The sequence below is a fragment of the Rhizobium sp. SL86 genome, from assembly GCF_026672545.1.
Lineage (GTDB): Bacteria > Pseudomonadota > Alphaproteobacteria > Rhizobiales > Rhizobiaceae > Neorhizobium.
On the sequence record NZ_JAPPRJ010000004.1, the window covers coordinates 1 to 53,551 of the forward strand.

A 53,551-nucleotide genomic window follows, 5' to 3' on the forward strand; every position below is an offset into this window, starting at 1 on the left:
CGGCATCGTCGGAGACGATCACTGCCTTGCCGACCAGCCCATGATGGCGGATGGCACCCCAGATGCCGGCCTCGGCGAACGGGCGGATGATGTCCCTGTCGAAAATGTCGATACCATGTTCAGCCAGATAGGCGAGAAACGGAACTTGATTGGCAAACCGCCGCGGTTCGTTTCTCTTCAGCCGCGCCAGAAGGGCAGGGTCCACCTGCCGGTCTTCGAGAAAAGCGAAGGCGGCATCGTTGAGGATATAGTCCTGATAGCTGCCGCGCAGCAGGGCCAGGAAGTTCAGTCGCGACTTCGAAGACGTCGTGCGAAAGGCGGTGAAATGCTCACCGCCGATATGCGTCGTATAAACATTGCGGTTGGCGTGACGGGCACCGGTGTCGTCGACCGTCACAAAAGGCGCAGAGACGAGGCCGGCGTGGAGCACGGCTGCATCCTCGGCATGAAAGCCATCCAGCCTCTCTGTGAGAAAGCGGACCACCTGACGTTTGGAGATTTCGACACCAACGTCGTTGAGCAAGGTCGTCATTCGCTGCGTCGTGACTTGGCCATGCGCATGGAGCATCAGACAAAACCGTCGCAGATTGGGCCCAAAGCCACCTCGTATCCCCGCAGGCAACGGCGCGATGATGGTGTCTCCCTCCGGCGTTACCCAGCATTCCCGACGGTAACGAACCACCTCGACCCTGAGCACCAGATCCCGGACGAAGCAGTCCTTGTAGCCCTTGAAGCGCGATCCAACTGGCACGCTGACAGGCAGTACCTCTTCACGCGTCACCCGCTTCGTGTCGTTCTTCGGCCCTCGCGGCCGGGACGCCGGATCTTTGCCGGTGAGCGTCTTGTCACCGGTCGCCTTCTCCATTCCCGACGGTCTGAAGGGTGGGCGCGGCGGCAGGTTTTTCAGGCGCGCAATCTCGTCACGCAGAAGCTGGTTGTCGATCTTCAGCCGGGTGTTCTCGAGCCTGAGCTGGTCGTTCTCATCCCGAAGCCTTTGGTTCTCAGCTACGAGCTTCTCAATCCGGGCGTCTGCCCGATCAGCCCGCTCCACCAGACCCGTCACGAGTTCTCGCAGCGCCTTCAGCGACAGCGTGTCGGCATGCTCGGCCATGGGCAGGCGGCGCTTCGTCATGAAAGAAGAATCTCATGATTTGCAGAAAACAGGAATCCCTCCTGCCACCGGATTTGCTCCAGGTACTTCATGGAGCCGGCATTCCGCGCCGGTCTCGCGCTCACGCGTCTGGACGAGCGCATCGCCCGTTCGCCAGTCGGCCAGGGATGGATCGAACGATCTCAATTTGCCGACGCGTGCGCTTCGCTGTGGATCGACGGCGAACTCGTCCATCTTGAAGACCTGGTCCTCCACGACGCCACGAAGGATATTCGCACACCGACCCATGAACTGACAATCGCCCGCGACGTCCTGCGCACTCGTCGGCGGATCGCTGGCCAATCCCTGGATTGGGCGCTCTCTGCGGACGGCATCCGCTCGTTGCGGAAAACTTCGGAGATCGGGTCGGGCGGCGGGGACTCGGCGACGACGGCCGAAGTTATTTGGCCGGCGGACGAGATCCACGCGGAAGGGGAGGGGGAGGAACGTGACGGTGGCAAAGATCTTCCCGGCGTCGACTATGCTGCCATCGATGCGGTACTTGCCCGATCGGAGGCCGCGATCGAAAACGCAACGCGGCCTGGCCGCACTGATACCGGCGAACGAGACCCTCTCGTCTATGATCTTGATTGGGACGAAGACGCGCGGCTCGACGAATGGCGCGACGTGTTACGCCAGGCCGAAAAATTGCCGGCGGTGCTGCAGCACGCCCCGTGGCTTGGCCGGTTGCTGGCCGGGGCGATCCTGCGCCAGGCAGGTATCACCACCGGGGCGCATCTCGCCGCCATCAACCTCGGCCTGAAAACCATTCCTGTCGATCGGCGCCGGCATCGCGACCGGCAGACGCGGCTGCTCGCCATTGCCAACGGCCTGATTGCGGCTGCCGAGATCGGTCTGAAGGAGCATGACCGGCTGGCGTTGGCACGCACGCTGTTCGAGCGGAAACTCGAAGGGCGGCGGACGTCTTCAAAGCTGCCGGAGCTGGTCGAACTGGTGATGGCGAAACCGTTGGTGTCGGCCGGGATGGTGGCGAAAACCCTCGACGTCACGCCGCAGGCGGCGCGGCGAATTGTTTTGGAGCTGGGCTTGAGAGAGATGACGGGGAGGGGGAGGTTTCGGGCGTGGGGAGTGATCTAACGATCAGAGATAAGCCTAGGCCAATCTCTTCAACACGTTGCGCCGAGCTCAGCTTACTGCCTAGATTCGGCGGCTATTAAATGCGCTGGACGCGTCTGCGGAAGTGTTGAGCAAGACTTAAGGCCAATCGGCCTATCGTGCGACGGTACGCGACCCCGCTGACTCCAACCAATTTTCAACCCAGGCGACTACATGCTTTCCAATAGCGACATTCTTAACCTAGCCTTTTATTTTAGTCACTTTGATCGTCGCCTAACCAGTGAGCTTGGAGTGTCGGACCCGCCTGACGAGCGGGAACTGACCAGACGACTGGGTCGAATGCTGGCTGGCGATGAGATGTGGAAGATCGACAAACTGACTATCGCACAGGATTGGCTTGAGGACGCGCTCGGCTGGTCATTGCAGCTCACGATGCAAGCCCATCCAACGAAGTGGGAACATCATGTTAGCCACTCTGATTTCGGACTGATTATATCGTTCGTCGACGAATTGCTACGAACGCCGACGCAAAGCGCAGCCTATTTAGTTCAGGCGAAGCGCCTCTATCCTGACGTCAGCGGGCAATATTCGCTGAGCTCTGAATTCGGGGCGACTGATCGCGACCAGCATCTCAAGCTGCGATATCTTGCCAAGCGGTTCGGCGAAGCTGCCGTGAAGTTTGCTGCTTACTGCCCGCCGATCGAGTTTTTCGAATTCAACTCGGTAGAGGCGATTCAGATCGGCCACAAGTCGAATTCCAGCGCACTCTATGTTGGCTCGACCTTCGGGCTTGCACTGCAACAGCAGATTGAAGCAGAACCGTGCTTGGTGTCCGACGCCGGCTTCTGGATCGCGCCAACGCACGGTCAGTTCAAGACCGCTGGAGACCTTCATCGAAACGCGATCCTATCTAATCTGCCGTTCGGCTGGTTCGTCATTGCCAATGCGTGGAATCTTGCGATTTCCGGTAGCGCCGGACTTTCGTTGCCGGCGGCTCCCTATGTGATCCCCTGGATGTGGAACAACCCGACCTTCGGAAGTATCCTGAACCTTGGGCTCGACGCTGAAACACAGCGGCTAATCACTGGCCTCGCAAGAGGCGACGATTCAATCGCGCACGAACTTGCGGCCGGTACAGACGCCAAAGTTCCTTCCAGCGCATTCAAGCCATCCGTCACGTTCGAAATCACCTTAACGCGGCATGTTCATCCACTCCTAAAGCCCACGCTGGACGAAAAGCCGAAGGACGAGCCTGACAATGGGCTGATCAGGAAGATCTGAGCGATCCACCCGGAAAATGACTTCTCATCACCGATTGGTCGGGCGGCAGCGAGCTCCCCGCCTTTTGATATCTAATGGCGCTTCGTGAAGGCGAGGACTCGGTCGGAGAAGTGGGGCGGTTCCTCGCCGTTGAAGGCCTCGGTCTCGCAAGCGCGTTGGTGACGTGGCAGAACCGCTTCGCATCGGCCAAGACCAACCACAGCTCATCGAAAATGTCGGGCAACATTTATTGTGTGGCGATACTCCATCCCTGGTTGCAAACTCTACTGTAACTCATAGATTGTATTATCTTTGTCTGTACTGATTCGAAGAAAGCTGAATCAAGCAGACAGTTGCGCAGATGCGGCAGCGGGAAATACGATGCACCCAAAGCATGTTGAACGACAGCGCGAGACCCTCGAGCAACGATTCGAGTTGGCTGAAACCTTCTTATCTTCCCCGAATGCCGCGGCACTGAAGTCGGCTGTGATCCGCGCGACAGATCGCAGGAACGGCGACCCTGTCGTTCTCAAGTATTGGTCGAAGACTGGAACAGCGGTTGACTCAGATCTGAGAGAACTTTGGCGGCACGAAATGCGTCAAAGTGAGCGGGTTAGGTCCTTCCCTCGTGCAGATGAAGTAATTGTCGATGTGTCTGGTTCGGGGGAGTGTGACGACGCATTCTACATGATCATGCCAAGCGATGTTGCGCCTCTCGAATACGCCTCGCAGTTTCTTCGCTCAGACCATTGGCTACGTGCGTTACATGGAGCACGTCAACGGTCCTTCCTCTGGAGGAATCTCCGCCGTCTGGCCGAAGCCCTTGGGGCTGTCCATGGTCAAGGACTGGTTCACGGACGAATAGATGCCAGGGCTATCTATTCCACTGGTGCCGCCACCAAACCGGACTTTCGCCTCGGCGGGTTCGAGTTTTGTCTCCGGGTTGCTGAGCTAAACAAGGCTCCGTTGAAAGTGATTGCGAATAGTCGCCCGGTTGGGTCGGTCATTTTTTCCTTTCTGGACGATTGGCGTGCTCTTGATAGCGTCCGTCAATCTGGTGTAAATTCGGGCGCTGGACCGGGCCGTCATGATCAGGCGGCTTTTGGTGTCATCTGAAGGGGCTTTTCCTCCTCAATTCTTGGTGTGTTGAGCTCTGCCATGCCCTCGATCTGCATGTAGCGGTGCTGAAGCTGCCATTCGTCGTTGGCTTCGAGGAGCACGGCTCCGATGAGCCGGACAATGCTGTCCTCGTTGGGAAAGATGCCGACGACATCAGCGCGGCGCTTCACTTCCTTGTTCAAGCGCTCCAGAGGGTTCGTGCTGTGGAGCTTGGTGCGATGCTGGGACGGGAACGCCATGTAGGCAAGTACGTCAGTCTCTGCATCGTCCATGAAGGCTCCGAGCTTCGGCCATCTGGCGCGGAGCTGGTCAGCGACATGCCGCCAGGTCTGAACGGCTCCGTCATGGTCAGGCTGGATGAAGGCTTGGCGGATCGCGGCGGCCACCATGGTGTGCTGTCCCTTGGGCACATAGGCGAGTGCATTGCGCATGGCGTGAACCCGGCATCTCTGCCACGTCGCGCCGAGCACACGGGTGATGGCGGCCTTCAATCCCTCATGAGCATCGGAGATGACGAGCTTGACGCCCGTCAGCCCTCGGCGCACCAGATCACGCAGGAAGCTCGTCCAGAACGGTTCGGCTTCGGAAGGGCCGATATGCAGGCCGACGATTTCCCGCTTGCCGTCCGTGTCGACAGCCACCGCGATTATTGCCGCGACAGAGACGATGCGTCCGCCTTCGCGCATCTTCAGATAGGTCGCATCTAGCCAGAGATACGGCCAGGCGCCGGAAAGTGGGCGTCTGAGGAAGGCGTTCACACGCTCATCGATATCCTTGCACAGCTTGGAAACGGAGGATTTGGAGATACCGGTCATCCCCATGGCCTGCACCAGCTCATCGACCTTGCGGGTCGATACACCATTGATCCAGGCTTCTTGAATGACGGCCACCAGCGCCTTCTCCACCGTCTTCCTCGGCTCCAGAAAGCCGGGAAAATAGCTGCCGGAGCGCATCTTCGGGATCTTCAGGTTCAAGGTGCCGAGCCGCGTGTCGAGCGTCCGGTCGCGATAGCCGTTGCGCCAGGTCTGGCGGCTTTCGCCACGCTCGTAGCGTCCGGCTCCGATCAGGCCGTCCACATCGGCCTCCATGATCATTTGCAGCACGCTTTCGGCAATCAATCGAAGAAAATCCGGATCGCCGCTCTTCGCGGCAAGCTCGGCAAGAGGTAATCTGTCGTCGGTCATCGGGTCTTCCTTTCGGTCAGGTTGAAGTCTCGCAACTCCACCTTCTCCGACGGGCCCGGTGCCCACCTGACGTCTCGCGGAAAACCAAAGCGAAATCTCCACCGCTTTCTCCACGAAAATCGCCCCCGAAATTACACCAGCTGCGCGGACGTTATCGTGCTCTTGGTCAGGTTGTCGCGGATCTGATCGGCCTAAAGCCGGATACCCTCTGGGAAGAAGATACGCATTTCATCGCAGGTCGAGCGAGGATTGACCTGAGGCCATCTGAAATCGACCTGATAAGGTTATTGTTTGAGCCAGAGCGCAATCGCATTCTGGATGCAGCAGCAGTAACAGGTCGAATTGACGCGATTCTCAACGAATTGGATGCCGAGGCATTTGCCGGGAATGGTCGCTATGTGCTGGCCCTTCGACTTGGACAGACAAGTCGCCTTTCGGCAAGATTGAATGCAGCCTCTGGTGACGCGTTCGATACCGACGATGCGGCTTCTCAAGTTGATTTTGTTCGAGCGGATCTCGAAACGGGTGCCACTTTGACGCGCACACCAAGAGGCGATCTTTTGCTGATGACGGAAAGCCTGGTCTATGATCTCCAACCCTTGCGCGTTGCCGGAACTGATGAAACCTGGAATATCGCTTCTTGCAATAACGCTCGTTTCAGGGACGACGTCATTCTTGGCCGGCGGGAAACCATTGACCTTCCAGAGCACAGGATTGAGATCATCCGTTTTGCGGCTGCGACGGCACGTTTGAATGAACTGCGCTCTGATGCTCTCGATTGGAGCGCGGCATTCGAGATAGTGACCGATGATGATCCGGGGCTCGTTGTCCGACGTGGTCTGCTCCTCGCACAGATTGCCGAAGCGCTGTTCAAAGTGGCTGAGATCGCTCCAGTCGAGTTGGTGGGGCAGCGACAGCAGGGAAACAAGCGGATCGTCGAGATCGCAGCGAGTGACTTAGAGCACCGGCTCCGTCTTTCGGAGGCGCTCAATGTGGACGAACCACATAAGCTTATGCGAAGGCTCTTCGATCGAGAGGAGGCCGACGTTGATGCGGAATGGCAGCTGACCGAAGCGGCCGGCCTTGGGATGACGGTCCGAGCTGCGGCCAACGTCCGATTCATCCGTCCAGTCCAAAAAGACAACAGAAGGCTTTACGAGTTCCAAGTTCTCGACGGTGTGCTCCCACCGAATACGCAACTCCATTTGCGCAGGGTCGACGAGACAGGAACAGAGCAGGTGCTTCGGCGGCGGCTCCGGATGCTGACAATGCTTTCGACGCAGTCCGAACTTGCCAATATGTTGCTCGATCCGAGGGCGCGGCTGCGGTCATATGAGGATGAACCGCTTGTCGAAGACAAACATTTCGAGAAACTGGACAAGTCGAAACAGGACGCGTTGCGCTCGATTTGGTCAACCGGTCCTTCCCAGTTGGTCGTTGGTCCTCCTGGAGTTGGGAAGACCAGGCTGGTCACCGAAGTGGTGCGAAGAGCTCTTGCTGGGGATCCGACGGTTCGCCTTCTCCTGAGCGCACAGGCGCATCAGGCTTTGGATCACCTTGCGGCATCCGTCCAGACCATGCTGAAAAAGAATGGATTGACCGATGATGTAATTTTGGTCCGATCGAAAGCCGATAACGGCGCGGACCTTTGACGATGCTGTACGAAAGGTTCTGGAGGCGATGGCGCCTACCCCACTGGTTTCTTGAGCAGTCGGAGTGGGAGTTGCTTTTGCAAGCGAGCGAACGCACCCAGGTGCCAATTCTGCGCATGGCGCTTGGTCTCTCCACGCTGTTTTCGGGAGGGAATGCCCAGGAACTCAATGGCATCAAGAATCACATCCTCGCGACGTGCCTCAGCCAGATTTTGCGTGACGACTCATCCGTCGATTTGCCGGGCTTGTGGACAGGAAAGACATTCTGGAAACAAAGAGCGTCCAGAGCAAGCTGGCGGTTGCGCTCAATGCGGCGCAGGACGATCCACAAAGCTTGACGGGGCGTATTGCTCTGGCGCTCTTTCCAGAAGCGTTCGCGTCGAGGCATAAATCGATGGAGCAAAGGTGACTTCGGTTCCTCGGCGAGGCGTTGATCCGTAAGCGGCGCGCCACCTTCGTCCACGCCACCAGATCGGTGATACCGGTTTCATCCTCGAGCGTGATGAACATCACTCCCCCGGAAATGCCGGCGCTACCGAATCATACCAAAATTCACTGATGATGACCCATCCGACCGGATCGATTTTGTCGTTCGGCTAGGAGAAAGCCACAGTCGGACCACAAGGCCCGGCGAGGATTTTCGACGACGTCTGGGGCAGTTCTCATTGGCAATCAACAATGGTCACTTCTCCCCAAACGATCTAAATATACTGAAGCACTTGGGGCCTAAATCTAATTTGTCTCTTATGTAAGGCGTAAATTGAGCTTTTCCTTCAACGCCTGCGGTCCCACGCAAACAGCCTCAATTTGCTCATCCGAAAACGAAAGTGTTTTCAGGAAATGAAGCTGGAGCAGCGCCTCCATCTTCTCGCAAAGCACATATAGCTGCATTCCATCAGCCGACTTGTGCTCCGATTTAGGATCATAGTGCGTCAGGTAGTTTCGGGTGTCCACTATCAACCGGACAAGACGCTTTCTGTCTGCGTCGCTTCCAAACCGATCCTTGAATGGTTCGAGAATCCGCTTCAGTCGGTTTGCAAGGCTGATCTCATTGGCGAAAGCCAGCTTCTGTCCAATCCACTCCTTGTGCGCGTCAGGAGCGGCCTTGATCAGGAGGTCCTTCAAGGCGCCGAAATCGGCGGCGGCCATCGCGGTTTCAGACGAGGTTCGGCGGTGCAGCGTTTCAACAGCCTGGGCGAGAGAGAGAAAACGTCCCTCCAGAAATGTATGTGACCCTGCTCTCGTTGAAAAATAGAGATGCAAGACCGGCAGGATTACATCGTACAACTCGAACCAACTGGCGAATATCTTCTGGGAATTACCCTGAAGATCAAGGTAGCGATATAACATCCGGAAGTGGTCAATTTTGGGCGTGTTACCGAGGTGGTTTTTCGAACGGTAGTACAAGTCCATCTTGGCTGATTTGGTTTTACCCTCGCCAATCGGTTCCGTGATGGCTTTATTGATCGCCCAGACTTCCGTCACCGACACTGTAGTGTCGACGGCAAAGGATACAAACTCTCGAAGCATAGTAACGATGTTTGTAAAGAAGCCGGGCTTCTGCGGTTCCCGGGCCGATATTTTCAGATAAGCCGAGGCGTTTATCTCTGCATGCTTCACGTCGGTCATGGACGGCATGGTGTGTCCGAAACCAACGGACAACATGAAATCATCGCCTTCATATAGGGTAATCGGCTCGGGTCGACGATATTCGACCGAGTAAACGAGTGGGGTATCGATTAACGACAGCGAAAGCCCTGAAACACGAAGCCACTCTTCGAAGCCTTGGACAGAGATGTACTGCTCGTCGAAAAGGATATCCTCATCAACGTCGAATGCCACACCCAAAATTGCCCAGGATGCTTCGACTTTCGACTTGATGACACCGCCGAAACCGTAAGGCAGCTTCCGATAGAAGCAGTGCTCAAGAGTGAGCATGCCTTCCTTCTCAATCTGGCCGACCACGCGTCCGATGGTCATCGTCTCGTCCTTAAGGTCCTCGATGGACCCGGTCGGGCCGGAAAAACTCCCAAGGATTTCGAGATGAACCTTTCCGGCTTCTGAAATCGTCAACGTTCCTGGTGCTCTGTAGTCCTCCTTGCCGGGAAGCCAAAAGAAGCCTGATCATACCAAAGGCTCTCTAATGCGCATAAAACCCCTCTTCAAAAGACTTTTGTTGAAGCAAAGCCAACGGATAAGCCTGTTCGTCCGCGTTCAACTTCAATGGCAGCCGATTGAGAGGGGATCAAGATCCTGCAACTACTATATAATCTGGCGCCAAGCGAAAATCCGAATAGCAGGGTCTCAGGTTCACATCCCTTCAAGGCGTTTGGGACTTGCTCAGGGCCTCAATTATGTTTTCAGAACAAGGCAGAAAGATCCCGCCGTCCATCCACAACTCGGACGATCTCAACTGTATGAACAGGTCCGTCCTGAGTGTCAGGCTTTATTTCATACAGAATAACGTAGGGCGCCTCCACTAACATCCGGGCAGTGCGGAACACTTCCGGATGACGCTCGCCCAGACGAGGATGCTCGATCAACATTTCCGCCTTTTTTCGGAATTTGGAAAAGTAACGTTCCGCGCTCCGAGGCTGCTCTTTAGCGATGTCGGTGTAGATCTTCTTAACGTCGGCTCGAGCCTTTGGTGTCCAGAGAAGCTTAACGGGCATGAGGGTTGGCGGCCGCCATTTCCTGACGCGCTTCATCCAACACCGCGTCAAAATCGACCTCGACCGCGGGGCCACTGGCCTTGCCTTCTTCCCACATCGCGCGCAACTTTGCGATATCGTCGCGCTTCTGGATCCACTTGGCCGACCAATCACGCATTGCTTCGCGGACAACTTCGCTTCCGCTGGCATAGGCGCCGCTGCTTACAGCATCGCGCAACAGCTCGGCATGTTGTGGCGTCATCGAGATGCTTACTTTCTCAACATTGGGCATGGTGACCTCCGTATGTGGTGGTAGCAATTATTACCACCACCCTGCCTTTGCGGCAATGCCCATGTTTCCACTTGCAACGCGGAAACTCTTGATCGATCTGGCGCGCCTTGATGGCCCAGTCGGCCCGAAGCTGCGATTTTGGCCAACTCGCAGAACGTTGTGGGAACACGGCGTGGAGGATTGACCCGAGAAGTGCCCGGTCGTGACATTGCGCTCCAATTTGAGGAGCGCTTTAATGAGTACGGGTATTTCGAGTTCGGACATTGTCGGTCAATGGAGCCTGAGCTTCGCCGACATTGATTTCATCAATTCCAAACCAGCCGCGACGAGGCTCGGCTTGGCCTCGCAGTTGAAGTTTTTCAGCGCACGCGGATTTTTCGCTGACGATGGCACATTGATCCCGACCGATGCTGCCGAATACCTGGCCGAGCAGATCGGCATCCCAGCCGACGAACTGTCCGGTTATGATTTCGGCGCGAGAACAGCACGTCGGCATTGCGCCGAGATTTTGCAGTATCTCGGCTTTGGCCGAATGACGCGACATGACCGCGAAGCGCTTTCTTATTGGATTATCGGCGAGCTTTGCCCGTCCGGACAATCCGTCAGCGCCATGCTTGAGGCGGTGTTCCTCTGGTGCCGGGATCGCAATATCTATGGTCCGTCTGCCAAGGAGCTGGAACGGCTTGTTCGTTCGCAACGGCAACAATATCTCGACGGCTGGCTTCATGAGGTGAGCGCAGCGCTTCCGCCTGGGACTGTTGCAGCGATCGAAAGCTCCCTGGCTGACGCGGAAGGGTTGACAGGCTTCAATGCGATGAAAGCAGACGCGGGGCGAGCAACGCTCGACAACATTCTGGAGGTGACCGCTCGGCTTGCGTTTATCCGGAGCCTGAAACTCCCACGGAATATGCTTTCAGCGATCAACCCAGCGTGGATCGAGCATGTTGCCCGCCGGGTTTCCGGCGAAAAGGTGTCGGAGATGCGCCGCCACACGCAGACGCGCCAGCTCGCGCTTTATGCGGTGTATCTGATGGCGCGGGAAACGGCGATGACCGATGCAATGGCCGGGGCCACCACCGATGCCAGCTATGAGGAGCTTCTTCATGTGCATCGCCGCTTCATCCACGCTGGCGCTTTGCGGGAAGCCTGCGCTCTGGTCGCCAATGCCACGCTTGCAATTCGCAACGCAGCAGTCTGGGGTGACGCCGGGACGGCCTGCGCATCGGATTCCACGAAGTTCGGGGCCTGGGATCGCAACCTGATGACGGAGTGGCATGCCCGCTATGGCGGACGCGGCGTCATGATCTACTGGCATGTCGAAAAGCGAGCCACCTGCGTCTATTCCCAGCTCAAGCGGTGCTCGTCGTCGGAAGTTGCATCGATGATCGAAGGTGTTCTTCGCCATTGCACCGATCTGGAAATCCAGCGGCAATATGTCGATAGCCACGGCCAGAGCGCCGTTGGTTTCGCCTTCTGCCGCTTGCTCGGCTTTGAACTCGCCCCACGCCTGAAGGCGATTGCCCGGCAGAAGCTGGCACTACCGGATGCGAGCTTCCGGCTAAGATTGCCGAACCTGCTTCCGATCCTTTCCACCCCGATCAACTGGGAGGAGATCGAGCAGCAATATGACGAAATGGTCAAATATGCCGCTGCCATGCAGACGCGCACAGCCGATCCGGAGGCGATCCTGCGCCGCTTCGCACGGGCGGAAGTGATGCACCCAACCTACAAGGCGTTGAGCGAACTCGGGCGCACAGTCAAGACGATCTTTCTATGCCGTTACCTGCGGCAGGAAGCCTTCCGCCGGGAAATCCATGAAGGACTCAACGTTGTCGAAAACTGGAATAGCGCCAACGGTTTCGTCTTCTTCGGTAAGGGTGGTGAAATGGCGACCAACCGCATTGATGAGCAGGAGGTTTCGGCATTGGCCTTGCATCTTCTGCAAGCCTCGCTCGTCTATGTGAACACGCGCATGCTGCAAACCGTGCTCTCCGAACCAGTCTGGAACGGCCGTATGGCACCGGAAGATTATCGCGGTCTCACGCCGCTGATCTATGCGCACGTCAATCCCTACGGTCGGTTCGACCTCGATCTGGACAACCGGATAGATTTCGGCAAAATCGCTGCCTGAGCAGCGGCGCGAAAATGCACTTTGCAAAACTTAGGTGCTATTTAAACTTGTGTTCAGAGTTCTGCGGCGCTGCCGGGTGCGACAGCGCCCGCCGGTCCATGAGGAAACGGATTCAGGACGGGCGAACGCTATGTCCCTTCTCTGCAAGCCAGGCATCGTGCAGCCATTTTTCCGTGCCACGCTTTCCGGGAAAGGTGATCCAGTGAATATCGCGCTCGAACACCATGACCTTACGGTCAGCGCCAACTATGACCCACATCCAAAGTCCATCGGCAGTATTGCGCATCTTCACCTTCATGCCGGTCAGCGTCAGGTTTTTCGTGACACCGTTACGGATGACGCGCAGCGGCTCGTCGTGAGGATCGACCCAACTGATTTTCAGAACCGGCAGCAGATCGGGGGCGGCTTCGCGCAGGAAGCTCATGGCGATAGCCTGCGCTTGCTCACGGGACGGCAGTTCGCCGCCGACCAGATCGAGGTCCATGCGGGCAAAGCCCTTGAGGCGGCCGTTATTCGCAACGACGGTGCTGAAATGCTCGCCGCCGAGCGCAGCATTGCGGCCGTCCGTTCGCTCGTAGCGCACCAGTTCCGCCCCTTCCTTGTCTACGGTGACGGGGCGACGGGCGATTTCACGATATCCGGCCGGCATATAGGTCGCGATGGTGTCAGCAACGGGCTGGGCCAGAGCAGTTGTGGTCATGGGGTTTCCTTTCGGCGTATCAGCGAGCGAGATGGTCGCGGGGCTTCCGGCGATGAGACCGAGCGCGGCGAGTGCAATGGCGGGGCGTAATCGGGGCATGTCGAGGACTCCTTTCATCGTGGGCTGGAGGATGAGGGTCGGGAAATGCCGAACGTGAGCCCGAGGGCGGCCAACAGCAGCAGGACGGCCGACAGCAGCCAAAGCGGGGCGGCACCAAGGCCTGCGAGGGCTTGCGCGATGGGCGGCGCGGTGCTCGCGCCGACAAACAGGGCGAAACTGTAGATCGCCAGCGCCCGGCCACGATTAGCGTTCGTCGTCCGGCCAGCGACGGTGGCGATAAGCCCCGGCACGGCAAGGGCCACACCGCCAGAAAGAAAGGCGCTCGCCAGCAGCGCCGCCGATGGTGTGGCAATGGCGGCGATCCCGAGCGCCGCCGCCGCGAGGATCAGGCCGAGGCGCGCCGTGACCGTGGCACCATAGCGGCGCGTCAACGGGGCCGCTGCGAACGTGAAAAGCAGGGGCGGCAGGCCGACAAGCCGCAGGGTTTGAAGGTCAACCCCGATCGTCGCACCAAGGATTTGCGCCCCGCTGTAGAAGGAGACGAACCCGAGCAGCACGGTCACAGCCGCCAGCCACGCCGCGACGATGCCCGGATCGCGCAGCAATCCGGCCGGACGCGCAGCCTGCGCATCGTTTTGCGGGGCAGATGTCGTCCGTTTTGATGATGCGGTGAAAGCCAGACCGAGCGCGCCGACGGCATAGAGCGGCGCGAGCTGGAACATGATGGCGGGTAATTCCCCGTTCGACCCGGCCGCGAACAGTTGCGCCAGCGGGGCCGCACCGAGGAAGGCAAAGCTCATCAATGAGACCCCGAGCGGCCGGTGTTGCGCGGGCAGATCTTCCGTCACGAGCGAGAGGGCGGACGGAGGGAAGATCGAGGCAGCCAGCCCTTGCACGGCCCGCGCCAATAGCAGAAATCCGAAACCGCTCGCCATTCCGACGAGGGCAGTCGCCAAGGTGGTGCCGACCAGTCCGATGAGGATCATGCGCTTGCGGCCGTAACGATCCGACAGGGGGCCGAAGATCAGGAAGCCCGCCGCATAGGCAAGACCGAAGGCTGTCCCGCTCAGGGAGGCTCGTGCGGGATCGACGGCAAAACGGGATGCTATTCCCCGAACGAGCGGGATGGTCACATAGAGCTGGCCGACGACAAGAAATCCGCAGGCCATGAGAAGCGCCAGCAATGCGACATGGCGGGCAGTGAGGCCGGTTCTATTCATTATGTAACCTGACGTTAGCTTTAGATTGTGGATTCATGTTTTCCTGCCTTGCTTGCCTTCAGCCCCGCTGCGCCTGTGCGATCAGCTCTTCCATACGGGCGATGTTGCCTTCCAGATCCCGTTTGAACGCGGTCAGTTCATGAAGCTGGGTTTCAGCCTTGGCGAGCTGGACTTTCAGAATCTCGACCACCTTTTCCTTGCCCTTGATGCCGGTCGCATCCGCGAAATAGAGAGGGAGGACCGCAGCGATTTCATCGAGATTGAGGCCGAGCCGCTTCAAGGCGGCGATCTTCTCCAAACGCTTGAGCGCGGTTTCATCGTAATAGCGGTAGCCTGCACCCTCGCGTTCAGCCGGCTGCACCAGCCCAAGCCGCTCATAATAATGGATCGTGCGGTGGCTGACACCTGCGCGCTCTGACAGCTCACCGATTTGAATAAGGGACGACAATGCAGCAGCTTCCTAAACCTGACGTTGGGTGTAGATTTAGATCGCCGACCCTATGATGTCAACAGCGGCGGGCCGCTCGTAAATTCGGGAGCCCCGCATACCGCATGTTGGATGCGACGATATCGTGCCACAAAGGCGATCATAAAAGTGCGGCTAAAGCGGGTGACTTCGCGGCGGCGGCTCCCCAATGGCACTGTAGGGTACGCCCTAAAGTGACATTCAAATGTGACGTGCGTAGAGTGTAACAAAAGGGTGGATTTTCGATCAAAGTGACGTTACACAATCGGAACCACCCTAATGTTACAGATCGCCATGGCCCGCATTGGATACGCTCGCGTCAGCACCACAGATCAGGACCTCGATATTCAGAACGAGCGTCTGAAGGCCGCAGGTTGCGAAATCATCCGATCAGAAACCGGATCGGGAGCGTCCCGGAAGGGGCGATCCGAGCTGGAAACCATCATGCAGTTTCTTCATGCGGGCGATGAGCTGGTGGTGCTGCGGCTTGATCGGCTCGGTCGTTCCACACGCGACGTTCTCAATCTCGTTCATGAGCTTGACGAAAAGGGTGCGTCACTCCGCATTCTTGAACCCGAAGTCACGACAGCCGGGAGCATGGGTCGAATGGTCATCACCATCCTCGGCATGGTCGCTGACATGGAACTCAAGTTCATCAAAGACAGGCAACGAGCGGGCATCGACGCGGCAAAAGCTGACGGCATCTATACGGGCAGGAAGAAGAATGTCGATGACGCGGAAATCCGCAAGCGAATCGCGGCTGGCGCAACGAAAGCCGCCGTTGCGCGTGAGCTGAACATTTCAAGGATGACTGTTTACCGCGCCTTGGAAGATCAAGGTTCGCAGTGAGCTTCTACGTGACTACACGTTCGCCATCTGTTCTTTGAGTTGGCCAAAATCGCAGCTTCGGGCCGACTGGGCCTTGATGGCGCGAGAGGTCCATATCCCTTTAAGAACTTAACTTCTTCGTAATGTTAAAGGCGCTTTGAGAATGCATCTCCGGGTTCGTGTTCGAGGTCATGACCGTCGCAAAGGTTAATGGCGATGCCTTGGAGCGCGCCATAATCAAGCCGTTCCCGAAGGGTAACCATCGTCATCAGGTCCGATGAAAGATGGTTGTCGAAGCGTGCGATGTTTGGCCGGGCCACCCCCGTCATCAGGGCTTCGATCGTTGGCAGATTGCCCGCCGCCCACCGCGCGAGGCATTGGTTGACGCCTTCGGGATCACAGTCTTGTAGTTCGAGGGAGTGTTGATACTGGGCTGTCCGGAAATCGCGGGCGAGGAAAGCAAGGGCGAGGGTGGTCAGCTTCCTGGTCCCGATCCAGGGGAGAACCAGAGCGCCATCGGCGTAGGGCAGCATCGATCGCGTTGCCAGCCCGAGCTCTCCGAAGCAGTGTCGTGCATCGGAGAGCATCTCTGCAGCCACGCGATCAACGTAGGCATACTGTTCGCTGCCTTTGAGCACGCGTTTCATTTCCAGCGCGATGCGATCGTGCAGTCCACCGCCATTTCCGCTGAAGCGCGGCGGCTTTCCACCACGGGTCGACTTCACCGTGATGACCCGAGTGGCATCGTCCACCTCGAGGACCTGCCAGCGCCGCCCGGCGAATATCAGTGTCTCGCCCGACCTGATCGCCGAATCCAGCGGGTAGGTGCCCAGCGTTCTTGCGTCGTGCATGATCCGATACTCCCGCTCCGTCGAAAAGACCGGGTAGAAGTCGTGCGCTTCTGTGATCCTTTCCCCGAACTCCCCGATCATCAGCAGGCCCTCAGGCGATTGCTCGATGAGCTTGTTCTCCTCGGACGCCATGCAACGCAGAAGATCGGCGAATGTCCCGCGATCCACCGACTTAAAGGGTCCCCGGTCGCATAGAATCTTCCACGCGGCCTGCGGTGAGACGCCACCCTTCTGGAGGATAATCGCGAGAACTTGGTGCAAGAGGGTCGAAAGGTGCAGGCCTGTCGGGGCGGGCGGTTCGCACCAGCCATCCTTGAGGCACTCGATCATGGCAATCGATTGGACAAGCCCGAGGTTCAGGCGCTCGAGAGGATGCTGTCCGCGACCCGGGCTACGCTCAATGACGAACAGCCGCATGACGGCTGGGCTTCCGGCCCGTCGTCCCGAACGGCCGAGGCGCTGCCTGAGTGACGAAACCGAGAAACCCGGACCGATCTGGGCGACGGATTCCACGTCGCCGATATCGATGCCGAGTTCCAAAGTTGTCGTTGCGACCGCCGTGGTCGGGCGGGGATCGTCGCGGAGTCTGAGTTCGACGTCCTCGCGTTCGGCCTTGGAGAGGCTGCCGTGATGGGGGAAGAACTCGTTCGGGACCCGGTTCTCCTCGCACATCAGACGGAGGCGGTCCGCATACAGTTCGACCCGCTCTCGAGAGCCGCCGAACAGCAGGTTCCGGTGTCCCCTCAGAAAGCGAAAGAGGTCGTCCGCCAGGCGTTCCGGGATACCGTGCCATTCATCCACCTCTTTGTCGGGTGGGGCATCGCCGCTCTCGTCGCCGTCGTCCTTGGGAGCCACTTCTTTTTCGTAATATCCCCGAATTTGAAGTTTGAGGCCGTTACCCTCGTCGTTCCCCTCGATGACCGCCACGTTTGCGCCGCCGGCGGGCCGGAGCGCGTCGGCGGCCAGCCGCATGTCACCGAGCGTCGCCGAGAGGCCGACGCGATCGATCCGCTCACGCCCGCACTCGATCTCGATGCGGTTGAGGATGGACTGTAGCTGCATGCCGCGCTCGGTCCCGATGAACGCGTGGAGCTCGTCAATGACGACCGCTTCCAGCGACGAGAACAGAAAGCGTATCTCCTTGCCCCTGCGGACGAGGAGGGCCTCCAGCGATTCCGGCGTGATGAGCACGACACCGCTCGGGTTCTTCCGTGCCCGCGACTTGGCGTCTGCCGACACGTCGCCGTGCCATTTGTGGAGCGGGACGTCGCAGGCCTCGCAAAGCGGCTCGAGCCGACGGTATTGGTCGTTGATGAGCGCCTTGAGCGGACTGACGTAGAGGATGCGAAAGCCATCCCGCCCGTTACCGTCGAGGACGCGGCTCAGCAGCGGCAGGATCGCCGCTTCCGTCTTTCCCGCGGCAGTGCGGGCGGATATGACGACGTCACCGCCCGCGAGAACGGCGGGGATCGCCTTTTCCTGAACATCCCTCAGCCGCTGCCATTTCTGTGCCCAGATCCAGCGCCGGATCGGTTGGCCGAGGCGCTCAAAGGCGGAGGGTTGCAAGCTCGTCGTCCCCGTCGTCGGCATCCGCCGGGATTTCCGCCTCATCCGCTCCCTGGCGATCCTCGCTCACTTCGACACGGGTCAGAAGGTCGTTCCACTTGACCTCGGGGTTCTGCTCGAGGACCGCGAGCAGGTCCACGAACGCCTTCACTGTGTTTCGAGGCGTGCGGAAGTACGCGTCGCCGATAGTATTCGAGCAATGCTCCATGAACGCGACGAGGGCCTCGTCCGGGACCAGATGCTTCTCCGGATCACCGCCCGCGAAAACATCGCGAAGCCTTTCCAGGAGGTGGAAAAGCTCTTCCGGGGTGAGGCTCGGAAGGTTGATGACAGGCCCAGAATAGTCGGCGAGACCGTTCACCGCAAAGCTGTTCTCGGCAAGCCTGCTCTGCAGCGCCTCGTAGGAATAGAGGCCCCGGCGGGTATCGAGCAGGAACTCGGGCGTTCCGCCAAGGATGAAGCCGATGCCCTCCGTGGTCCCCTGAAGCACGTCGTTCAGGATGCGCAGAATCTGCTCGTAGTTCTGCTTCCGGGCCTGGGCGCTCTGAAGCTTGTAGAGGTTCACCAGCTCGTCGAGGCAGACGATCATCCCGCCGAACCCGGCAACCCGGACGAATTTCGCCAGAAGCCTCAGCCCATCGTAGAAGGACGCGTCGTCGAGGATCGTCCTGACGCCGAGATCCTGCCGCGCCTCGGTCTTGGTGGTGTATTCGCCGCGCAACCAACGGAGGGCCGCGTCCTGGAGAGTGCCGTTGCCATCCTCGTAGCCGCGGGCGTAGGCGGCGACCACGGTCGCGAAGTCGTAGCCAGCCACCATCTCGCGGATATCGCCGAGCCCGTCCTTTACGGCCGTTTCGATCGGCACGCCCGTCGCGGCCGCTTTCTCGGTGGCCTTCTGGATGTAGCTTTCGAGAATGTTACGCAGCGCGCCGCCATCGGGCGCGGTTCTGGTCGAAAGACTTCGTGCTAGTTCGGCATAGAGCGAGCGGGCCTGGCCGTTCGTCGCATGGATGCGGCGGTCGGGAGATAGGTCCGCCTGGCACACGACCAGCTTGGCCTGGAGAGCGATCTGCCGGACGAGGAATAGGAAGAAGGTCTTGCCCGCTCCGTATGCGCCGATCACGAAGCGGATACTCGATCCGCCTTCGCCCACGCGGCGTACGTCGCGGATGAGCGCCTCTATCTCGCGCTGACGCCCAACCTGGATGTGCTGGAGGCCGAGCCTCGGAACGACACCCGCCCGAAGCGCGCTGATGATTGTGTCGCGGTCACGCGGCTTGATGGAAGGTGACTTGGTGGTCATGCGGGCATGCCTTCTTTGATAGCTGCTAGGCTTGTCGGAGGTGCGGGAAGGAGATGGCTGTTGATGTCCAGATCGTCATCGCCTTCGATCATGAGTTCGTCGAAGCGGTCGAGCGCCCAGTCGTTGATCGCCTCCTTTGCCGCGCCAGGCATCAGCGAAGCGTCTCGGGCCAGATGTTCGAAATCGTCTTTCGACCAGCTCGCGCGCTGAAGGATTTCCGACAAGAAAGCCCCGTATCGCTGCTCGAGGCCCTCGAAGAGTTCGCTCTGCGGGGTTTCAGCTTCGATCTCCGGAGCCGCGGCGACGACATCTTCCTCTTCGTCGACGAAAATGTCGGCGAGGACGTTCGAGGTAACCCGGGTTTCCGAGCGGATGTTCTGAAGCCTCGAAAGGTCGATGCGTGTCGGCGAACGCGAAGTCGCGGGTTTCGAGGAGAGGGCGGAAGGCATCGACGTCGACCCGGCTGTCCGCGTCGCGCTGCTTCCGGCATGAAGACGGTCGTAGAGAGACTTCTGGTCGATCCCCATTCGCTTGAAGATCGCCTCCAGCTTCCTGACCTCGTCGGCGTGCAGATCGCCATCGGCGGAAGCAAGCGAGACCAGTTCGGCGGCGACGGCGGCCCGGGCGCTTTCAGGGACGTCCTTGAGGCGCTTGAGCCAGTCATCCAGCCGGGCCGGATCCTTTTCGTTCAGTCTGATCTCCGCTTCCAGCCTCCGTTTTTCGTCCCCGGACAGGTCGGGGGAGGCTGCAATCCGATCAACGAGCGCTTTTCGCTCCAGTTCGTGGAAATCGCCGTCGGCGTGTCCAACAACCATGCCCAGCATCGCCGAGAGTTGCTGGGTCCGATAGGCGTCGGTTGCCGCCGGGGGGAGGGCCTGAAAGATGGGAAACAGGATCGCCGTCTCATCTCCTGCCGATGACTTTACGGCAAAAGCCGGATCGAAGGTTGCGCCGATCCCGAAAGCCGAAAGGGCCTGGCTCAGATCGCGGAGCTTGGCTTTACCTGGGCTGCTCCCTATCTCGATACCGAACTGCTCGCCAAGACGGTCAATACGTGTTTCGCAGGATTGGTCCGCGAGACGCCGCAGACCCGCCAGAGGGTCCCCCGGCAAACTCGCAGCAGCCGTTGTCCTCAGAGCCTCGGGCAGCTTGGATATGGCGAGCAAATTCGGCTGCAGACCGGGAAGGCGACCAAGAGTGCGACTGTAGTCGTCGAGCTGCTCCATGCAGTCGTTGAATATCCGGCGCGCTATCCGGATCGGCTCTTCCCGGTCGGTGATGTCAGGAATATCTCCCCCGAGGACCTTGATTTCGAGATTGAAGCTTCCGCTGCAGGCCTGGTATTGCTTCTTAAGCTTCTTTGTCCGTCCAGCCTTTGGCCGGTAGCCCGCCGGATAGAGTTTCGCGAATTCCAGGAGATAGAGTTCCCGCAATAGGGCGGGGATGCGCTTGGCAGGTGTGCGGACACTGGTCTCCGGATGCGTCAACGCGAAGCGGAACATCAGGTCTGCTTCGATCGGGCGGTCGTCACGGACACGAATACCGAGAGCGATCTTGACGGCGGCAGGGACCTCGTAGCCGTTAGGTTCGACCCTGGCGAGAAACTGGGCGGAGGGTTCACCGCTTCTGAGTTCGGCTGCCGTCAACAACTCCGTGGCGTAGCGGTTGAAAGAACCGTTGTGGCCGTAGACATCGAGTAGTCGCCTGACCTCCGCCAGCACGGCGGCTGTGTCGGAGGCGTCGACGTCGAGTAGCAGTCGCCGTTCTAGGCCGTAGAAGTAGAGGAAGACGTAACCGATGTAGTCGTCGGGATTAGACCTGCTGCCCGCCAGCCATTCCAGATACGACCTTCGGGCGTCCGGGGACATCCCGCCATATGACGGCCAGTATCCCATGGATACTCCCGCCGGATCGCGGCCTCGTCCCACCGTGAGCGCCGGATTGACTAGGCAGTTCTCGTTTTCGTTCAGCCTTCCCTGCTTCCCGAGAAAGCCGCCAAGGTAGAACATACCGCCCGAAATCACGACGGAAGCGACGGTGACGGACTTCCCCGGCGAAATCCACTCGGCTCCGGCCATTCTGGCGGCAGAGGTATCCGTCTTTAGGGGAGGGGATGTCGGTTTCGATTCGGCTGCCTTTTGCCGATGGAAGTTCAGCAGGGTGCCCGTCGGAGAGGGTATCGGGGGTGGCGTTGTGGCAGTCCGCCCCCGCTCGGCGATATCGGTCAAGTCGTCATTGCTGCGATCGGACAAGGATTTCGCTTTGGATGCTTTCGCCTTGATCCAGTCGGTGACGTCTTTGTTGTGCGCTTCCATCGACATCGCGCGGTCCTGAGACGGCGAGGCGGATTGCGCGGTCGCCGACTGCCCCATTAGAATCCTAGAAGCGTGCTTGTCCCATATCAGCTCCGCCGAGGCGTCGCTCTCAGGAACTGCGGGCATGGCGCTGGCGGCTTGCCGCTTTCGCTTCAGCCTCCTCAAGAACAGCACGACACCGCCAAGTGCGAGGCCGACAACCGCCAAGTTCCAGGACGCGCTCTTGCCGTCCGGCGGAGCCGCCGGGGACCGGGAGGCCACGGCATCGCGTGAACTTTCGGTCTCAATGGAGACGCTGTCGGGCTGCTGCGGACTTTGAGGCTGCTGCGAAGGTGCAGCGGTTTCGACCGCCTTGACCTCGGCGGCTGGTTCGACCGTGCTGGAAGCGGAGCCGCCAACGGGAGCGAGAGGCTTGGTCTCCACTTCTTGGACTTTCGGCAAAGGCGTTACGTTTTCCGACGCCGAGCCATTAACCGCAGGGATTTCATCTTCCACCGCCTGCACCGTCGGGAAAAGGCGATCCATCGTAGCCGGGTCGGCCGTGCCAGTCGGGGCCAATCCGTTTGCCGTCTGGAATGCACGTAGAGCCGCGATGGATCTTTTGCCCCACACGCCATCAGGAACGCCCGGCTTGAAACCCTGTTCAACCAAGGCCGTCTGGATATCACGGACTGACCGCTCCGCTGCCACGACCGAAATAGCGGTCAGCGGGCTCAGCAAACCCGCAGCGACAACCGGCACAACAATTAGTCGGAACCTCACGAAAACCTCACCCCGAAGTAGACGTTCAATATACACGGGGAGCTTGTATGGCCAAGAGCTCGTTTACATTTGCGGTCTCGAGATCGTGTATTCGATCCGCCACCAACTCTGTGCCGACCCTGTGTTCTTCGCTGCTGCATGGGCGTCTAGGACGCTACGCAAAGACATATTCGATCGGACCCAAACGCACCAATCGCCATAAATCGATGTTGGATATGCTCCTTCCAGCCCTAAAATCACGACTTCTCAGGTGCTTGATCTGGTTGGTCTACCAGTCCAGGGTTCGGATCCGTTCAAGAGCACGACTCTGGCAACGCGATTCTGATGCGCCACTCGCGGCTGGCACGCAATGACCGCAGTGCGCATTTATTTCGGTCGTTCAACCGCGCAATTCGCGGGTGCAAAAGTTGTCAGTCGGCTTCAGGTCGAAAAGGCGAGACCAAAATCGGACAGTTGCCCTCGTACTCCTCGTTCGTCGCCCGGTTTGCTTAGAGATGCAGGTGCCCGCGTCTAGCGTCGTGGCACCTGCTTATTCAGCTTCTCAATCTGCTTCACCATGTCGAGGAGGCTAATACAGACCTCATCCGGCAGTTCCGAAAGCCGCCTTGCAAGCTCAATCCTAACGTCGGCTCCCTCTTTCGACGAACCGAAGAGATGCGGAGCCACATGGCCGACCAGTTCGACTGGATTACAGCCCAGCTGTTCACACAGGACGATCATTCTCGTCACTTCCAGAGACGAAACAGCGCGTTCGTACCGTCCCCAAACTTGGGCGGTAATGCCAAGAAGCGACGCAACCTCCAACTGAGACAAGTTCTGCCGTTCGCGGGTCTCTCGCAAAAAGATGGCAGTCCGTGCTTTGAGCTCATCCAGACTTAACGGACCCTCAAAACCCTGTGCGCGGTAAATTTTGCCGCGATATCCATCTTCATCGGTTGGGACCAGGTTGTTTCGCTCTGCATAGTAGATTGCCGACTGCGGAGGCGTGAGTTCGTCCTGTTCGTTCAAGCCTTCTTGGTTCTCCACGCGAACTTCCCCCTGTTCCTTCTGCAAGTCCATTTAGGTTCTCTAACTATCGTTCAGATGTTCGGGATAACGAATTCGTGATTCCCGAAAATGTATATGGTCACGAGTCATAGTCGCTCAAAAGCCGCGCGCAAAGGAAATTAAGGCAATCAATATCCGTTTTCGCGTAAGAATTTGTCGATAGCGGCCCGCGCAATGGCCGTCATCTTGACCTTGTTTTCGAAGGAGGCGAGTTCGAGCCGCTCCTTAGTTGGTGCATCGAGAACGACCGTAAAGGTAGATGATGCTGCGCCTTTTTGATTGGTCCTCCGAAGCACGCGTATGCCATCGCCTTTGTTGGCCAGGGGGCGGGGCTCGTCGCGTTCCTCCTTCGAAGGCAGCGCATCGGTGACCAAGTCCTTGTCAGCCTTGTTTGCCTTCTTGGCGACTGCTTGTGCGAAAGGCACGTCATCTAGTGACAAACCTGTATTTTTTGGGGGCGCCATCATGCAGCCTTTCTCATGTTAGGGGGGAGGTGGCTATCAATCTCTTTCACCAGGCTCATGATCTCGCGCCGGGCTTTAATGACCGGCTCCGTCAGATCCTGCATCTGAACTGAACCGTAGCCGTTTTGAATGTTCCGGTAGACGTTGCGCTCCATCAGTTCCGTTTCTAACAAGATGCTGGGAGCTCCGCTGTTTCGCAGCGCTTCAACAAAGGGACGGATGAAGGAATAAGCTTCGAGGCTCTTGCTGGTCAGTGCGACGCGTGTCCTTACGATCAGTTGGCTGATGTCCGTCCCATGTTCTGCATTAAATTCGGCAACATGCTGCGCTGCTGTTCCCGCGGCATCGATCTCACGTTTAGACGCCTGAATGGGTGTCAGAACCAAGTCGCAATGACCGATGATCGAGGCGCCAAAGATGGATTCGCGGCCAGCTGTATCGATAATCACCACATCATATGCCGCCTTTTTGCGATCGAGCAGTTCAGCGAGTTGCTGCCTTTGAAGCACCGACGCAAGATCGACATTTTCGGGTTGGTTCTCCTTCTCCTCTGAGAGCCGCCACCATGCGGCCAGGTTCTGGCTAGGGTCGGCATCCACCAACAAGACCTTCTTGTCGTAGCTGGCATATTCACCGGCCAGGAGGGTAACGAGGGTTGATTTGCCGGCTCCGCCCTTGCCGCTCAATGTGCCGAAAACCACTGTCATGCTCTACTCCATACACTTTTAGGTGGTGTCTCGACTGTCTGAGCAAGACGCTCGCATGAGGTCGAGACTGGCAAGGAAAACTGCATTTCCTTGGATGCTGAATGAGGGAAAGATGTTTTCGCTTTTTCAGAAAAGACCTTTTCCAAATTCAAGAAAACATGTTTTCACATAACTGACTAAGCTGTTTAGCTCGTTGCGATGTTAACATAATTCCTCTTACAGCCAAAACGGCAAAACAGCGATCTTAGAGACCCTGAAGCCAACTAAAACAGTTTAATAGTTTACCAGTAAACATGTCAAATTGTTCAATGGTTTCAATGTTTGCCACTCCGCTATCACCATGGATCTGAGGTGAACCCCGGAGCCGCGCAGCTTCCGACTGGCGCTGTCGCGCGCAGTGCGCAAGGGCGCCAGAGCGGAGCGTCCCTTGAGCAGCGAGCACGCACGGCGGCATCAAGGGAAGCAAGGGGCTTCGCGGTGAACCCTGGTGGGCGCCCGTCAGGTTTTCAAAAGCGGCCGTCAGGCCAAGGAGCGAAAGGCGCGAGCGGAGCGAGATCCATTTACGTCCGGAGGGCGTGGAAAAGCTGAAATGTGATTGCTTCTCTTTTGGCAGGATACGCAAAAACGTGATACGTTTTGCAGAGGATCGAGTTCGCGATCCGGTCTTGATTGTTTTATTGCTGATGGATTGATTGAGTTGCGCGCTCCGAAGGCCAAAGGCCTGCCCAAAAAAGTTAAAAGCCGGACGATCCATGCTCGTGTGACCGAGGAGCGATATGAAGCGATCTGCGAGGCGGCAAAGGCTGCGGATCTGACAGTTTCCGCCTTCTTCGGCTCCTTGCTTTTGGAGGGTGCTGGCGTTCAACCAATCTTCACCCATGAGGATCGTGTTGCGCTCGGCCTGCTTCTTGAACACATGCGGAAGGTCGGCGTGAACCTGAATCAGGTTGCGAAAGCGCTCAACTCTGGCCGCTTTGTCCATCTGGATGAGGCACAGTCAGCGCTTCGAGATGTTCAGCTCGCCGTCGTGGGTGTCAGTGTCGAGCTTCGAAATGCCACTCGACGGTCGGGCCAACGGCGTCGTGAGGTCCGATAGATGGAGACGCGGGGATACTTCGAAGAGGAGTGGGAGCGCCGTCGCCAAGCTGCGCTTGAGGAGGAGGAGAGGCGGCGCGGCGGCGCGGGTGGAACTGGTTCAGATGCATTGAAGCGTCGAGGCGGTGGCGGAGTAGGAGTAGGAGTAGGGAAGAGGCCATCCAAGGCTTCATCATCTGCGTCACGAGCGGATCAGCTGTCGCCCATCGCATCGCCACGTCCAGTTGCAGAGCGGCTCGCGGCTGTTGCCAAGGGCAGTCAGCCCGCCGTTGTGAAAATGGCCTCCTATGGCAGTGGCGTGCGCCTTGGCGCGATGGCGACCTATGTCTCGCGTGAAGGGGATCTTGCGCTTGAGAACGAGCGGGGGGAGTTGCTGCAGGGGCGTGCCGACCTGGAGCGACTGCACGAGGAATGGAGCCCGCTCTTTCTCAATAGGAACGAGAGCCGTGACATTGCCGGCTTTTCGGTCGAGATCGAGCCCACGGATCAGCATGACGATGAGAGCCTGCATCGGCTTGTCCGTCACACGCTGCAGGTCGCATTCGGCGAGCGTCGGTTCGCCTAGCCGCCCTGATACGGGCAGTCCAAGGACCCCATACCTCCAGTTCCAGTCTCGACTGAACCGAGCCAGATGCAGCCCGAGACCCCCGAAACATATTGAGCTGCCGCTGGGGAAATGCCGGCGCCCCCGCCTCCCCCAACGAACAGTGCAGCCATCAATGCGAACGGGAGATATCGACCCTTCCGCTGCCTTCTCTTCTCCATTGTCGATCCTCTTTGATTAAGGTCTGTGCTTTCTGGCGACTGAACCTAAAAGGTTTTCAGTGCGACGGCGTTTCCGATAAAATCACACGAACCATGCTAATATCATAATCAAAAAGGCAATCAAAGAGTGCGTATGTCATAGATGAACTACGCTGTGATCTGCCGCAATGCCGCTTAGGTCCGCAGTTTTCGAGCTTTCAGAGGTTGTTGTAGGAAAGCTAAAAGGCGATTTCGCTACACATCCAGCTTCTCTGAATGTGTGTCCTTATAGATTTCTTTACCCGCCGTGAACGAGAAGCTTGGATCTTGCCAAACAAGAACATATTAGGAACAATATCCCGATTGCATCGGGAACAATCGTTGAGGATGAGTTCATGACAACCAACGCCAACCTGCAGTCTGCCCCCGAAACGGTGCTATCCGAGGTCGAGGCGGCAATCGCCTTTCATAACGGCGACATGAGAGCCACCATCGCATGCCTTCTGGCAGACTGTGCGGATCTCAGGCTCAATCTCTCACTGGCAGAACGGGCTATGAGCGCCGGCCTGACGCGCGGTTGGCGTCCCCGATATGACCGAGAAACCTAATGAGTGCTCCCGCCGCCAATATTCAGCTGCACCATAGCTGGCGCCAGACTTGGCCGGATCACGCCAATCATTTCACCGCTTTTGACGGGCAGGTGAAGTTTGCGCACATCCACGAGCATCACATGAGCGGATGGGCGTGGTACATGGTGCTGGATCTGCCGTGGTCGAACCGGCCTTCTGCCGCGCCACTCACAGGACATTGCGAGACCGCCCGCGAGGCCGCGCAGGCGGCTGAAGCCTGTTACGCGGCTGTTCTCGCGGGAACATGGCGTGGAATGTCGGAAAAGGATCAACAAGCAGCTCGCGAAAGACGAGAGAACAAAGACGGCATCCATCGCTCCGCCGCGCTCTGATCCGCCTTGCGGCGGTCAATGGCATTGCGAGGATATCCTTTCGAGGATATTATAATATCCTCGAAAGGATATGTTCCCCATGCCGCTCTACATCAAGGATATCGAAGTCGATCAACTCGCGGAAGAGCTGGTGCGCCTTACCAAATCTTCCAAGGTTGACGCCGTGAAGACGGCCTTGAGGCACGAGATCGCCAGCCGCAAAAGCAGTCTGCCGATCCGTGAACGCCTCGCTAAGTCTCTCGCTATGGCCCGCGCAGCCGGACCATACGCACCTGGAGACCACAAGCGCGAAACCGACGAAATGTGGGGTGAGGACTGATGCTGTTCATAGACGCATCCGTGATCGTCGCCATTCTGACCGACGAGGAAGACCGCGACGTTCTTCTCGATCGCCTCGCCCAAGATAACGGCCCCTTCTATGTGTCTCCTGTTGTCCGCATGGAGGCCGCGTTTGCCCTGACGCGCCGCCGTGCTGAAGCGCTTGGGCGCGACAAGCCGGCAACTCCCGCTATGCTGGAGGAATCCCGGCAGGTGGTCGATCAGTTTCTTTCGGACCTTGAGGCGAAAGAGGCTCTCATCTCAGGTGATGTAGGGGCAAAGGCGCTCGATGCCGCCCAGCAGTTCGGCAAGATCGTCAATCACCCGGCAAAGCTCAACATGGGTGACTGCTTCTCCTATGCCTGTGCCAGAGCCTACCGCACAAAAGTCGCCTATAAAGGCAACGACTTTTCCCTGACCGACATCGGTTGGTGATGCACCAACGACTTCGCGGCGCATCGAGATCGGTGTGCCGGCGACACCAGCGCCGTAGTCTTCCGAGCATAGGTGCTGGCCAGGGCGGTCTGAGACACCAAGCCGGTAAATCAACCGAACTCCCTTGGCTTGTGTTGCCTTGAACAATGGATCACTGCGGCCGGCCAGTCCGATGGCAACCGCCGTCGATCGCGAATTTCCCCTGACGCCTTCGGCCTCATTCCTCGCGAGCCAAATTCGCTCCTCCGTCGCCGCTGCGCTGCGCTTCGCCCCTTCGGGTGCAATCCGCCTGTCTTCCGGCCGCTCTTGCGTGACCATCGGCAACGCAAACCAAGGGAAATATCGCCATGACCGACCTCGTAAACTTCATCCGCTTCAACCAGGACAACACGCTCTCCGGCAACATCGCTTCTGTCGCCTACGACCTCGACATCTTCGGCGAAGCCTTTGAAAGCAGCAATCCCAAGGCTCCGGTCTATCGCCTCTTCGCCAAGACGCCGCGCGGGCGGCGCGTCGAGATCGGCGGCATCTGGGAGAAGTCGAACCAGGTTGGCGGCAAGTATTTCACGCTCTCCGTCAGCACCGGTTACGGCAAGCTGAACGCCAATCTCGGCCGCTACCCCCACCAGGACGATGAGGACCTCATGGCGGTCATCCCTTGGGATTGACCGGATAAATGCCCCGGCCCCACTGTGGGTCGGGGCACAAACGCCGCCAGCGCCAGAGCCGCCGATCTATTCTCGCGAGGAACAATATGAGCCGCCATACCGTCACGGTGAAGACAGACACCGAAGCAGATGAAGACGCCGTGATTGGCTACGATCCGCCGTTGCGCACCTTCTTTGTCCAGGCGTTTCCCAATGAGGAAACCGACGAATAAGGCACTGCTGAGCACTTTGACACCGTATTGGGATCGGAAAGTCCGCACAGGGCGGCCTTTCACGCCCTGACGGCTTTAATCAGGCCGGGAACGCCGACAAGGGTGATGGCTCTTTTGATGTTGTAGGCGAGCGCCGTCAGGCTGAACTCCCCGCGCACTTTTTTGAACCATAGAGGCGACAACAGGCGCTCAATCATGGCTTCTCGTGCTCGTTAGACATCGAAATCAGAAAAATCTCGATGCGCACCGAGTTCCGGCACTGAACAGCGCAGGCCATCATTCATCCAAAGAGTTTTCGGACGCTCTGTAGGATTTCCGCGACAAGACGCCTCGCCGCGATGAACGCTCCCCGATTCCCTCAACGACAATACGGATGATGTGTCTGATTTCGTCATCGGTGAACTGCCCGCCGGCAAGGACTGAAAGCATCGCCTGCCCGTAGGTTCCAAGAAGAACCAGCGCCATGAAATTGGGATCGTCATCCTTGCGAATGACACCCTGCCGTTGGCCGAGTACCAGAATATCCCTGACAAGCCGCTGGAACGATGGTCGATCGGGGGGCGGCTCAAGGGATGGCCGTTCGACCGGGGCAAGGGCCAGCTTCGCAAGCGAAGGGTTCGCCAAGCACCAGCACGCGCTGTCGAGAAAGACGCTTTCGAGCAAGGGGAACACATCGCCGCCGGCCTCTATTCGATCGCGATAGGGCGCGTCGTTTGCTTCCACGCGGGCTATGAGCTGCGAGGCGATTTCGTCTTTCGAGGCGAACAGGTTGTAGACCGTCTTGCGAGTCAAGCCCGCCCTCATCGCGATTTCCTCAACGGAAGTGGCAGCAAATCCCTTCTCCCGAAACGCCGCGTCGGCAGCATCGAGGATGAGGGTTCGGGACCGTTCCGTTCGCTTCGGGATTGCCATATCTACACAATGGTATAAATTTACACTCATGTAAATATTATCGGGGCAACCGCCATGCTAAAGGAGTTCGGCCCGAATATCTGGATCACGGACGGGCCAACGGTCACGGCGGCGGCCGGATTTCGCTATTCCACCCGCATGGCCATCATCAGGTTGACCAATGGCGATCTGGTCCTTTGGTCGCCAACGGCGCTTACGGACGATCTTCGCGCCGAGGTCGAGACATTGGGGGCGGTCCGCTATCTGGTCCCTCCCAACTCGCTCCATCACACATTCCTTGCTGACTGGCAGCGGACATATCCTGACGCCACGGTCTATGCACCGCCCGGCCTGCGGGAGAAGCGCAAGGATATTAGGTTCGACGCTGATCTCAGCGATGACCCTATCGCGGCATGGGCAGGGGAGATTGACCACGCGATCATGTGCAGCAACCGGATCACAACGGAAGTCGTTTTCTTTCACCGCCAGAGCGCAACCGCGATTTTCACCGATCTGATTCAGCAATTCCCGCGCGGATGGTTCAAGGGTTGGCGGGCGTTTGTTGCCCGACTAGACTTGATGACGGCCGCCGAACCTTCGGTGCCGCGAAAATTTCGGGTCGCCTTCACCGACCGACACACCGCGCGTGAATCTCTCCGGCGTATTCTGGCATGGCCTACGGAAAAGGTGATTGTAGCGCACGGCCCGCCGATCACCGATGAGGGGCAAGCGTTCCTGCGCCGCGCGTTTCGCTGGTTAGATGACTAGGGACAGATTCCATGGCCTGTCGCAAAAATCCCACTTAAAGCGACAGTTGTTTTCATGACTTTTGCGACGTCTCAGAATAGGGAGTTCTGCGGCGGCTGCAATGTCCGGTGTCGGCGCATCAAAGCCATGGGGCTATCGGCCCGAAGCCGCCATTGAACATGGGGGTCAGCTCACGTATCAGGCGTTCTTGTCCAATCAGGAGCAATGCCTCAATGCAGCCACCGCCAGATGATGCTTGGGAACCATGGTCCCCGGATGAGTTGTTCGCTCGTCTCGGCGTGTCTAAAACCGACTGGTACATCGTGGGCGGCTGGGCCCTGGACCTTTGGCACGGCGAGCTGACCCGTGCACATGAAGACTTGGAGTTCTCGGTGCTTGCCTGCCAGGCTCAACGCTATCGCGGCGCCCTGTCGGATCTGGAGTTCTTCACAGCGAAGGACGGCAAACTTGACCATCTCCCCCTCGTAGAACCACTGCCCACGGATGTTTGGCAGCAGTGGGGTGCGGATATTGGCGCCGGTCGCTGGCGCGTCGACATGATGGTCGATCGGGGATCGCCGGATATGTGGGTCTACAAGCGTGATCCATCTTTCACCTTGCCGCGAACCAAAGCCATACGCGCAACAGCCGGCGGCATCCGATATCTGGCACCGCATATCGTCCTGCTCTTCAAGGCCAAGCACGTCCGTGAGAAAGATCACGGGGACTTCCGCAATGCCTTGCCTTGCTTGGAAACCGATGAAAAATCCGCCCTTCGTCGATGGTTGGAGGTGCTGCATCCAGGACACGTCTGGATTCCAGAGCTTCAATCCGGCTGACCGGCTACTCGGCTGCTGATCTGTCGCGAAATGCCTATTGGAGTGATACTTGCTTTTCTGGCCTTGGCGACGTCGCAGAGTAGGGAGTTTTGCGGCAGGCACAATGTCAGTGTTGGTGCTGGGCGACTGACGCCTCCCGGCCCGAAGCGGTCATGGCGTTAGATGAGAGAAGTCAGCAGAGCTTTTCCATGGCTCTGCTGCGGAAGAAATCGCCCAGCGCCGAATGACGCTTTTCTTAGCTGGACGACTTTACACGCGGCGACCTCGGACTGAATGACTGAACGGTCACCCTGCCGGCGGCATGCGTGGGAAGGCGGTTGAGGTCGGATTGATGTGATCCCAGGGCTGCGCCGCATCTGTCCATGTCACCACCGTCGGCCTATAGCGCTCCGGCTCGTCCAGGCTCGCGGGGCGGAGGATAAAGATCGCGGGATTGTCAGGGAAGGTCATGAATACGGGCGACCCACAGACCGCGCAAAAGGACGTGCGCTTGCGGGTCCCACCGTCTCCGATCATCTCCCAACCGGAGGGGCTGCCTGCGACTTCCACCTCCGCCGCCACGAAGACCATGTGCGACTGGTGTCCTGTTCCGCTTTCGCGTTGGCACTGTCGACACTGGCAGTCGACCATCGCGACCGGCTCAGCGGACAGTTTGTAACGGACAGCGCCGCAGGCGCAGCCGCCCGAATAGGGGATGCTCATTGAGTTTGTCCTTGGATTGGTTACGTTTAATGAACCTGGTCGAGTAGAGGTGCGATCCTCGGAACTACGGTTTTCCAGCCGCCGCTCATGTTCGCGTACGCCGTCTCATTGCGCGGAAGTTGGAATCCAGAGTGAACGAGACTGAGCCGCGTGCCATTCGCTGTGGGAGACAAGGTCCAAGTGACCACCGTGTCCAGCGGAGAGCCGTATCCGGCGTTCCCTTCGTGCCCGCCCTTCCAGGAGTATGTAAGGCGTTGGTTTGGCACGACCTCCAGGACCTGACAATGGATCGTTCCATCCCATTCTCCGGCAGGTTTCGTCTGGAAGGTGAAGCGGGTGCCGGGTACCGGTGCGAATCCGATGGGCGGCATCAGGAAACGGGAGATTAGATCCCCATCCGTCAACGCCTTCCAGATCACGGCGGCTGCGTGCGGGAAGACTTCCTCGACAACAATGCTGCGAGTGTCGCTGAGTGTGGTGGCGGCGGTCATTGATCGATCTCCTTGAGGACGGTTCTGAGATTACTGAAGCGGTCGCGCCAGAAGTCGCCGTAATGGCTCATCCAGTCCGCTAGCGGCGTCAGTCCTTCTGGCTCCACACGATAATAGACATTGCGGCCCTGGGGCCGTTCGGTAACAAGGCCGGCCTGCTTCAAGGTCTTCAGATGCTGCGAGATGGCACCTTTAGTGACGCCGCTGCCGCGGGTGAGTTCGACTACTGTAATCTCATCCGCGGCGGCGATGCGCTCGTAAACGCTTCGCCGGGTCGGGTCAGATAGAGCGCGCATGACGTCGTTGATGGAATATATTGTGTTCATGCAGAATGTTTAGTTCTGACTAAACGGTTAGTCAAGACTAAACGCTTTGCAGTTGGCTGGGTCGACACCTGCGCTGGGCCGGACCAAGCTGCCATTCCTTTGAACGAAGGGAGTTCGTCTGCAATCATCAGCGGATCTATGACTGCTTGTGGCGCGAGGCGGAAGACGCCAGGCCGCCCGAAACGGACCCTCGATTGCATCGGTATTGTGTTCGAATCCCTTGTGATAGGCATTGTCGCCAAGCGCATCTCTCCTTTAGCGAGGAACACTATCGATGAAGTGCCTACGCATATATGCCTCGCCGGATGGCGAGTCTCATTTCGATGAAATCGACTTGCCTACGACCAAACGGTCGGTTCATCCGGACGCCGTTCCTTTCGATGTCACGGCTAGCTATCCCGCCTCACGCGTCCGCATCACCCATATCCCAGCAGGGATGCGAGAAGTTGCATGGCACAAAGTGCCAGAATCCGTGCTTACGGTAAGGCTTGATGGTTCGGTAGAATACGAGACCAGTGACGGAGAGGTTCGCCATGTTTCGGCAGGGAGCTTCGTGCTGGTCGAAGACACATTTGGCAAAGGTCATCTGTCCCGACACTCCCCGGAAGCTCAGACTGTCATTTGGATTTCGTTGCCGAATGGACTTGAACCGCCAACATCGCAATGACCGCTGTTGGCGCGTGAGAGACCACCGGCTGTTGCCGATGGTCAATACCCTAAAGCTCAATTTGCTCCGCAATTCTAAGGGCGTCGTCTATCTCCACGCCCAGGTATCGGACGGTGCTTTCGAGCTTCGTGTGACCCAGCAGTATCTGGACCGCCCGAAGATTGCCCGTCTTTTTGTAAATCTGCGCAGCCTTTGTTCTCCTCATGGAATGGGTGCCATATGCGCTGGCGTCGAGCCCGATTGACGCCACCCACCGGTGAACGATCCGAGCATATTGCCTTGTCGACAAATGCTGCGAGCTCTTACGGCTGCTTGGAAACAGATAACTGCTGCCATTCCTTCGAACAAAGGGGAGCCACGCGGCGAGCGCCATCTTGGTCTGTTCGGTGACCTCGAATTGTACGGGTCGCTTCGTCTTCTTCTGGATGATGGTAGCCCGATCGCGGATCGAACTACCGGACCATAAATCCTCAACCTTCAGCTTGACGAGGTCGCAAGCGCGAAGCTTGCTGTCAATGGCGAGGTTGAAGAGCGCCAGTTCCCGGACCGCGCCCTTCATCTCCAGTCGAACGCGGATCGACCAAACATTCTTCGGCTGAAGTGGGCGCTTCTGCCCTACCAGAATACCTTTGTTCCATGGATATCGATTACGCAGTACGGCGGTGTCCATGCCAAAGCCTCCGCCACACCTCCCACCGCGTCGCCTCCGTCAGGCAGCCAAGTTATAGCACGTTTCGTCATCACACGGCCCATTGCGGTCATCCCGCTCTCGGCGAAATGGTAGCGAAAATCCTGATTTTTGTTACAGGGGCGGCAAACGTCGTTTGACGGATGTTCCCTTGATGACGGCGGTACTGGTGACAGCGTGCTCGGAGAGCGCTTCAAGAACATCATCCATCTGCTCGATCGTATGGACCACGAGGCGGGCAAGGAATGGATCGTCGCCGGTGATCTTGTCGCATTCGACAAATTCCGGGCGCTCTTGAATGAGTCGTTCCACGAGGTGGAGTTTGCCGGGCAGCGGCCGGATGCGCACCATCGCCCTGATCTGGTAGCCAATGGCACGAGTGAAGGAAGCATGAAGCGCCCGGATCAGTCGAAGGCGCTGGCAGAATTGGAAGCGATCACCGAGGATATGCAGATCAGCATTCCAAAGAACCCCGCCGATCTGTGGGACTGGTGCATCGATCTGAAACCCGCGCAGCTGATGGCGCTCCTCGCATTCGCTGCCTCCCGCTCCATCAACGCGGTTGTAGGCAAGAGCAGTTTCCGCACCAAGAAGCAGCTTGCCCATGCCGATCAGCTTGGCATGGCGCTTGGCACCGACATGCGCGACTATTTCCAGCCCACCGCCGAAAGCTATTTCGAGCATATGAATCGCAGCAGCATTCAGGCGGCGGTTGCCGAAGTGAAGGGCGAAGACTTCGCCAAGGGCATTGCTGCCATGAAGAAGAAGGATGCAGCCGCCTATGCCGAAAGCGCCCTCAAAGGGTCCGACTGGCTCCCTGCCCCGCTTCTCTTCGTTCAGCCGGTGAGCGAGATCGACGTCGATGCGTCGCCCGACGATGCCGACGACGAGGAAACAGACATCGAGGAGCACGGCGAAGAGCGTGCTTCCGCAGAGATCATCCAGTTCCCCGAGGCGGCTGCATAAGCAGCCGTCGCCGGTCGCGACCGGCTCCCCATTCGCCCCTGCTGTTTGTCAGTTGAGGGGCGCCCACGCCCCTGCCCCTCAAACTCCCCACCCACCCGGCGCCGGCACAAATCGTGATCGGTTGCGCTCAAGAGGTATGTCATGTTTTCGAAGATTGCCGTTCGAACGCTCGTTGCAGGTATCGCGCTCATTTCCACTTCATCGTCCGCATCGACTGATCCTGCGATTGCAGCGGGCCTCTTTTGGGCCGCCGTCGCCGCCGTCGAAGACCGGTGCGAGCGATATTCGTCAGTTGTCGAAGCGTTCGCCTGGGACCGCTTCTCGGACCAAGAATATGGCCGTGTGATTGAAGCCGCTCGCATTCACAAGCCGTTCGTCGTCGCGTTGATCAGCAATCTGTCTTGCTACGGAGCCGCTTCCTATGTCGCCGCGATGGCCAATGTTTCGCCCGCAAGGTTGTGGGAGATCCGGTAGGCCGAAACAAGGATTCGGCGTTCCAAGGCGTTAGTTTCGGGACGGACGAATCCTTGGCCATCGCGTGGTCGTCGACTGCTCCTCCGCGTGCAGGCACCTGCTCAACTCGCCACTAAGTCGGCCCCGCAGACGAATGCGCGAACGGTCGTGATATCCTTTTAAGACGCCTTGTTATCCAAATTTTCCTTGGTCAATTTTATCATTCTTCCAATCGTCAGAGATATTAACGATATAAATCAATTTGTTATCTGTTCTCCCTCAACGGAAGCTTGATGTTTCGGAAGTTATTGATCAAAGCAATTTGATTGTTTAGAGTCCGACTCGGGTAGACACTACAGCGTCTATTCCGTTTTGAGCAAAGGAACCTTCAACCGACCAGAAACGCAAAACCGCTCCCGAACCAGTCCGGAAGCGGCTGAGTAGAATTGTATTTAAGCACTACATTTTTCTCACTCTTCCGCTCCAATGTCAATGACTTGCGTCAGTTCGGCGAACGCTTCCGCTTTGCCTGGTCTTCGAATTTGGAGATAGGTGACAGTGAATACCGAAGTCCACCGCAAGCGCCCGATCGGGCGGAAAATGACACCTGAAAGGCTTAAGTACATCACACTGTCCCAGTCCGTTATTATGGGGTCAGTGCAGCGTTTCGAGCTTTCTACATTGGCCAAATCATTGCCCTGCACCGGCATCATAAACGGCACTGAAGCTCACTTATTGCTAACGTTGATCAACACTACCGGAAAAGAAGCGTTCGAGTCAGGGGGAATGCCGATCGTCTTCAAATCCAATCGCCAGCTTGCCTTCGAAATTAATAGATCGGAGAGCCGTGTCAGCTTTCTGTTGTCACGCCTTTTCGATCGTGGACTGATTTCGATGCAGGACAGTGGAAACTACAAGCGCTACGGTTACATGTCGGTTGATCGAAAAGATGATGCATGCGGCATCGATTTGAGGATTCTGGTTGCCCGGTATGATGAGCTGAGAGATCTCGTACATCGGGCTCGTTTGGAGCAGTCGGATCGCGTCTCAGCATTTCGTCGCTATCGCGGCGCCCTTAGAGCTGCTCAGGCTGCCCTTGCAGAAACCGCTTCTCTTTCGGCGCGTAACCGCGGATTGTTTGTCACCCGCATCGGGAAAATAGCTGAATTAGTGCGCAAGGGTGCATCTGGCCCGGTTCTTCGTCGAGCCGGTGAGATCCTCAATCGCATTGCGGCTCGTATTATAAGCACCAACGTACCCTCAACCGGCGAGGTGTATGAAGATAAAACAATCTGCCTGCAGCGTGAAAACGAGATGCACATACATATTACAAAACCACATCTCTTGGTTCCCTGTAAGGATGAATTGCATTCGGCTAACGCCGAACAAATTAGGGCGCTAGACGCTGGCTCCGCCAGCGAAGGGGCTTTTGAGGGAAGCCTGAGCGAGCTTCCGCGCCAAAGCAATGGGCAACAGCAGCTGCGGCCTTCACTCGTGGCGCTAGCGGACGTGTGGCGAGCCACACCGAGCCTCGCCGAATACGGCTACCAGCCGCCGACCAGTTGGGCTGACCTCAAACTGATTGCTCCAAAACTTTGCCGCATCGCAGGTGTGTCGGAGGACGCGCGTCAGCGCGCCGTTGAGCGTATGGGCGAGCAGGCGGCTGCGGTTGCGATCGCTCTCACCTTTGAGAAGTTCACACGGGCCGAAATTAGCTCGCCCGGCGGGTATTTGCGGGCCATGACTGATCGCGCCATGAACGGAGCGCTTCATTTGAACCGCTCGGTTTTTGGGCTCGCAGCCCGCAACGCGATGGGGAGGTCGACTTGAGGACATCCGCCTTATTGGAGCCGGACTGGTTCCGCTTCTCGTCGCCGCGTCAACTCCTTTGGCCGAGTGTTCACGTCGCGCGCAGGTGATCGACAGCGATGGATTCAGCAACCGTCAGCAAAGGCTCCTCATCGCGGCGATAGAGGCACAAAGTTTACTGCAGTAAACTCAATCCTCGACTGGGATCCCGCGTTAGCTTTTCGTTAACCCTCTTTCCCTTGCCAGGCAGGCAGAATCGGAGCTAAATGCGGTTCTGTGGCTCGTGTGAGCTTTAAATCGCATCTAGGGTTTTTGGCAATGAATTTGGCTTCAATCGAAAAGGCGGCAATTACTGACGTTGATCAATTGATCATCGGGCAGGCTCAAGAACTGTCTGAGAAATTGAAGCAGCACCGACTCGAGATGTATCCACCGCGTGCACAAAAAGATCTCCGGGAGTTTCAGCTTGCTGAGGCTGCGCGATTTATAGGAGTAACGAGCGGCTACCTCAAGAACCTTTCGCTCGAAGGCAAAGGTCCGCAGCCCCAGGTGACTGCGTCGGGGCGCCGATCCTATACTGCGATGCAGATGGAGGAGATGAGGCAGTTCCTCGAACATAGTGCTCGCTCGGGCATGCACTATGTTCCCCATAGGCGACTCGGTGAAAAGCTGCAGGTGATCGCCGTCGTTAACTTCAAGGGGGGCAGTGGAAAAACAACGACAGCAGCACACCTAAGTCAATTTCTTGCATTGTCTGGACACCGCGTGCTGGCTGTCGATCTCGATCCTCAAGCATCCCTTTCAGCTATTCACGGTTTTCAGCCGGAATTCGATGTCGGCGCGAACGAGACGCTTTACGGTGCGATTCGTTACGATGATCAGCAGCGTCCTCTAAGCGATATTATCCGAAAGACCAACTTCCCGAACCTCGATTTGGTGCCTGGCAATCTTGAATTGATGGAGTTCGAACACGACACGCCCCGCATCCTTGCCCAAGGCCATGGACAAAACTACGGGCGCATTTTCTTTGCACGGCTAGATGAAGCCCTGTCATCTGTTGCAGACGCTTACGACGTAGTGATCATCGACTGCCCTCCCCAGCTAGGCTTTTTGACGATGAGCGCGATCTGCGCCGCTACAGCCGTCTTGATTACAGTCCATCCACAAATGCTGGACGTGATGAGCATGTGCCAGTTCCTTCAGATGCTTGGCGACATTCTCAGCACACTGAAAAACGTTGGCGGCAATATGAACCTTGATTGGCTGCGTTATTTGGTTACCCGGTATGATCCCCAAGACGGACCGCAGACCCAAATGGTGGCTTTCATGCGTGCGATGTTCAAGAACCACGTCCTGGTCAACCCCATGCTGCGAAGCGTAGCGATTTCAGATGCGGCTATGACCAACCAGACGCTTTACGAGGTTGAGCGATCGGCTTTCACTCGTTCAACTTACGACCGAGCGATTGAAGCAATGGATGCGGTCAACGGCGAGGTCCTAGAGCTGATTTATAAGGCTTGGGGGAGAAAGTGATGTTGACCGAGTTTACCGCAGTAAACTTTGGGGAGGAAAAAAAGCGTGGCCCGTAAAAATTTGCTGTCGAACCTCATCACCGACAAGGAGCCGACATCGGTTGGTAACGATGATCAGAAGCGGCAGGAAGTTCTACGCCCTGCTACACGAGGAATCGGCGCTTTGGGTGCCGTAACTAGGAGTATTGATGAGCTCGCTGCGCGAGCAGATGCAGCCCGCGAAATGGAGCAAAGGTTGGCGAGCGGTGATACCGTCGTAGACCTTGATACCGAACTGATTGACAGTTCATTTATCCAAGACCGCGTTGAAATGGATGAAGACAAACTCCGTGAGCTGGTCGAAGCAATAAAGATCCGTGGTCAAGATTCTCCCATTCTAGTCCGGCCGCATCCGAGCAAGCACGGGCATTTCCAAACCGTCTTCGGCCATCGTCGCCTTCGTGCAGCCCGTGAACTTGGGATTCCAGTCAAGGCTGTTGTCAAGACACTGGAAGACCGTGATCATGTGATCGCACAGGGTCAAGAAAACTCCCAGCGTTCAGACCTGTCGTTTATCGAGCGAGCAATGTTTGCCCGCAATTTGGAAGCTACAGGGTTCGCCCGTGACACGGTCATGCTGGCGCTGGGAGCAGACAAGACCACAGTGTCCAAAATGCTCTCGGCTATCGAACGGTTTCCTGCAGACCTCCTCAACACCGTTAAGGCTGCAAGGGCACCTGGGAGGGACCGATGGTATGCGCTTGGTGCAGCCTTGGCGACAGAGGAATTGGCGGATAAGGCGCGCTCCGTGATTCGGCAGGATGGTTTCCTTGCCGCGACGCCTGAAGAGCGCTTCGAGCTTCTTGAGCGGCTGCTGAGTGGGAAGCCACCCGCCAATCATACTGATAAGTCGGAGGAAAAGACCTGGGTAAGCAATGGAAAGGCCGTGCGTGCGTCGATCAAGGAAGTAGGAAGACGGGTGACTATCTCACTGAAGTCTCCCAAGGACTCGGATAAGGCTACTGCTTTCGGTGCGTACTTGACGCAAAATCTCGACAAGCTCTTTGAGGCTTTCGAGCAGGATCAACGAAAAACTGGAGACTGAACAGCAAAAGAAAAAGGCCCCCAAACGGTCGCCCGTGGAAGCCTTCCTCGTATTCTGTAGCAAGACCGAGAATCGCATTTCCACGAATCCCAGTCAAGAGTCTTTGGCATCGTTTTGGTGAGCGGATTTCTTTTGCCTGAAGAAAGGTGAAGGAATATGCAGACGGGAAATGTGACGACGCCCTTTGGGCGGCGGCCGGTTGTGCTTGCTCTTGTAAAGAGGCAGCTCCAGACGTCCGAGACGAAACCAAACCGCCCGGTCGACAAGTGGAAGGTGTTTCGCGACGCCTGTGAGGCGCGCGAACGCCTTGGTCTCCAGGACAGGGCGTTGACTGTGCTCGACGCGCTTTTGACGTTTTATCCAGAGAGCGAACTCAACTGCGATAGTGGATTGGTGGTCTTCCCCTCCAATGCCCAGCTCTCAGTGAGGGCACATGGCATTGCCGGTACGACGTTAAGGCGGCATCTCGCTGCTCTGGTCGAAGCCGGTCTCATTCAGCGCAGGGATAGCCCGAACGGCAAGCGCTACGCCCATCGTGACAAGGGTGGCGATATCGAGCAGGCCTTTGGATTTGATCTTTCTCCACTTTTGGCCCGCGCTGCCGAACTTGCAAACCTGGCACAAGACGTTGCAGCTGAACGCCTGCAGTTCAGGCGCGTCAAGGAGGCGCTGACAATCTGCCGGCGCGACGTCCGCAAGCTAATTTCTGCTGCGATGGAGGAGGGTGCTGACGGTAACTGGCAGGCGATTGAAGACATGTATGTTGGTATCGTCAGCCGTCTACCGAGGAACCCAGACCGTCAGCAGATGGAAGCGATCCTCGACGAAATGCAGCTTTTGAGGACGGAAATCCTCAACCTTCTGGAAAATCAGTTAGATTCTCAAAATATGGACGGCAATGCTGTTCAAAATGGCTGCCACATACAGAATTCAAAATCCGAATCCATCAATGAACTTGAACCTAGCTCTGAAAAAGAGCAGGGCGGAGCCGTCGAGCCGGAAGTAGCTCCCAAAGTGGTTGCTCAGCCGTTGGCAAAGCCTGAACAGGTGAAGGCGTTCCCACTGTCGATGGTCCTGAAAGCCTGCCCGCAGATTTCGGACTACGGGCCCGGGGGCACAATCTCCCATTGGCGTGAGCTGATGGGAGCCGCGGTGGTGGTACGATCAATGCTTGGCGTCAGCCCGTCGGCTTACCAAGAAGCTTGCGAGGTGATGGGGCCGGAGAACGCGGCAGTCGCTGTGGCAGCGATTCTGGAGAGGGCAGGGCGTATCAACTCGGCAGGTGGATATCTCCGCGATCTCACGCGCCGAGCGCGGGCAGGGGAGTTCGGGCTTGGACCGATGCTGATGTCACTGATGCGTGCCAATGTGGACGGCGATCGGAAAGCGGGGTGAGGGGTTGTAACGGCGCACCGGGTAGGGAGCATAGTTGTACCGCATTTCATGCAGCATTCGTTCCACGGTTTCTTGATTTACTAGGAGTCCGAGCGCACCAAGAACGTCTCAATAGCTTCTAGATCTGCCCCGGATTCTGTCCCAAAAATCGAAAACCGACCCAAATGATACACTGATTTGCGTCTCACGGAGACTGTCTCAGCAGGTATACCTTCTTGGGAAAGGAGGGGCGCCTTGGAAGCGCTATTGCTACACGAGGTGTCTCGCCAATGAATAAAAACTATCACGCCTTGAGCGTTGAAACCTGAGGGTGGATTCGAAGAAATCGACCTAATCCAGTGAGGTGGTAGGCAGACCGCAACTTGTTTGTTGCTCCCATAAGCCTATCGAAGGCGAAGGACCGAAGTCCCCCGCCACCTCTCGTTAGTGGAAGAACTCGGCGATAATGGTGCCGAAGATGAAGGTTCCGGCGTTGGCGACCAGCGAGACGACAATAATGCGCCAGCCAAGTTGTTTCAGGATCGGTAGATCTTTTGCTAACGAAAGACCGGCAAAAGCAAGAACCGGTGTTACGAGTGGCAGCAGTGCCATCTTGGTCGCAAGCGGGCTGACATAGGCGGCGAGCGGCGAGAACGGCGCAGTCGCGAACACAGCAAGCAGGGAAACCCAGCAGACTAGTGGGATCTTCAGGAATGCAAGCGCGCGATGAACCAGATATCCTCCCACTGCGATCACGCCCATGATAAGCATGGCAGGCAGCGCGTCGGTTGGAGACGTTCCCGTTGCAATCCAGTTGCCGAGCAGGGCAACGCCACCGGAAACGATCAGCGTCACGGCCATGAGCCAGACCGGCGTATCTTCGGCCTTGGCCACGGAAGAGAGCGCCTCGTTCATTTCCGTCGATGTGCTTTGTGTGTTGCCATAGACGGAACGCTTGGGCGATAGCACCGGCTCAAGCTTGTAATACAGCCAGTTGGCGAGAGGTAGCGACAGGAATAGGGTGAAATAGGTGCCGACTGTCGTGGTCAGCAGGTTCGCCGCCGCCGCGAATGCTGCAATCTCCTTGGCATCAGCCGGATGCTGCGCCGTAATGGCTGCGACGGCGGCAGACATCATGCTGCCGGAACCGACGCCGGCCCCCATGGCCAGAGACCAGGGATGGAAGATGCCAAGGCCTGCCATGGTTCCCGCCAGGAAGGCGATGAAGAGCGCGCCGAGCACCGTACCGATCACATATTCGGCCAGCACGCCGCGGCCCTCCGGCGAATTCATCCCGTAACGTTCGGAAATGATGGCAACGGAAAATTCGCGCCCGATGGAAAATGTCGCACCGACAGCTTCGCGCTTGATCCCGAGTATCAAGGCCAGCGGCAGGGCAAAGACCATCGTGCCCAGGAAATGGCCGAGCTCCTGAAACACCAGCGCCCAGCCCGCCGCCGCGATCTTCGGCAGAGATTCACCAATGATGAAGCCAAGCTTCACCACAAAGAAGCCGATCGCCACCTGGATCAGGGCCGAGGCCAGGAATTGCGTCTGCACGGAGGATTGCCGTTGTCCTGGCATGTTGCGATGGATGACACTGATAGCCGCGCCAATCAGCAGCGCCCAGACGATCGGAAAAAGGACCACTTTGGTGATCCCCATTGGCACCGTAATGTTGCCGATAGCCTCTGCAATAAGAACTGCAAAGATCATTGCAACGCTGAGAAGGATGAATTGAAAGACCGGACCGCGCGAAACTGCCGCCTCGGATGCTGGCTTGTAACTCGACATGTGCATTCCCCTTTTTGTGTGTCAGGGCCGTTGCACGCGGCCAAGACTGCTGGAACCTGCACAGTGAACGTTACAGTCTCGTTCATGGGTAGAAGGCCAGACCGGTACAATGTGTTGCTTCCACTGCAACAGAGCCTGGAAAGGGGAAACCGGATCTGAACCTGCCATTAGCGGTAAAGACGATGCCGCCGCCCACGATCCGCAGGCGGCGGCAATCGAATGGTGGGGCGGTCCAGCGTGATGCCGGTCAGCGATCAGCCGGCAACATAGCCGAAGGTCACTGCGGGCTGGGCGGCGGTTTCCACCCACACGCTTTTGGCCTGGGTATAGGCCATCAAGGCATCGCGGCCGCTGGAGCGGCCATAACCGCTACGGCCGAAGCCGCCGAAAGGTGACATGACGCTGATCGTCTTGTAGCCGTTGATCCAGAAGGTTCCGGCGCGAACCTGCGCGGCAACCCGATGGGCGCGACCGACATCCTGCGTCCAGACAGCACCGGCCAGACCGTAAGGATTGTCATTCGCCAGCGCAATTGCCTCTTCCTCCGTATCGAAGGGCGTCACGCCGACCACTGGGCCAAACACTTCTTCACGGGAAATGCTCATATCGGGCCGTACCTCGTCCAGAATGGTCGGTGCGAAGTAGTAGCCTCCGGTATAATCGAGGCTTTCGGGTCGCGCTCCACCCGCTGCCAGTCGCGCACCTTCGCTCATACCTTGGCGCACCATGTCGCCGATCTTCGTCCACTGACGCAGGTTGTTGATTGGCCCCATATGGGTGGTATCCAGCGAAGGGTCACCCACGGGGATGCGGGCTGCCGCCTGTGCGTATTGTTCCACGAACTGGCGATGAATGGAGCGATGCACCAGAAGCCGTGAACCGGCCACGCAGCTCTGGCCGGCGCCGCCGAAAATCGCCGCCTGAGCGCCGGCGATGGCACGCGGAATATCGGCATCGCCAAAGACGATGTTGGCGGACTTGCCACCCAGTTCCAGAATGCAGGGCACGACATTGCGGGCTGCTGTCGCGGCAATGCTCGATCCAGCGGCAGCCGATCCGACGAAGACGACGAGACCAGTTTTTCGATGGGCAACGGCGGCCTGACCCGCAGTTGGACCCGCACCCGCCAGAACGTTGACGAGACCTTTTGGCGCGCCGCCCCGTTCGCAGAGAAGGCCCAGGATGAGCGTGCTGAGCGGCGTCAGCTCGGAGGGTTTGATCACCACGCCATTGCCCGCGCAGATGGCAGGCGCGATTTGCCAGCCGCCGGTAAAGAGCGGCGCATTCCAGGGTGTGATCTGGACGACGACACCAACGGGTTCATGCCTCGTGTAATTCAGGTGGCTCGTCGGCACGGGGATTACCTCACCATGCAGCTTGTCGCACCAACCCGCATAGTATTCGAACATCTCGGCGACCTTGATTACCTCGCCGCGAATGTCGCGGATCGGGCGCCCTGCGGAGCGGCTCTCCACCTCGGCAATGACCGCTGCATGTTCGCGGATTTTCCGGCCGATCTCGTTCATCACCCGCCCGCGGGCGGAAGCGGTCAACTTCATCCATTCTTTTTGTGCCAGCTCGGCGGCAGCCATGGCGGCATCCACCACGCTTGCGTCGGCATCGTCAAAGGTTGCGAACACCTTGCCGTTGGAAGGATCCGTCAGGGAAAGGCTTTCGCCGTGACCCGACATGACTGCACCGTCAATCAGGCTGCCGATCGTCTCGGTACCCAGAATGTCCTTCATCAGCTTCGCGATGCGTACACCCGGCTCCATGTTCATGTCTAAGCTATCCATAGTCCTGTTCCGCCATTAGTTTTTCGCTTTGAACGCGCCCATGCGCGTGAAGTCGTCGCTATCCGCCAGTTCCGTCGAGCCGGTCCACAGGTTTGCCACCTGTTCGGCCAGCGGCAGCTGCGCACCGGTGCTGTCGGCAAGCTTTTTTGCCAGCCGCACATCCTTGCGCATCAGGCCCATAGAAAAACCGCTGTCGAAGCGATCGGACATGACCCAGGTGGGGAAATGCACTTCGCTGATCATCGATTTGCCCGAGGCAGCATTCACCACGCGCAGTGCTGCTTCCGGGTCGATGCCAGCCGCCACTGCCAACTTAAGGCCTTCACCCGTCGTGATCATGTGTGCGGCGGCTAACAGGTTGTTGACAAGCTTTGCCACATTGCCCGCGCCGCTTGGGCCAACATGCAGGGCCTTTGCCGCCATGGCCTCGATGACCGGGCGAGCAAGAGCCAGATCCTCCTCGGAGCCACCGATCATCATGGTCAGCTTGCCTGAAGCGGCCCCTGCCGGGCCACCGCTGACGGGGGCGTCCAGAAAACCATGGCCCAACGCCTCCAGCCGCTTTGCCAGATCGCGGCTGACATCCGGTTCCGAGGTCGAGGTATCGATGATGATCACGCGTTGGCCGGTCTTTGCCTTGAGGAGATCAAAATGACCTTCGACAACGCTGCGTACATCCTGCGCCGTCGGCAGCGAGAAAACCAGAAACGCGCTGGCTGCAACCAGGTCCGCAATGGTGGACTGCGGCAAAACACCTTCATCCTCGGCAAGTTTGCGACGATCGGCAGAAAGGTCGAAGCCGAGCGTCCTGAACCCCTTGGTGGCGAGCGTCTGGGCCATGCCCAGCCCCATGCTGCCGAGCCCGATCACGCCGACGGTCGTCTTTACTTCAGGCATGTTCCCCTTATCCTTCTGTTCTATGCAAAGTTCATCGCGCACTTTGATAGGGTCAGGCTGACATCTGCCGACCGTTTGCGGTAGCGGCAGGACCGACAACAATGCGTTGCAGCCTTGGCAACACCCGTCATGTGCCCTGAAACGCCGACATGGCGGTCGCAAGATGGCTTGCCAGGCGCTCTACAGAATTGGGGAGACGGCGCCTCGCCTTGACCATCAGATGGGCGGAGGCCTCGTTCAGCAGCGGATCGGAGAGTTCAACCGCCTCCACGGTGCCGCGCGCCAGTTCCGTCGCCACAGCAAAGCGCGGCAGATAGGTGACCCCGAGACCCGCCACCACGAAGCGTCTGAGCACATCGAGCGATGACGTATCGACCACGGGCGCAAGAGCCAGTCCATGATTGGCCGCTACCCGCCCCACAAGATCAGTCACGCCGTGCCCCTTGCCCAAAAGGGCGCAAGGCAGGGGCATGCATTCCACAATCGATATCGTCCCCCGGCCCGCGAGGGGGCTTGATGGGTGAAGGATGGCGCAGAGCGGCTGCCGGGAAATCGCCAGCGAGCGGATTTTCGGCTCGATCAGCGGGTTGTAGGCGATACCAATATCGGCATCCCCTTCGATCACGGCCTGCATGACCCCCTCGGTACCGCCGAGATGGACCGCATAGCGGATCGATGGATAGACATCCACGAAGGCTTTCAGCCCGTGTTCGATCAGATCCGCCAGGAATCCCTCACCGCAGCAAATACGAACGCGGCCCTGCTGGACGCCTTTCAATTGCGCCAGTTGCTCCTCAAGCAGGCTCCCGTCTTCGAGAACGCGCTTGCCATGCTCCAGCACAAGGGCTCCGGCATCCGTCAGCGCAACGCCGCGGCTGTTGCGGTCGAACAGAGGTAGGCCAAGATTTCGCTCGATATCTGCCACCTGCCGGCTGACGATGGATGGCGCGATGGAGAGATGCTCGGCTGCGCTGCGGATGGAACCGTAACGAACCACCGCCATGAATATTCGAAGGGCCTTGGCGTCCAGTATCTCCATGTTTCACTCGTCATTGGCATCCGCTTGCGGGAGCAAGGTTTCCGCGCGGTGCAACAGCAGCATGATCAAACCGGCACGCCGGTTTCCGAAAAGGCAATGAAGACATTGCCATAAGGGACTGCTTCCAGAAGCCTGATATCGTCCGGCCCAAAACTGGCTGCAACCTCGTTCCCGGTGAGGATCGCAGCCACATCGGTGAGATTTCTGACCCGGATATGAACCGCTACGCAAGAGGGGCCAGCATTCTCGCGTAAACCAAGCGGCACAGAACCATAGCGGCGCTCGACACCATGTTGATCCGTTACCACATAGGCACCGCGTCCGGTTCGTGTCCCAAAGCCGTCTTCCAGTGCAAACAGGCTTTGCTCGCCATAAAGCCCTGCCAGTCGTTCACGCACCGCAGGCTGATGCGCCTTCTCCGCCATGATCGTCAGCTGCGAATAGGACATGGCGCCATTCCGGTGCGTGCTCCACTGCGGCACATAGATTAAATCTGGCCGATGCTGCTGGCAGATGAAGTTAGAAAGACGCGGCATCTCCGGTGAGGCCAGGATTTTCAGCGTCGTTGACGTGCGATCCGGCGTGCCATCCGGACGCTTTACATCCCGCCCGAAGGCGATCGTTCCCTGACAGGCGATGCCACGCTCAATCACCTGTGCCGCATCCGCTTCCGCCGCGTCGCTATTGAGTGCCGTCAGCGCAATGCCTTCACGCTCGTGAAGGTGGTCATGGACGAAGCGGCCAAAACGAAAATCGCCCGCAGCATAGCTGTCCAGCAGGGCTTCATCAAAGATGCTGACAAGCTCGATCAGCGAGCGGTCCATGATTGCGATGCAGGTGCTGGTGCCCCAGGGGTGGCGGCTCTGCGGCGCGAAGGTGAAGCCCAGCGCACGGAACCGTTCGACAGCCGCATCGAGGTCCCGCACCGCAATTAGCGGATGGTCGATGCCAAGAAAGCCGGTCATGCGCAAATCTCCTTGCAGTCAGATGCCTTTGAAGGATGTTTCGGTGCGGGGTTTCCCTTTTGCCGGAACACCCGCCACAGTGGTTCCCGGCTCCACATCCTTCAGCACCACGGAACCGGCGGCGATCACGGCCCCGGCACCGACGTCGATGCCGCCAAGAAGGACAGCGTCGGCGCCGACAGTGACGCCGGAACCGAGGCGCGGATGGCGCCGTTCGCCGCTATCCTTCAGCGTACTGCCAAGCGTGACGCCGTGCCAGATGCTGACGTCATCACCAATGATGGCCGTTTCTCCGACGACGAAGCCCAGCCCGTGATCAAGCCAGATTCCCTTGCCGAACCGGGCTGCGGGATGAACATCCGTAGAGAATGCCCGCCCAAACACCGCCTTCAGCGCCAGCGCCAGGTCGCGTTCGTCTGTCGTCCAGTAAAAATGCGCGACACGATGGGCCAGAACGGCATGAACGCCGCGCGAATACAGAAGCGTTGCCGAAAGCCCGCCGGGCTCGAAGTTCTTGCGCGCTGTTGTCTCGATATCCACTAGTGCCGCACCGAAGCTTTCGGCATCGGCTTTGAAAGCTTCCATGGCGTGGTACCGAAGGCGCGCGGCATCAGATTGGCCCGTTGCGGCGCTTGCCAGGACATCGGCCAGCAGATCAGCGGCATCGCCGGGTTCGATGGGGGAAAGACCAAGCAGGGTGGGAATATCAGGCTTGCGCCGGTACAGATCCGCCACTTCGGCCAGAAGGCGTTCGGCAATCGTCTGATACGGTCTTTCCTGCTGCTCCATGCTACCTCTTCCGTTCCGAACCTCGGTCATGACGCAGTGTTCCCTGTACAAATCGTCAGGTCCAGTTAATAATTGTAAGGTAATCAATTAGCAAAAATGGACAAAGGTGTCTCCGGTGGACCTCCAGAGACTGAGAACCCTGCGCGAGCTTCACCACCGGCAGACCATGGCTGCCGTTGCTGACGCGCTCCTGATTTCGGCCTCTGCTGTGTCGCAGCAGGTGGCGCTGCTGGAGGCCGAACTGGATGTAAAACTGATCGAACGCCGGGGCAGGGGCGTGACATTCACTCCCGCAGGTTTGCGGCTGATCGATCACGCGGACCGGATTTTCGGGCTGGTCGAGGCTGCGAGAACCGATCTTGCCGCGTTGAAACAGGTTATCTGCGGCGAGATTCGCATTGCTGCCTTTCCCTCAATTGCGGCAACGGTTGTGCCTGCCGCCATGCGGCTTGCGCGCGAGCGCCATCCGCAACTCGATGTGACACTGTCGGCCATGGAGCCATCCGAAGGGCTTGCGGCGCTCAGATCCTGGCAAACGGACATTGCCCTGATCGATGATCTGACCTTGACGCCGGATCCGGCGGATGAGCGGGTGGACAGGATCTTCCTGCAGGAAGATGAGCTTTTTGCCATCCTTCCCGCGTCTCACAGGCTTTCCGTGGCCGAGACTGTGAGCCTGGCTGATCTGCGTGGAGAGAAATGGTCGCTGGATGTGGCCTCGAATGTGTATAGCGACGTCATTCGCGAGCGTTGCCGACAAGCGGGCTTCGAGCCACAGGTCAACGGATATTGTAATGATTTCGAGGTGGTGCTGGCCCTGATCAAGGCAGGCTGCGGCATATCGGTAATGCCGGCCTTGCGTCTGCGTCATGTGGGGCGGGAGGTTTGCATCAAGCAGTTGAACCCTCCGATATACCGTCGGATCATGATAGCCATCAGGGCCAAGGAAGCACGCAATCCCGCGCTGTGCGCCTTTATCGACGTTTTGCAGGAAGCGGCACGGGATTTCATGCCATCGCAAGGGACGGTAGGCGTTGCGTGAGACAGAACAATGCGTTGCGCTCCTTCGCTCTTCAAAGCTGCTCCACAAATTGCGAAGATGACAATAGAAGCCTATCCCGCCCGGTGCATCCAATGCCAAAGGATTTCGACATGAACGCTCTTTTCTCTGAAAGACTTGAAGAGGCTTTGCGCTGGCGGCACCATCTGCATGCCAACCCCGAGCTTGGTTTTCAGGAAATCGAAACCGCGCGGTTCATTGCGGAAAGGCTTGCAGAATGGGGTTATACTGTTCGCACCGGTTACGGCCGTACGGGCGTTGTCGGAACTCTGACGAAGGGAACCTCCCGCAAGGCATTGGGCATTCGCGCCGATATGGATGCGCTTCCCATCACCGAAGAGACGAACGCAGCCTATGCCTCCAGGACGGCTGGGGTGATGCACGCCTGTGGCCATGACGGGCATGTGACGGTGGCGCTTGCAGCAGCACGGGAATTGTCCCGCGAGAGCTTTGACGGCACCGTTCATTTCATCTTCCAGCCTGCAGAGGAAAATGAAGGCGGTGCCCGCGCCATGGTGGAAGACGGGCTGTTCCGCGATTTTCCTATGGATGCGGTGCTCGGCATGCACAACTGGCCGGCGCTGCCGGTTGGAACGCTGGTGGCGCGCGATGATCAGATGATGGCAGCCTTCGGGATCTTTGAAGTGCAGGTCATCGGTCGTGGCGCCCATGGTGCCATGCCGCACGAGGGAGCCGATCCTGTGCTGGCCGCCTCGCAAATCGTCAGTGCGCTGAACACGATTGCGAGCCGAAACGTCTCTCCGTTGCAGGCATCCGTGGTGTCGGTCACCCAGATCCACGGAGGTGACGCCTGGAACGTCATTCCCGAACGCGTGTTGATCCGCGGCACCACGCGCTGGTTCGACGCGAACGTCGGGGATACGCTGCAGGCGCGGCTGGAACAGGTTGCCCGTTCCGTGGCCGAAGGTTTCGGGTGCCGCGCCAAGATCGACTATCAGCGACGTTACCCGGCCACTATCAACAATACAGAAGTTGCAGCGATGGTGCGTTCGCAGGCGGCTGCGGTTAACCTGCAAGTCATCGATGCCGCGCCTTCCATGGCGGCGGAAGACTTCGCCTTCATGCTGAACGAGAAGCCCGGCTGTTATTTCTGGCTGGGTGCTGCCCGCACCACGGGTGACAATCCCGGCCTGCATTCGCCCCGCTTCGACTTCAACGATGCGATCATTCCCTTCGCTGTCGAAATGTGGCGTTCTACCACGATGAGATATCTGCAATAGCTGGAATGACGACAGTGCTCGACACCGAAGCTGCGTTCATCCTTCGTCACAGTGAAGTGGAACGGCTGTAAACTGAACCGCGCCGAATTTGCGGGAGGCGAATTTTGCCTAAACCATTCGGCTATAGCTGGTGCCGATTCGCTTCTCAGTCAATAAGTCTTGCTGCTCTGCCACTCCGCCTAGTTGCACTGTTGTAGTATTCCGACGCCTGCTGGACGGATCGATGGCGCGACTGTTCCATTGCCTCGGGGAGAGGGATGCCGCGGTTGGCTGCTTCGGTGAGATAACCGGAGCGCAGGCCGTGGGCGGAAAACTCCGCCGGATTGAGGCCAGCCATGGCAGCGCGCTGTTTGACGATGTCGTTGATCGCTTTTGGATCCAGAGCACGTTGTGAGACATTTCCCCAGCGATCAATGGCGCGAAACACACTGCCGCTGTCGATCCTGGCAAGCTTTAGCCAGGCATCCAGCGCATCGACGGGCCGGCCAGTGAGGTAGACGATCTCGTCGGCGTCGGCGCCGCTGGTCTTGGTGCGACCGAGATGGATGGACAGCGAGGGCAGGGGAGCTGCCCCTTCAACCGGGATCGGCGCTTCCATGACCAACTGCTCCTTACGCAGCCCCGCCACTTCGCTGCGGCGCCTCCCACCGGAGGCAAAGGCAACCATGAGGATCGCCTTGTCCCTGACATCGCGCAGGCTGCCGGTCCGGCAGGTACCAATCAGCTTTGACAGGACATCGCCTGTCACGGCCTTGGCGCTCTTGCGCCGCTTCGGACGCGGCGTTGCGCGCACCGCCAGCCGGGTGGCAGACTTGACAGCAGGGGAGGTGAACGCACCCTGCAACCCGCGCCATTTGGTCAGCGTCGACCAGGTTGCCAGCCGCCGGCGCACGGTATCGGGTGCATGGGGACCGGATGATCGAAGAAACCCCTGGAGGCGAAGCTTGTCCTCGACCTCCGCCGGCATGCCGTGGCCCGGATCTGTCAGGCGTTTCTCAGGATCCCAGAGGTGATGGGCGACAAACTTCAGCAGGAGAGCTTCCGGCGCGGGCCAGGGGAGTGACCGGCCGGTTGCCGCCAGCGACCATGCCTGAAGATAGGCGAGATCGGAGGTGAGCGCACGCAAAGTGTTGGCGCCCATACCCTCGTTGACCAGATGCCGAAGTGTTTCGACATCCTGATCGGTCAAAAGCTCGGCCAGTTCGTCGCGCCGCTCCATTGGCAGGACGGCGGCGATCGTGTCCAATTCTTCCAAACGTCGCGACACCAACTCGTTCGTCGACAGTGATACCGGCGGCCTTCGCATAATGGTGTGCTCCGCGGGCAATCAGCAGGTTTGCAAAAGTTCCGGAAAGCCCGTATATTCCGGAATAAAGGAGATCTGCCATGACGTCGATTGTGACAGCAGCTGCGGTTTCGAAGAACTTTGGCGCCTACCAGGATGCGGCCGTGCGAGAGCCGGTCATCATCACCAAGAACGGCCGGCCGCGCACGGTGCTCATGGCCTATGAGGATTATCTTCGTCTCGCCAAGCGGGACCGTCGGGTCGATCTGACGGCTGCGATCAGTGACGACGAACTTGCCGCGATCGAGGCTTCGACGATGGAGCCGGGCCTGGATCATCTCAATGCCGAACTGCTGATGGACAAGAATGCTGCCGATTGAACCCAAGGTCGGCTGGATTTTCCGCTATTCCTATCTCTGGCATTGGCAGTATCTGGACGGACGAGAGGAGGGGGACAAGGATCGCCCGGCTCTCGTGCTGGCCATTGTTGCGACGCTTCAGGACGGGACACCTGCAGTACGTGTTCTGCCGATCACGCATTCCCCACCGTCCGATTCCAGTGACGCAGTCGAAATCCCGCCGGCCACCAAACGCCGCCTGGGTCTCGATGACGAGCGATCCTGGATCGTGCTGACCGAAAGCAATCGTTTCGTCTGGCCCGGGCCTGATGTTCGCCCTGTTGACAGCGAGAGTGGATATCACGGACCGCTGCCTCCGGCGCTCTTCGAAGAGGTGAAGCGTCGGTTCGTTGAGCTCGCCAGAAGCCAGCGTCACAAGGCGACCATTCGCAGCGACTGAGCTGTTCTTCATCCTTTTGTTCGCCCTCGAGTTCTGCGCGTCCAGCAGTGATCTTCACAGTGATTTGCCACGACTTTAGG

Annotated in this window: 56 protein-coding genes and 2 pseudogenes; 28 read left to right on the forward strand and 30 right to left on the reverse strand. The window is 58.2% G+C overall.

Annotated elements, in window-relative coordinates:
• Positions 1-1,132 (reverse strand): cell division protein ZapB (locus OU993_RS17910; RefSeq protein ID WP_268159791.1); only part of this gene is annotated, 1,132 nt, incomplete at its 3' end.
• Between the two features lie 69 nt (positions 1,133-1,201).
• On the opposite strand from OU993_RS17910, the gene OU993_RS17915 reads away from it, so the two are divergent.
• The 3 genes from OU993_RS17915 (at position 1,202) to OU993_RS17925 (ending at position 4,603) form a co-directional block, all read left to right on the forward strand.
• Entirely contained in the window at positions 1,202-2,248 is a 1,047-nt protein-coding gene (locus OU993_RS17915) for an RHE_PE00001 family protein (RefSeq protein ID WP_268159793.1), read from the forward strand.
• 192 nt (positions 2,249-2,440) lie between these two features.
• Complete coding sequence (locus OU993_RS17920; RefSeq protein ID WP_268159795.1) at positions 2,441-3,508, forward strand: hypothetical protein; 1,068 nt, start codon at positions 2,441-2,443, stop codon at positions 3,506-3,508.
• Between the two features lie 360 nt (positions 3,509-3,868).
• Positions 3,869-4,603: a hypothetical protein gene (locus OU993_RS17925; RefSeq protein WP_268159796.1), complete on the forward strand. Its 735-nt coding sequence runs from the start codon at positions 3,869-3,871 to the stop codon at positions 4,601-4,603.
• Here OU993_RS17925 and OU993_RS17930 read toward each other — a convergent pair.
• The gene (locus OU993_RS17930; protein ID WP_268159800.1) at positions 4,579-5,790 is read right to left on the reverse strand and encodes an IS256 family transposase; all 1,212 of its coding nucleotides are present in this window, start codon (positions 5,788-5,790) and stop codon (positions 4,579-4,581) included. The two genes, OU993_RS17925 and OU993_RS17930, sit on opposite strands and share 25 nt — an antisense overlap.
• Before the next feature lie 287 nt (positions 5,791-6,077).
• On the opposite strand from OU993_RS17930, the gene OU993_RS17935 reads away from it, so the two are divergent.
• Positions 6,078-7,442, forward strand: a complete 1,365-nt coding sequence (locus tag OU993_RS17935) for an AAA domain-containing protein (RefSeq protein WP_268159802.1) — start codon at positions 6,078-6,080, stop codon at positions 7,440-7,442.
• A gap of 201 nt (positions 7,443-7,643) precedes the next feature.
• Here OU993_RS17935 and OU993_RS17940 read toward each other — a convergent pair whose 3' ends face one another.
• The 5 genes and pseudogenes from OU993_RS17940 to OU993_RS17955 all read right to left on the reverse strand — a co-directional run bounded on the left by OU993_RS17940 (position 7,644) and on the right by OU993_RS17955 (position 10,385).
• A complete protein-coding gene (locus OU993_RS17940) occupies positions 7,644-7,952 on the reverse strand; it encodes a hypothetical protein (protein ID WP_268159804.1) in 309 nt (102 codons plus the stop codon).
• A gap of 234 nt (positions 7,953-8,186) precedes the next feature.
• Positions 8,187-8,729, reverse strand: coding sequence for a HEPN domain-containing protein (locus OU993_RS28770; protein WP_326493851.1), 543 nt, complete (start codon positions 8,727-8,729; stop codon positions 8,187-8,189).
• A gap of 18 nt (positions 8,730-8,747) precedes the next feature.
• Positions 8,748-9,551, reverse strand: a pseudogene (locus tag OU993_RS28775) (hypothetical protein); the annotation flags it as partial.
• Positions 9,552-9,802: 251 nt separating this feature from the next.
• The gene (locus OU993_RS17950; RefSeq protein WP_268159805.1) at positions 9,803-10,114 is read right to left on the reverse strand and encodes a type II toxin-antitoxin system RelE/ParE family toxin; all 312 of its coding nucleotides are present in this window, start codon (positions 10,112-10,114) and stop codon (positions 9,803-9,805) included.
• The gene (locus OU993_RS17955; RefSeq protein ID WP_268159806.1) at positions 10,104-10,385 is read right to left on the reverse strand and encodes a ribbon-helix-helix domain-containing protein; all 282 of its coding nucleotides are present in this window, start codon (positions 10,383-10,385) and stop codon (positions 10,104-10,106) included. The genes OU993_RS17950 and OU993_RS17955 overlap by 11 nt, the downstream gene beginning before the upstream one ends.
• Positions 10,386-10,620: 235 nt before the next feature.
• Between OU993_RS17955 and OU993_RS17960 the strand changes: the two are divergent.
• Both OU993_RS17960 and OU993_RS17965 read left to right on the forward strand, forming a co-directional pair.
• Positions 10,621-11,064: pseudogene (locus OU993_RS17960) on the forward strand (DUF4158 domain-containing protein); the annotation flags it as partial.
• Between the two features lie 135 nt (positions 11,065-11,199).
• Positions 11,200-12,516, forward strand: a complete 1,317-nt coding sequence (locus OU993_RS17965; RefSeq protein WP_442793003.1) for a transposase — start codon at positions 11,200-11,202, stop codon at positions 12,514-12,516.
• A gap of 112 nt (positions 12,517-12,628) precedes the next feature.
• On the opposite strand, the gene OU993_RS17970 is transcribed toward OU993_RS17965, so the two are convergent.
• The 3 genes from OU993_RS17970 to OU993_RS17980 form a co-directional block, all read right to left on the reverse strand.
• Positions 12,629-13,333: a hypothetical protein gene (locus OU993_RS17970; protein ID WP_268159808.1), complete on the reverse strand. Its 705-nt coding sequence runs from the start codon at positions 13,331-13,333 to the stop codon at positions 12,629-12,631.
• Complete coding sequence (locus OU993_RS17975; protein WP_268159810.1) at positions 13,330-14,460, reverse strand: MFS transporter; 1,131 nt, start codon at positions 14,458-14,460, stop codon at positions 13,330-13,332. The genes OU993_RS17970 and OU993_RS17975 overlap by 4 nt, the downstream gene beginning before the upstream one ends.
• Before the next feature lie 94 nt (positions 14,461-14,554).
• Positions 14,555-14,944, reverse strand: a complete 390-nt coding sequence (locus OU993_RS17980) for a helix-turn-helix domain-containing protein (RefSeq protein WP_268159812.1) — start codon at positions 14,942-14,944, stop codon at positions 14,555-14,557.
• A gap of 312 nt (positions 14,945-15,256) precedes the next feature.
• Here OU993_RS17980 and OU993_RS17985 point away from each other — a divergent pair, with 312 nt between their 5' ends.
• Positions 15,257-15,811, forward strand: a complete 555-nt coding sequence (locus OU993_RS17985) for a recombinase family protein (RefSeq protein ID WP_268159875.1) — start codon at positions 15,257-15,259, stop codon at positions 15,809-15,811.
• A 125-nt stretch (positions 15,812-15,936) separates the two neighbouring features.
• Here the strand turns inward: OU993_RS17985 and OU993_RS17990 are convergent, their stop codons facing one another.
• The 6 genes from OU993_RS17990 to OU993_RS18015 all read right to left on the reverse strand — a co-directional run bounded on the left by OU993_RS17990 (position 15,937) and on the right by OU993_RS18015 (position 24,805).
• Positions 15,937-18,231: a DEAD/DEAH box helicase gene (locus tag OU993_RS17990; RefSeq protein ID WP_268159814.1), complete on the reverse strand. Its 2,295-nt coding sequence runs from the start codon at positions 18,229-18,231 to the stop codon at positions 15,937-15,939.
• A complete protein-coding gene (locus OU993_RS17995; protein WP_268159816.1) occupies positions 18,188-19,510 on the reverse strand; it encodes an ATP-binding protein in 1,323 nt (440 codons plus the stop codon). Before OU993_RS17995 ends, OU993_RS17990 begins: the two co-directional genes overlap by 44 nt.
• Positions 19,507-22,623, reverse strand: coding sequence for a TerB N-terminal domain-containing protein (locus tag OU993_RS18000; protein WP_268159818.1), 3,117 nt, complete (start codon positions 22,621-22,623; stop codon positions 19,507-19,509). Before OU993_RS18000 ends, OU993_RS17995 begins: the two co-directional genes overlap by 4 nt.
• Before the next feature lie 474 nt (positions 22,624-23,097).
• Positions 23,098-23,646, reverse strand: a complete 549-nt coding sequence (locus OU993_RS18005; RefSeq protein WP_268159820.1) for a helix-turn-helix domain-containing protein — start codon at positions 23,644-23,646, stop codon at positions 23,098-23,100.
• A 116-nt stretch (positions 23,647-23,762) separates the two neighbouring features.
• Positions 23,763-24,101, reverse strand: coding sequence for a hypothetical protein (locus tag OU993_RS18010; protein ID WP_268159822.1), 339 nt, complete (start codon positions 24,099-24,101; stop codon positions 23,763-23,765).
• Complete coding sequence (locus tag OU993_RS18015) at positions 24,098-24,805, reverse strand: ParA family protein (RefSeq protein WP_268159823.1); 708 nt, start codon at positions 24,803-24,805, stop codon at positions 24,098-24,100. The genes OU993_RS18010 and OU993_RS18015 overlap by 4 nt, the downstream gene beginning before the upstream one ends.
• Before the next feature lie 760 nt (positions 24,806-25,565).
• Here OU993_RS18015 and mobC point away from each other — a divergent pair.
• The 8 genes from mobC to OU993_RS18060 all read left to right on the forward strand — a co-directional run bounded on the left by mobC (position 25,566) and on the right by OU993_RS18060 (position 29,238).
• Positions 25,566-25,901: a plasmid mobilization relaxosome protein MobC gene (mobC, locus tag OU993_RS28910; RefSeq protein ID WP_442793004.1), complete on the forward strand. Its 336-nt coding sequence runs from the start codon at positions 25,566-25,568 to the stop codon at positions 25,899-25,901.
• 276 nt (positions 25,902-26,177) lie between these two features.
• Positions 26,178-26,465 carry a hypothetical protein gene (locus tag OU993_RS18030; RefSeq protein ID WP_268159825.1) on the forward strand — a complete coding sequence of 96 codons (288 nt, stop codon included), beginning with the start codon at positions 26,178-26,180 and terminating at the stop codon, positions 26,463-26,465.
• Positions 26,466-27,039: 574 nt separating this feature from the next.
• Entirely contained in the window at positions 27,040-27,252 is a 213-nt protein-coding gene (locus OU993_RS18035; RefSeq protein WP_268159826.1) for a hypothetical protein, read from the forward strand.
• A complete protein-coding gene (locus OU993_RS18040; protein ID WP_268159828.1) occupies positions 27,252-27,605 on the forward strand; it encodes a hypothetical protein in 354 nt (117 codons plus the stop codon). Before OU993_RS18035 ends, OU993_RS18040 begins: the two co-directional genes overlap by 1 nt.
• A gap of 79 nt (positions 27,606-27,684) precedes the next feature.
• On the forward strand, positions 27,685-27,924 hold the full coding sequence (locus OU993_RS18045) for a type II toxin-antitoxin system VapB family antitoxin (protein ID WP_268159830.1): 240 nt from the start codon (positions 27,685-27,687) through the stop codon (positions 27,922-27,924).
• A complete protein-coding gene (locus OU993_RS18050; protein WP_268159832.1) occupies positions 27,924-28,358 on the forward strand; it encodes a type II toxin-antitoxin system VapC family toxin in 435 nt (144 codons plus the stop codon). The genes OU993_RS18045 and OU993_RS18050 overlap by 1 nt, the downstream gene beginning before the upstream one ends.
• 347 nt (positions 28,359-28,705) lie before the next feature.
• Positions 28,706-29,026 (forward strand): DUF736 family protein, encoded by a 321-nt coding sequence (locus OU993_RS18055; protein WP_268159833.1) that lies wholly within the window; start codon positions 28,706-28,708, stop codon positions 29,024-29,026.
• 86 nt (positions 29,027-29,112) lie between these two features.
• Positions 29,113-29,238, forward strand: a complete 126-nt coding sequence (locus tag OU993_RS18060; RefSeq protein WP_268159885.1) for a hypothetical protein — start codon at positions 29,113-29,115, stop codon at positions 29,236-29,238.
• Positions 29,239-29,297: 59 nt separating this feature from the next.
• Here the strand turns inward: OU993_RS18060 and OU993_RS18065 are convergent, their stop codons facing one another.
• Together OU993_RS18065 and OU993_RS18070 are read right to left on the reverse strand one after the other, a co-directional pair.
• Positions 29,298-29,435 (reverse strand): hypothetical protein, encoded by a 138-nt coding sequence (locus tag OU993_RS18065; RefSeq protein ID WP_268159835.1) that lies wholly within the window; start codon positions 29,433-29,435, stop codon positions 29,298-29,300.
• Between the two features lie 79 nt (positions 29,436-29,514).
• Positions 29,515-30,150: a TetR/AcrR family transcriptional regulator gene (locus tag OU993_RS18070; protein WP_268159837.1), complete on the reverse strand. Its 636-nt coding sequence runs from the start codon at positions 30,148-30,150 to the stop codon at positions 29,515-29,517.
• A gap of 54 nt (positions 30,151-30,204) precedes the next feature.
• On the opposite strand from OU993_RS18070, the gene OU993_RS18075 reads away from it, so the two are divergent.
• Positions 30,205-30,897, forward strand: coding sequence for a DUF4336 domain-containing protein (locus OU993_RS18075; RefSeq protein WP_268159838.1), 693 nt, complete (start codon positions 30,205-30,207; stop codon positions 30,895-30,897).
• A 212-nt stretch (positions 30,898-31,109) separates the two neighbouring features.
• A complete protein-coding gene (locus tag OU993_RS18080; protein ID WP_268159840.1) occupies positions 31,110-31,715 on the forward strand; it encodes a nucleotidyltransferase domain-containing protein in 606 nt (201 codons plus the stop codon).
• Positions 31,716-32,000: 285 nt separating this feature from the next.
• On the opposite strand, the gene OU993_RS18085 is transcribed toward OU993_RS18080, so the two are convergent.
• The 3 genes from OU993_RS18085 to OU993_RS18095 are packed head-to-tail and all read right to left on the reverse strand — an operon-like array spanning position 32,001 to position 33,234.
• Positions 32,001-32,417, reverse strand: coding sequence for a GFA family protein (locus OU993_RS18085; protein ID WP_268159841.1), 417 nt, complete (start codon positions 32,415-32,417; stop codon positions 32,001-32,003).
• Positions 32,418-32,443: 26 nt separating this feature from the next.
• Positions 32,444-32,908, reverse strand: a complete 465-nt coding sequence (locus OU993_RS18090; protein WP_268159842.1) for an SRPBCC family protein — start codon at positions 32,906-32,908, stop codon at positions 32,444-32,446.
• Positions 32,905-33,234, reverse strand: a complete 330-nt coding sequence (locus OU993_RS18095) for an ArsR/SmtB family transcription factor (RefSeq protein ID WP_268159843.1) — start codon at positions 33,232-33,234, stop codon at positions 32,905-32,907. The genes OU993_RS18090 and OU993_RS18095 overlap by 4 nt, the downstream gene beginning before the upstream one ends.
• A gap of 274 nt (positions 33,235-33,508) precedes the next feature.
• Here OU993_RS18095 and OU993_RS28780 point away from each other — a divergent pair, with 274 nt between their 5' ends.
• A complete protein-coding gene (locus tag OU993_RS28780) occupies positions 33,509-33,901 on the forward strand; it encodes a hypothetical protein (RefSeq protein WP_326493848.1) in 393 nt (130 codons plus the stop codon).
• A gap of 49 nt (positions 33,902-33,950) precedes the next feature.
• Here OU993_RS28780 and OU993_RS18100 read toward each other — a convergent pair whose 3' ends face one another.
• Complete coding sequence (locus OU993_RS18100) at positions 33,951-34,571, reverse strand: tyrosine-type recombinase/integrase (RefSeq protein ID WP_268159845.1); 621 nt, start codon at positions 34,569-34,571, stop codon at positions 33,951-33,953.
• A gap of 132 nt (positions 34,572-34,703) precedes the next feature.
• A complete protein-coding gene (locus OU993_RS28785; RefSeq protein WP_326493849.1) occupies positions 34,704-35,273 on the reverse strand; it encodes an Lrp/AsnC ligand binding domain-containing protein in 570 nt (189 codons plus the stop codon).
• Between OU993_RS28785 and OU993_RS28790 the strand changes: the two genes are divergently transcribed.
• The 6 genes from OU993_RS28790 to repC (OU993_RS18135) all read left to right on the forward strand — a co-directional run bounded on the left by OU993_RS28790 (position 35,274) and on the right by repC (OU993_RS18135) (position 41,828).
• The gene (locus tag OU993_RS28790) at positions 35,274-35,555 is read left to right on the forward strand and encodes a hypothetical protein (RefSeq protein ID WP_326493850.1); all 282 of its coding nucleotides are present in this window, start codon (positions 35,274-35,276) and stop codon (positions 35,553-35,555) included.
• Between the two features lie 141 nt (positions 35,556-35,696).
• Positions 35,697-36,029 carry a hypothetical protein gene (locus tag OU993_RS18115; RefSeq protein WP_268159848.1) on the forward strand — a complete coding sequence of 111 codons (333 nt, stop codon included), beginning with the start codon at positions 35,697-35,699 and terminating at the stop codon, positions 36,027-36,029.
• Between the two features lie 537 nt (positions 36,030-36,566).
• A complete protein-coding gene (gene repC / locus OU993_RS18120) occupies positions 36,567-37,838 on the forward strand; it encodes a plasmid replication protein RepC (RefSeq protein ID WP_268159849.1) in 1,272 nt (423 codons plus the stop codon).
• A 297-nt stretch (positions 37,839-38,135) separates the two neighbouring features.
• Positions 38,136-39,350, forward strand: coding sequence for a plasmid partitioning protein RepA (repA, locus tag OU993_RS18125; RefSeq protein WP_268159851.1), 1,215 nt, complete (start codon positions 38,136-38,138; stop codon positions 39,348-39,350).
• 45 nt (positions 39,351-39,395) lie between these two features.
• Positions 39,396-40,433, forward strand: a complete 1,038-nt coding sequence (repB, locus tag OU993_RS18130) for a plasmid partitioning protein RepB (RefSeq protein ID WP_268159853.1) — start codon at positions 39,396-39,398, stop codon at positions 40,431-40,433.
• Positions 40,434-40,589: 156 nt separating this feature from the next.
• Positions 40,590-41,828 (forward strand): plasmid replication protein RepC, encoded by a 1,239-nt coding sequence (repC, locus tag OU993_RS18135; protein ID WP_268159855.1) that lies wholly within the window; start codon positions 40,590-40,592, stop codon positions 41,826-41,828.
• Positions 41,829-42,251: 423 nt separating this feature from the next.
• Here the strand turns inward: repC (OU993_RS18135) and OU993_RS18140 are convergent, their stop codons facing one another.
• The 6 genes from OU993_RS18140 to OU993_RS18165 all read right to left on the reverse strand — a co-directional run bounded on the left by OU993_RS18140 (position 42,252) and on the right by OU993_RS18165 (position 49,087).
• Positions 42,252-43,601: a DUF3100 domain-containing protein gene (locus OU993_RS18140; protein ID WP_268159857.1), complete on the reverse strand. Its 1,350-nt coding sequence runs from the start codon at positions 43,599-43,601 to the stop codon at positions 42,252-42,254.
• Between the two features lie 254 nt (positions 43,602-43,855).
• Positions 43,856-45,376 (reverse strand): aldehyde dehydrogenase family protein, encoded by a 1,521-nt coding sequence (locus OU993_RS18145; RefSeq protein WP_268159879.1) that lies wholly within the window; start codon positions 45,374-45,376, stop codon positions 43,856-43,858.
• Between the two features lie 36 nt (positions 45,377-45,412).
• A complete protein-coding gene (locus tag OU993_RS18150) occupies positions 45,413-46,294 on the reverse strand; it encodes an NAD(P)-dependent oxidoreductase (RefSeq protein WP_268159881.1) in 882 nt (293 codons plus the stop codon).
• Positions 46,295-46,421: 127 nt separating this feature from the next.
• The gene (locus tag OU993_RS18155; protein WP_268159860.1) at positions 46,422-47,333 is read right to left on the reverse strand and encodes a LysR family transcriptional regulator; all 912 of its coding nucleotides are present in this window, start codon (positions 47,331-47,333) and stop codon (positions 46,422-46,424) included.
• Positions 47,334-47,398: 65 nt separating this feature from the next.
• On the reverse strand, positions 47,399-48,298 hold the full coding sequence (locus tag OU993_RS18160; RefSeq protein ID WP_268159862.1) for a VOC family protein: 900 nt from the start codon (positions 48,296-48,298) through the stop codon (positions 47,399-47,401).
• 18 nt (positions 48,299-48,316) lie between these two features.
• Positions 48,317-49,087: a serine O-acetyltransferase gene (locus tag OU993_RS18165; protein ID WP_268159863.1), complete on the reverse strand. Its 771-nt coding sequence runs from the start codon at positions 49,085-49,087 to the stop codon at positions 48,317-48,319.
• A 115-nt stretch (positions 49,088-49,202) separates the two neighbouring features.
• Here OU993_RS18165 and OU993_RS18170 point away from each other — a divergent pair, with 115 nt between their 5' ends.
• Both OU993_RS18170 and OU993_RS18175 read left to right on the forward strand, forming a co-directional pair.
• A complete protein-coding gene (locus tag OU993_RS18170; RefSeq protein WP_268159865.1) occupies positions 49,203-50,129 on the forward strand; it encodes a LysR family transcriptional regulator in 927 nt (308 codons plus the stop codon).
• Positions 50,130-50,239: 110 nt separating this feature from the next.
• Positions 50,240-51,388 (forward strand): M20 aminoacylase family protein, encoded by a 1,149-nt coding sequence (locus OU993_RS18175; protein ID WP_268159867.1) that lies wholly within the window; start codon positions 50,240-50,242, stop codon positions 51,386-51,388.
• Positions 51,389-51,533: 145 nt separating this feature from the next.
• Here OU993_RS18175 and OU993_RS18180 read toward each other — a convergent pair whose 3' ends face one another.
• The gene (locus OU993_RS18180) at positions 51,534-52,607 is read right to left on the reverse strand and encodes a site-specific integrase (RefSeq protein WP_442793005.1); all 1,074 of its coding nucleotides are present in this window, start codon (positions 52,605-52,607) and stop codon (positions 51,534-51,536) included.
• Positions 52,608-52,774: 167 nt separating this feature from the next.
• Between OU993_RS18180 and OU993_RS18185 the strand changes: the two genes are divergently transcribed.
• Positions 52,775-53,053: a type II toxin-antitoxin system Phd/YefM family antitoxin gene (locus OU993_RS18185; RefSeq protein WP_268159870.1), complete on the forward strand. Its 279-nt coding sequence runs from the start codon at positions 52,775-52,777 to the stop codon at positions 53,051-53,053.
• The gene (locus OU993_RS18190; RefSeq protein ID WP_268159871.1) at positions 53,040-53,471 is read left to right on the forward strand and encodes a plasmid maintenance toxin (PemK-like); all 432 of its coding nucleotides are present in this window, start codon (positions 53,040-53,042) and stop codon (positions 53,469-53,471) included. Before OU993_RS18185 ends, OU993_RS18190 begins: the two co-directional genes overlap by 14 nt.
• Positions 53,472-53,551 lie beyond the last annotated feature (80 nt).

Coding starts and splice junctions, on each gene's coding strand:
- OU993_RS18175 (WP_268159867.1), top strand. CDS start 50,240: ATGAACGCTCTTTTCTCTGAAAGACTTGAAGAGGCTTTGCGCTGGCGG.
- OU993_RS18005 (WP_268159820.1), bottom strand. CDS start 23,646: ATGGACTTGCAGAAGGAACAGGGGGAAGTTCGCGTGGAGAACCAAGAA.
- OU993_RS17925 (WP_268159796.1), top strand. CDS start 3,869: ATGCACCCAAAGCATGTTGAACGACAGCGCGAGACCCTCGAGCAACGA.
- OU993_RS18165 (WP_268159863.1), bottom strand. CDS start 49,087: ATGGAGCAGCAGGAAAGACCGTATCAGACGATTGCCGAACGCCTTCTG.
- OU993_RS18140 (WP_268159857.1), bottom strand. CDS start 43,601: ATGTCGAGTTACAAGCCAGCATCCGAGGCGGCAGTTTCGCGCGGTCCG.
- OU993_RS17995 (WP_268159816.1), bottom strand. CDS start 19,510: ATGACCACCAAGTCACCTTCCATCAAGCCGCGTGACCGCGACACAATC.
- OU993_RS18190 (WP_268159871.1), top strand. CDS start 53,040: ATGCTGCCGATTGAACCCAAGGTCGGCTGGATTTTCCGCTATTCCTAT.
- OU993_RS28785 (WP_326493849.1), bottom strand. CDS start 35,273: ATGCTCGAAATAGCTTTCGGCGGTGGGCTGGAAATAGTCGCGCATGTC.
- OU993_RS17955 (WP_268159806.1), bottom strand. CDS start 10,385: ATGCCCAATGTTGAGAAAGTAAGCATCTCGATGACGCCACAACATGCC.
- OU993_RS18150 (WP_268159881.1), bottom strand. CDS start 46,294: ATGCCTGAAGTAAAGACGACCGTCGGCGTGATCGGGCTCGGCAGCATG.
- OU993_RS18090 (WP_268159842.1), bottom strand. CDS start 32,908: ATGACCGCCGCCACCACACTCAGCGACACTCGCAGCATTGTTGTCGAG.
- OU993_RS28780 (WP_326493848.1), top strand. CDS start 33,509: ATGAAGTGCCTACGCATATATGCCTCGCCGGATGGCGAGTCTCATTTC.
- OU993_RS18060 (WP_268159885.1), top strand. CDS start 29,113: ATGAGCCGCCATACCGTCACGGTGAAGACAGACACCGAAGCAGATGAA.
- OU993_RS17915 (WP_268159793.1), top strand. CDS start 1,202: ATGGAGCCGGCATTCCGCGCCGGTCTCGCGCTCACGCGTCTGGACGAG.
- OU993_RS18040 (WP_268159828.1), top strand. CDS start 27,252: ATGAGTGCTCCCGCCGCCAATATTCAGCTGCACCATAGCTGGCGCCAG.
- OU993_RS18075 (WP_268159838.1), top strand. CDS start 30,205: ATGCTAAAGGAGTTCGGCCCGAATATCTGGATCACGGACGGGCCAACG.
- OU993_RS17985 (WP_268159875.1), top strand. CDS start 15,257: ATGGCCCGCATTGGATACGCTCGCGTCAGCACCACAGATCAGGACCTC.
- OU993_RS18160 (WP_268159862.1), bottom strand. CDS start 48,298: ATGACCGGCTTTCTTGGCATCGACCATCCGCTAATTGCGGTGCGGGAC.
- OU993_RS18065 (WP_268159835.1), bottom strand. CDS start 29,435: ATGATTGAGCGCCTGTTGTCGCCTCTATGGTTCAAAAAAGTGCGCGGG.
- OU993_RS17950 (WP_268159805.1), bottom strand. CDS start 10,114: ATGCCCGTTAAGCTTCTCTGGACACCAAAGGCTCGAGCCGACGTTAAG.
- OU993_RS18095 (WP_268159843.1), bottom strand. CDS start 33,234: ATGAACACAATATATTCCATCAACGACGTCATGCGCGCTCTATCTGAC.
- OU993_RS18070 (WP_268159837.1), bottom strand. CDS start 30,150: ATGGCAATCCCGAAGCGAACGGAACGGTCCCGAACCCTCATCCTCGAT.
- OU993_RS18010 (WP_268159822.1), bottom strand. CDS start 24,101: ATGATGGCGCCCCCAAAAAATACAGGTTTGTCACTAGATGACGTGCCT.
- OU993_RS18085 (WP_268159841.1), bottom strand. CDS start 32,417: ATGAGCATCCCCTATTCGGGCGGCTGCGCCTGCGGCGCTGTCCGTTAC.
- OU993_RS18055 (WP_268159833.1), top strand. CDS start 28,706: ATGACCGACCTCGTAAACTTCATCCGCTTCAACCAGGACAACACGCTC.
- OU993_RS17920 (WP_268159795.1), top strand. CDS start 2,441: ATGCTTTCCAATAGCGACATTCTTAACCTAGCCTTTTATTTTAGTCAC.
- OU993_RS17990 (WP_268159814.1), bottom strand. CDS start 18,231: ATGCCGACGACGGGGACGACGAGCTTGCAACCCTCCGCCTTTGAGCGC.
- OU993_RS17965 (WP_442793003.1), top strand. CDS start 11,200: ATGAAAGCAGACGCGGGGCGAGCAACGCTCGACAACATTCTGGAGGTG.
- OU993_RS18045 (WP_268159830.1), top strand. CDS start 27,685: ATGCCGCTCTACATCAAGGATATCGAAGTCGATCAACTCGCGGAAGAG.
- OU993_RS28790 (WP_326493850.1), top strand. CDS start 35,274: ATGAATCGCAGCAGCATTCAGGCGGCGGTTGCCGAAGTGAAGGGCGAA.
- OU993_RS18035 (WP_268159826.1), top strand. CDS start 27,040: ATGACAACCAACGCCAACCTGCAGTCTGCCCCCGAAACGGTGCTATCC.
- OU993_RS18155 (WP_268159860.1), bottom strand. CDS start 47,333: ATGGAGATACTGGACGCCAAGGCCCTTCGAATATTCATGGCGGTGGTT.
- OU993_RS18030 (WP_268159825.1), top strand. CDS start 26,178: ATGGCCTCCTATGGCAGTGGCGTGCGCCTTGGCGCGATGGCGACCTAT.
- OU993_RS18180 (WP_442793005.1), bottom strand. CDS start 52,607: ATGGAGCGGCGCGACGAACTGGCCGAGCTTTTGACCGATCAGGATGTC.
- OU993_RS17930 (WP_268159800.1), bottom strand. CDS start 5,790: ATGACCGACGACAGATTACCTCTTGCCGAGCTTGCCGCGAAGAGCGGC.
- OU993_RS18050 (WP_268159832.1), top strand. CDS start 27,924: ATGCTGTTCATAGACGCATCCGTGATCGTCGCCATTCTGACCGACGAG.
- OU993_RS17940 (WP_268159804.1), bottom strand. CDS start 7,952: ATGTTCATCACGCTCGAGGATGAAACCGGTATCACCGATCTGGTGGCG.
- OU993_RS18145 (WP_268159879.1), bottom strand. CDS start 45,376: ATGGAGCCGGGTGTACGCATCGCGAAGCTGATGAAGGACATTCTGGGT.
- repA (WP_268159851.1), top strand. CDS start 38,136: ATGAATTTGGCTTCAATCGAAAAGGCGGCAATTACTGACGTTGATCAA.
- repC (WP_268159855.1), top strand. CDS start 40,590: ATGCAGACGGGAAATGTGACGACGCCCTTTGGGCGGCGGCCGGTTGTG.
- OU993_RS18115 (WP_268159848.1), top strand. CDS start 35,697: ATGTTTTCGAAGATTGCCGTTCGAACGCTCGTTGCAGGTATCGCGCTC.
- OU993_RS18015 (WP_268159823.1), bottom strand. CDS start 24,805: ATGACAGTGGTTTTCGGCACATTGAGCGGCAAGGGCGGAGCCGGCAAA.
- OU993_RS18080 (WP_268159840.1), top strand. CDS start 31,110: ATGCAGCCACCGCCAGATGATGCTTGGGAACCATGGTCCCCGGATGAG.
- OU993_RS18100 (WP_268159845.1), bottom strand. CDS start 34,571: ATGGACACCGCCGTACTGCGTAATCGATATCCATGGAACAAAGGTATT.
- OU993_RS18185 (WP_268159870.1), top strand. CDS start 52,775: ATGACGTCGATTGTGACAGCAGCTGCGGTTTCGAAGAACTTTGGCGCC.
- OU993_RS17970 (WP_268159808.1), bottom strand. CDS start 13,333: ATGAAAGGAGTCCTCGACATGCCCCGATTACGCCCCGCCATTGCACTC.